Raw genomic sequence first — 52,103 nt, 5'->3', positions numbered from 1 at the left:
ATCCGTGCCGATCCTGCGCCGCCGCCTTCGGTTCGCAGGCTGAGGCTACCGGGAGCGGTCCGCCCGAGGCGCAGCGGCTCGGCCCCGACATTCGCCTCCGTCCCCGCCGGCATGTCGGCGAGGAGCGCGACCGGGGGCATGACGTTGCGCACGATGCGCGGGGTGATCAGCAGGACGATTTCGGTCTTGTTGTGCGCATCGCGCTGCGCGGAGAACAGGCGGCCGAGAACCGGAAGGTTGCCAAGGCCCGGCACTCGCTGCGCCGCGCTGCGGTCCTCGTCGTTGATCAGGCCGGCGAGCACCTGGGTTTCGCCGTCGCGCAGGCGCAAGGCGGTCGTCGCGGTGCGTGTGCCCACCTGGTAGGCCAAGGAACTGGTCGGACCAGGAACCTCCTTGACGATGTTGCTGACCTCCAGGTTGATCTTGATCCCGACTTCGTCGTCGCGATAGACGGAAGGCTCGACCTCCAGCTTCAGGCCGACGTCGAGATAGGACACCGAGGCCGAAACGCCGACGTTCGCCGTCGAGGTGGTCGTGAACACGGGCAGCTTGTCGCCGATGTGGACCTTGGCCTTCTCCCGGTTCCGGACACGGATCCGCGGATTCGCGAGGATGCTCGAATCGCCGTCCTCGCTCTTCAAGCGCAGCACGAGGCCCGGGTTGCTGACGAAGGGGACGAGGTCGCCGCGCTTGCGCAGGTTGATGTTGCCGTCGAGCAGCTTGCCGCCGAGCTGGGTCGTGCCGGAGATGACCACGCCGTTCACGATCTGGCTCGGCGCCGGAATGTCCGGCGTCAGCAGCCCGTAACCGATCTGCTCGGGAAACTCGAGGCCCAGGTCCAGCAGCTTGTTGCGGCTGATCTCGAGCACTTCGAGTTCGAGCATCACTTCCGGCTCGGGCACGTCGAGCGTCGCAACGAGCCGTTCGATCATCCGCACGGCATCCGGCGTGTCTTTCACGACGAGCAGGTTCAGCTTCTCGTCGATGAAGACGTCGCGCGTCTTGACGAGCTGCTTGACCATCGTCTGCGCGGACTTGGCGTCGGTGTTCGCGAGATAGAAGCTGCGGGTGACGAGTTCGACGTGTTCACGCTGCTTGGCGGAGGTTGCCGGATAGACGAGGATGGAATTCGCGTTGAGCAGCTTGCGGTCAATGCCCTGGGTCGCCGACAGCAGCCGGATCACTTCGTCGACGGTCGTGTCCCGTACGAAGAGCGTGACGCGATTCTCGGTCCGCACGTCGCGGTCGAAGACGAAGTTCAGGCCGCTCGCCCGCGATAGCGCCTCGAACACGACACGCAGCGGCGCGTCGCGGAACTCCAGCGTCACCGGCTTCGCCATCGCGCCCTGCAAGGCCTCCGCCTGCGGCTTGCTCGTCTGCTGCACGCGTTCGTCGAGCTCGCGCCTGAGTTCCTGCGCGGCGCGGTCGTCCGGGTCCTCGGCGAGCACACCCCGCACAAGGCGCGTCGCCGTGGACACGTCATTCGCGACGAAGGCGACCCGCGCCTGCGCAACCCGCTCACGCCGGCGACGCGAGCGATCCGCCTCTTCGACGCCGAGCCGCGCCCGGGGGTTGTCAGGGTCGATCCTCTGCACATCGCGATACAAGGCGACAGCCTCGGCGGTCTTGCCGGCGATGCGGGCACGGTCGGCTGCGGTGAGCCGCTCCAGCACCAGCAAGTCGCGCTGGCGGATGTAGTAGCTGCGCAATTCCGCGTTCGCCGGATCTTCCTTCACCGCCTTCTCGAGACGCTGCAAGGCGAGCATGCGGTCGCCGGTCGCGAAGTCCTTGCGGCTCTGCTCAAGCGTGGAATTGGTCGCACATGCCACCAGCGCGAAAGCCAGCACGGTCGACAGGCCCAGTCGCCGGGCGGCATGCGGGGTCGTTTTCTTCGTCATCATGGGCTCTGCCGGCTGAGTGTCTGCTTCAAACCAAGGGGTAGGTAGGTCATTTCGATATTGGTGGAGGTGATCCGCTCCACCCGGTACTGGCTGCCCAATTTCTCTCCTTCCCGCACGAGGCGCACCTGATTGCCGTCGAGCAGGAAGACGGCCTTGCCCTGTGCGTCTTCGATCGCACCGACGAAGCGGTAGGGCAACGGAGGCGCCGTCGGTGCAGGGGGTGGGCCGGACGGGGCTGATCGGGCCGGCGGAGCGAAGTTCACCCCGCGGGCAAGCTCCTCCGCCACGTCCGGCCAGGGGGCGCGTGCGACACCCAGCGCGGCATAACGATCGGCCGCGCGGGCTTCGGTCGGCGGCGCCGTGCCCGTCTTGCCGCTTGAGGCCGGGGCAGCGTCGGCGGCCCGGGAACGCTGAGTCCGAGGCTCCGGCACGACGTCGGTGTCGGCCTCTTTGTCCTGGCTCACCCACCATGTCGCCGCCGCCGTGGCGACGAGGCCAATCCCCAGCACCAGCTGACGAGCGTTCATCTCGCACTCCGCAGGTAGATCTGCAGGCGTGCCTCCGCCTCCACTGCGCTGGTAGCGCTGTCCGCGCGTTTCACGTTCAGGGATTCGAGCGCCACCTCGGGCATGTCGTTGAGCACGTCGGCCAGCCAATCGTAGATCGCCTTGAACTCGCCCTCGATTGGGATCGCCAGGCTTACGACCTGCAGCGAGGTCCCAGAAGCGGTCCCGCTGCGATAATCGGTGCGTTTCGACGTCACGCCGTGGCTGACCGCAAGCTCATCGAGCCGGTGCAGCCTGGCCGGCAGATCGGCTGCCGGCGGAAAGCGGTCATAGAAGGTCTTCAACCGTTCGCGCTCATCGACGACCGGAGTCTGACGCCCTTCACCGCGCAACAGGGCAGCACGTTCCGCAGCCAGCGCGGCTCGCCTTTCGTCCGTATCCCGCGCGACGAACCAAGAGGCCGCCAGCGCGATGAGGAGCAGCGCTGCCCCGACGCCTCCGATCCAGCCCGCCCCGGCGGCGATACGGCCGACGCGTTCCCGCGCGAGCCGCAGGAGGATCTTCGATCGAGGCGCTTTGCGGTCGTAACTCGGCAAGCCGGGGCCGAGGGCCTGGGCCGAGCGGGACACGACGGCCGCTTCCGGCTCGACCGGACGCATTCCGGAGTCTTGCCCCTGCGGGAAGCCCTTCATTGCCCGCTCCCCCACGTCGCAGTCGCGTGAAAGCGCACGACCGGAACGGCTCCGGCGTTTGTCCATTCGTAGCTGGACAGTCGCGCGTCGCGAATGCCCTCGGCGCCGTTCAGGCGTTCGAGCAAGTCGAAGACCGCCGAGAGATTCCGCGCGTCGCCTGCGATCCGGACGCTGTTGCGCGACGCATCGCCGTCGAACGAAATCCACGTGGCCGACTCGGTCTGGGCCGCGGCCATGCCGGCGAACAACCGGCCCCAAGCGGCGTTCAGATGCGCGGCGACTTCCAGCGCGGCCTTCGCCTCGTCAGGACTGACACTGCGGCCTCCGGCCGCGCGCTGAGTCGGAGCGGCGTGTGCGACCGATTCGCGCAGGCGTTCGAGGGTCTTTTGCCGCTCCGCGAGTTCTGCCTGTTCGGTGCGGTAGTCGCCAAACGCCAGGGCGGCGCCGGCGATACCGGCCACGAGCAATGCCCAGCCGTACCAGCGTGGCCCCCGCCGCGCGGCGACGAAGTCGAGCTCGATCGAAAGCGGCGCGCGACGCATCAGGCCCATGCTTCGCCTCCCAAGGCCACCGATGCCCAGCCGCCCGGCGCTTCGAGATCCGTTCCGGCCCGGTACAGGGTCCCGCCGTCGGCCTGCTTGCCGGCGCGCGCCTGCAGCGCCTGGAGAAGCTGGCCAAGCGGATTCGCCCCTCCGGCGCCCTGCGGCTGGCTGCGCAGCGCGAGCCACGTCGCGTCGTGCCACAGGCCGACCGTCAACCGGCCACCCCGCTCGATGGCCAATGCACCGAGCGGATTGTCGAGTCGCGATCGCAAGCGGTTGTAGGTTGCGACGAACTCCCCGGTGATCCGGGCAATCCGCAACCGATTGCGAGCGGCCCATTCGTCCACCGCCGCGATCAGTTCGACCGGCGCAGCGCACGCGATCGTCGGAACCCCGGTAACGCTGGGCTCGATCGCGAACTGCCATTCCGGCGACTCGATGCCATGTACCTCGCGGAAACGGTGCGCGACAAACGCCGCCCGTTCGGGCCGTCCGCGCAGGCCCGCCGGCCATTCGACGACCAGATAACGGACCAGCCCGTCCGCCAGCAGCACTTCCCAGATCGTATTCGGTCGGATGGCCGGATCGCCTTCCTGCGACAAGAGCGGCAAGGCCTCCTGGGGTCGGCCTGCGAACTCCACTCGTCGCAACGGTCCGCGTGCGGCGACGTCGAAAGCGTCGGGCTCGACGAGCAAGCGGAAGGGTTCAGGCCACCAGCGTGACACGGTTCACCTCCTGCAAAGTCGTCTCGCCCGCGGCCACCATGTCGAGCGCCGCCGCACGCAGCCCGTGGAAGCCCGCCCGCCCCGCGGCCTCCTTGACCGCCCGGATCGGCGCCCGCGCGACGACCAATTCCCGCAGCTCGTCGTTGAGCAGCAACACCTCCGCGGCCGCACGCCGTCCGCGGTAACCCGACCCGCGGCAATGGCCGCAGCCCAGACCGGCGCGGAAGCGGAATCGGCTGACGTCCGCCAGCGCCGACTCCGCGATCAACCCCGTGTCGGGCACGACGTCCTGCGTGCAATATGGGCAATTCACCCGCACCAGGCGCTGCGCGACGATTCCGTTGAGCGCGGCGACCAGGTTATAGGGGTCGATCCCCATATGCATGAACCGTCCCATCACGTCGAAGACGTTGTTGGCGTGCACCGTCGTGAACACGAGGTGGCCCGTCAGCGCGGCCTGCACGGCGATCTCCGCCGTTTCCCCGTCGCGGATCTCACCCACCATGATCTTGTCCGGGTCGTGACGCAGGATCGATCGCAGACCGCGGGCGAAGGTCAGGCCCTTCTTTTCGTTCACCGGGATCTGCAGCACCCCCGACAACTGATATTCGACCGGGTCCTCGATCGTGACGATCTTGTCGACGCCCTGGTTGGTTTCGACCAGGGTCGCGTACAAGGTTGTCGTCTTCCCTGAGCCCGTCGGACCGGTCACGAGCAGCATTCCATACGGGAGGCGCGCCAGCCGACGCAGCGCCGCGCGGGTCACGTCGTCGAAACCGAGCGTCTCGAGCGTGAGCCCGCTCATCTCGCGCGTCAGGTGCTCCTTGTCGAGGATCCGCAATACCGCGTCCTCGCCGTGGATGCTCGGCATGATCGACACGCGAAAATCGATCTCGCGTCCACCGGCGCTGACCTTGAAACGCCCGTCCTGCGGAACGCGGCGCTCTGCGATGTCGAGCTCCGCCATCACCTTGATCCGCGAAATCGCCTGCTCCGCGAGATCCGCCCCCTGCACCGCCCCCACCCGGGACAAGACCCCGTCCAGGCGGTACTTGATCACCAGACCGCCTGGGACCGACTCGAGGTGGATATCGCTCGCCAGCTGTTTCAAGCCGTCGTACAAGGTCGAATTCACGAGCTTGACCACCGGGCTCACATCGGCACTGATCCGCTTGAGCGACAGATCTTCGGCGCGTTCCCCGCCACGCCCGGTCTCACGCGATTCGATCAGCCCTGCAGCGCGACGCACCTCGTCCTCGTGACGCGCCAGGCAAGCCATCAGATCGTCGCGGTCCGCGAGCAGCACCGTATAAGGTTCGACAAGGCGAGCCCCGAGCCCGTCGAGAAGGTCCGAATCGAAAGGATCGGCGACCACGACTAGCAGGCGTCCCTCCTCCTCGCGCAAGGCCGCGCATTCCCGGTGGAGAGCCATCTCGAATGCGATCGCGGAAAAATCGGGCACCAGTGTCATCAACCTCGCGTGGCCCACGGGGGTCAGGCCCGTGCTGCGCGCGAGCCGTGCGAGACGGATCTCCGGGTCCGGCTCCAGCGTCGCGAGCCCTTCGACGATCCGCACACCACCGGCCGCCGCGGCCGCGAAATCGGCTGCGGAAAACGGCGGCGGCGCCAGCACGGAGGCAAGCGGATTGGTCATTTGATGCTCTCGGCAAGCTGGAAGATCGGCAAATACATCAGCACGACGATCAGCCCGATCACGCAGCCGATCCCCAACATCAACAGCGGCCCGAACAGGCGCGTCAGCCATTCGAGCTGGCGCGCGGTGTCCTCTTCATGGAATTCGGCTGCTCGGGTGAGCATCTCGCCCAGGTTTCCCGCCCGTTCGCCCACCTCGAGCATGCGCAACGCGACAGGGGTGGTCAGCCCGCGGGTCGCGAGCGTCGACGAAAAGCTGCGCCCTTCGCGGATCGAAACGATCGCGGCGCTCAGGCCCGACTGGAGCATCGGGGACAAGAGCCCCGACACCATCCCGAGTGACGTCACGGCGGGGATGCCGCCGGTCAACAGCATGCCGACGGTACGATAGAAACGCGCCAGCTGGAAGACCCGCAGGCGCTCGCCGATGAAAGGCATGCGCCACATCTGGCGCCCGACGGCGGCCCACACGGCTTGGCTGCGCACGACAGCGAAGCCTGCCACGACCAGCAAGGCCAGGAACACGCCCATCCCTGCCGCATGGGCCTCGACGAACTGCCCCCATTCCAGCAACAGGCGCGACATGAATGGCAGATCCGTGCCCACGTCCTCGTAGATGTGCGAAAAGCGGGGCACGACGTAACCGAGCAGGAACAGCACGACCAAGCCGCCAGCCCCGACCAGCAGCAGTGGATAGATGGCTGCGCCGACGAGCTTGTCGCGCAGCCTCCCCTCTTCCTGCAGGTGGGCGATGTAGCGCTCGACCGCCTGATCGAGGTCGCTCGTGCGCTCGGCGGCGCGGATCATGGCGACATACAGATCGGGGAACGCATGCGGCGCCGCCTCCAGCGCGCTGGAGAGACTACGGCCTTCACTGAGGGCGCCCAGCACCTCGGTAAGGACGCCGCGAACGGCCGGCCGCGTTTCCTTTTCGAGAAGCGCAGCAACCGCCTCGGCCAGCGATATCCCGGCGCGCAATAGCGCAAGCAACTCCTGGTTGAAGAGCAACAGCGGAAAGCGGCGGCGTCCCCGGCCTCGCGCCATTTCCTTCAGGGACAGGACCGATAACCCGCGCGCGACCGCCATGGCGCGCGCATCAGCCGCACTGGCAGCCTCAAGCTCCGTCTCGACGACCGTCGCACTTGCTCCGATGGCCCTCACCCGATAGCGCATGCATCACCAGTTGGTTATGTCCGCTGCCTCACCTTCGCCGCCGGGTTGCCCGTCCTTCCCCAGGGAAAACAGATCGAACTCGCCGTGCTCGCCCGGCTGGCGATACTGGTAGGGCTTGCCCCAGGGATCGTCGGGAATCGCTTTGCGAAGATACGGACCCTGCCAACGGCTCTCGCCGGCCGGCGCCGCGTTCAAGGCCCGCAAGCCCTGATCCGTGTTGGGGTAATGCCCGACATCGAGCCTATACTGATCGAGAGCCTTCTCGAGCGCGTCGATCTGGGCCTTGGCCGCCTTGACTTCAGACTTGCCGATCTGGGAAAAGTAATGCGGGCCGACGTAACCGGCGAGCAGCCCGATGATCACCATGACCACCAGCAGCTCGAGGAGAGTGAAGCCCGATGCGGCCGTCTTCGCGGCCCCCGCTGCCTGTACACGCATGAATAACTCCGCGCTCCAAGTCTAGGATTAACGTTACCATACATTCAACACGCCGATCTATGCGCAGAAAATCGAACCGGCATGCGTAATAGTTGCCCAACGTGCTGCGTATCGCCTGGCCGCGTATCGATGTGACCGGACCGACCACGATGCGGGAATTGTCGCGAGAGGATACTGCACCGATGACGCCTTCGTCATGTTTGCGAGCCCAAATGCATGGCTTGGTGCGGGTGTTCGCTACGATTCTGGCCGTTCTCGGTGCCCAAGGGGCACACGCCCAGCAGCTCTATGTCTTCGTCGACGATCAGGGCGTCTCGCATTTCAGCGACGCGCCGAGCGACGCGCGCCACCGCGCGATACCGGGCACGCGCTTCCAGCCGTCGGGCGCTCCTCGTACCGCGCCCGACATGCGCCGGATGCGCGCTACGCCCGAGGCCATCGCCCGGGTGATTCACGACACGGCACGTGAAACGGGCGTGCACCCGGCGCTGCTCGAAGCCGTCGCCTCGGTGGAAAGTGGATTCAATGAACGCGCCCGCTCGCCGAAGGGCGCACTCGGCGTCATGCAACTCATGCCGCAGACCGCCTCGCGTTTCGGCGTGAACGACCCCTTCGATCTGCGTCAGAACATCTCCGGCGGCGCGCGCTACCTGCGCGAGCTGATCGATCGCTTCAACGCGCTACCGCTCGCGTTGGCTGCCTACAATGCCGGAGAGGGTGCGGTCAGTCGCTATGGCAACGCGATTCCGCCCTATCCCGAAACCCTCGCGTACGTCCCTAAGGTACTGGATCGCTTCCAGCGGCGCGTCAACGCGCAGCCGCGATCCTCGCAGGAGATGCGGCCCTGACAAGATCGAGACGACGCGTACTTTTCATCGCCGAGGCCGCGACGCTCGCCCACGTTGCCCGCCCCTACGCCCTCGCCCGCGGTCTGGATGAGGAGGAGTGGGAAGTCGCTTTCGCCTGCAACGGCACCTATCTTCGCCTGTTCCCCGACTGGCCCTGGCCTCGCGAGCCCATCAACTCGATCGACCCGCGGCTGTTCATGTCCCGTCTTGCCAACGGCGCTCGCCTCTACCCCTTGAGTACGCTGAGGCAATACGCGGACGAAGACCTGAAACTGCTCGACCGCGTCAAACCGGACGTTGTCGTCGGCGACTTCCGTCTCTCGCTGTCGGTCAGTGCACGCGTCGCGGGCATTCCTTACGTCGCACTTTCGAACGCGTACTGGAGCCCCTACGCCTCACGCCGTCGCATCCCGATGCCGAGTCTTCCGATGGCACGAATCCTGGGCGTGCCGCTCGCCTCGGCCTTCTTCACGCTCGGCCGCCCCTTCGCATTCGCATGGCACACGGTCCCGCTGAACCTGCTGCGCCGCGAGTATGGACTTCCCGGGCTGGGCCTCGACCTGCGCCGCGTCTATACCGACGCCGACATGACGCTGTACGCGGACGTCCCCGAACTCGTGCCGACCGCGGGCCTGCCTGACAACCATCGCTATATCGGCCCCGTCGAATGGTCGCCTGAACTGCCGATGCCGGAGCTGCCGGCGGCTGCGGCGCAGCGGCCTCTCGTCTACGTAACCCTCGGAAGCTCAGGATCGGGTGCCCTCCTTCCGGTCATTCTCGAAGCACTGTCAGAGCTCGATTGTCATGTCGCCGTCGCATCGGCCGGGGCGCTGCTCGATCGCGTCCCCGCAAACGCTACCGTTGCGGACTACCTGCCGGGCGCCCAGATGAGCGCGCGCGCGGCTCTCGTGATTTGCAACGGCGGCAGTCCGACGAGCCATCAGGCCCTCGCTTGCGGCGTCCCGGTGCTCGGCATCCCGTTCAACCTGGACCAGCACCTGAACATGGATTGCGTGGTCGCGTACGGAGCCGGCCTCGCGCTGCGTCCGGAGCATGCCAACGCTCTGACGCTGCGCAGCGCCGCCCAGACGCTGCTAACCGACCCGCAATGCAGACGACGTGCCGCCGAACTCCGCCGTGTCTTCGTCGCACGGCGCGCCGCGGGGGGTTTTCAACAGGCGCTCGATGCGGCGATCATTCAACACACGAATGCCCCTCGTGGCGGCAAACCCTGAGGCAAAAAAATGCGCCCTTGCGGGCGCACAATCGATGCAGGAGGAGACCGTCTCCCGCCTTGCGGCGGGAGAAAGGCTTGTACTTACTTGATGACCTTGTGCATCTGGATGTTGCCGCCGGTCAGGAAGCCACGCACCGTATACATCGGCGTGTCGCAAGGCTGATCACTCGGGCAGATCAGGATCTGATAGACGTCCTGGCAATCCGCGCCTGTCGAAACATAGTCGAGCAGCAAGGGGTCAGGGGTGGCCAGCGGATTGTTCTGGTCGGCCGCGAGGAAGCTCGCGCACTGCGCGGTCGCATTCGGGTTGGCCTGATTGCCCGGCTCACCCGAGTCCACCATGTCTACGCGGAAGTAGTAAGTCTTGGTGCTCACGTTGTCGCTAGCGATGTCGGACGGCGCGCCGTGGGCCTTCAGATAATTCTTAGCCTGCGTACCTGCCGCATTGTTCGGGAAGGAGAACGATCCCGTCCCCTCGAAGTCGATCTGCTTGAACTTCGCATTCGCTTCGGCCGGCTTGATCGCGCCCGGGTCCTTGCAAGCCGTATCGGTGATCCGAGTGTTCTTCGGTGCACTGTGCGTTCCGGCACGGAAGGTAAAATCTCCTGCGTCGCCGCTCTTCTGATGATGCTCGTGCTCGCCGAATGGTCCACCCTTCGTCTTGTCGGTCGTCGGCGCACCGACCTGACCACCGAAGGTATAGCAATTGGTGCCGAAGTTCGGGTCGGACCTGCATTCCGGGTTGCCGAACTTCACCGGGTCCACGTTCCCATTCTTGTCGTTTCCGCCGTAGGTCACCCGGCAGGAGCCTTCAACGACCTCACCCTGCTCGAAGCGCTGGTTCGCGTCCGATTGCAGCACGAAGTGCAGATCTGCGCCGCCATGGGGCCCGCCGTTAATCGACCCGACGGTCGTAGCGCTCATGGTCACCGTGTTGCCGACAACGCCATAGTCGACGAACTTTGCCGAAGGATTCGTCTGCCTGTATGGCGTCACGGTAGACGTATTGAAGAACACCTTCATAGCGTCGATTTGCGCCTGGGTCAGCCCGGGAAAGTAGGCCGGGTCGGCGCTGATGATCACACCTGCCAACTGCGTACTGCCCGATCCGGTGATGGTTTGAATGCCGGAGTAATTGTTCGGGCCAAACTGATCCAGGGTGACGATCGGGCTGCCACCGCTGTAGTCGCCGGTGCTATCGGTGACGACGCCGTAGAGGATGCGCTTGGTGCCAGCCTGCCCGGTGTTAAACCCAGTGCCGGCAAGCATGTTCGAATCGGCCGTCGGACTCCACCAGATCTCGAAGAAATTCGAGCCCGAGTTGTTATATACAAAAGTGACGGTGGACCCGGTCGCCGTGGGGTCAAACGTATTGACGGCCTCGCCAAACCCCGCGACGAAAGTAATCTCGCCCCCCGGCACGGCGTGCAAATCACCGTTGGAATCGACGATCACGCCAAGCTTGGCATGCGAAAGCAGATGAATAATGTTTCCGACATTCAACCCGCCCGCAGGATTGCCGTTGACCGCAAGGGCATTGGCCGGCAGCCAGTCGAACATCCCTAATTCAATGCCACCCGCCCCAGCCCCGAGGCCTTGCCCGGTAGGGTCGAAGATGATGGGATCTGCCGCAAACGAGAATGCCCCTTGTGCACAGAGCGCCAGCGCAATAGCCGTGCGACGCATATTTTTTGGGACTTTCATGGGAACCTCCGCTGATTTCAGTGTTGGCAAACATCTGCCGGGCTAACGCGCAACCGCCACGAATCCCATGCAACGGGAGACGTACACTGTCAAGCATGCTTCGCACCAGATCGAATAAATGCTTTTTTTATCAACCTGATAGACCGAAAAACAAGGTTGAATGAAGGCCCATTCCTGTGAATGTGTAAAATTTCCCGAACAGACGAAGAGGCCTCTGACGCGGCAATTCATCACATTCAAATGGTATTTTTGAAGGAGCCGTGCCACAGGTCACGCTCATCGCCCCTCCGAAAGGACTGAGATCCCCCTATCCCCGCCGCCGTAGGAGACATCCCGGTTCCCCGGTACAGCTGCTTTCGAAGAGGTCTTCCTCTACTAACTGGATGGCCTCCACGTGCTAGCCATGACATCCATTTCACGCTTTGGACATGGTTGTCTTCCCATGCAACGCCGTCGTCGCAGTCATACTGGCCACGCACCCCACGGCCCGGCAACCGTTCAATCGCGATCACGCACTCGACCGTCGAAAAACTTTACAGTCACCGCCGAGTCAGTCTCTGAAGCGCCCGATAATCAGCATCAGTCCATTGTTTTTAAACCGTTTTATGTTTCCTGGCACGGGGACTGCTACAAGCTAGTCAGGAACATCGCGGCGCAACTCTACGTGATGCCGGTGGCTGGTTAAGAAGCGGGAGATACACATCATGTTCAAGAAGACAATCCTAGCAGCAAGCATTCTCTGCGCAGTGGCTGGTTCGGCGCAGGCATTTACGGTCGACGTCAACGGCGGAGCCGCAGGCGGTACAATTAACGGAGTAACAACTCTCGACTGGCTGCCGGGCAATGCCCTCGCCGTGAGCGGCAATCCGTCGGGCGGCCTGCAAACCGGCGATGTAGTGCAGCTGCTCTACCAGGCAAACCTGGGCACGCTGACTGACGGGAACAACATCCTGTACACCAGCGGCGTCGGCGGCTTCCGTTTCACCGCAGTGGCCGGTTTCTTCGAGACTGCGACCGTCACGAACGGCGGCCTGAATGCGACCTTTGCGGTCACGCCGAACACAACGAGCTTCTTCCGGATCTATGCGACACCGACCAACGGCAATAACCTTGCCGGCACGGGTTTCACGACGGGACAACTGGTTCTCCAGGGTACGCTTCAGTCGGTTCAAAGCTCCAACTTTACGGTCAACCCGGCGGCGGGAACCGTTCAGTTTGACCAGTTCGGCACGAACAACTATCCGGGCGTGTCGACGGTCGTTGGCTCCGGATCGACTGACCTGACTTGGCTGATCACGGGCTGGGACGCCGCCTTCTTCCCGAGTTTCAATCTCAACGACCTGATCACGACTGCGATCAACTCGTCGCTGGTCGATCCGTTCAGGCAGGTTGATCCGTCTGCCTTGTTCTCCTCGAACGGCATCGCGAACGGCGATCTGGCCCACAACATCGGCACCTGCAACGGCTGCCCGCAGAACAGCGGCACCGACCTGAACTTCCAGTTCCAGGCGGATGCGAACAGTTCGATCACCGTTCCGGAACCTGGCACGCTCGCGCTGATCGGTGTGGCACTCGGCGGACTCGGTTTCCTGAACCGCCGCCGTCGCATCGAAGCCGCCTGAACGACCGCCACCGGCTAAATCACGCGGAAACAGGAGCCCCCTCGGGGGTTCCTGTTTTTTTGTGTCGAACCGGCTCGTTCAACTGCGTAAGGAATTCCGACGGTCCGGTCCGGCGCCCGCTTCCCTGATGCGGCGCGCAGGAATTCCGCCCCACAATTCGCCGGCCGCAATGTGCGTTCCCTTCGATACGACCGCATTCACGGCAACGATCGCGCCGTCCTCGATCACCACACCCGGCTGGATAACCGCCTTCGCGCCAATCGTGACATTATGGCCGATGACAATGGGTGCAAGGGAGAGATCGTCCCCTTCGACGGCGTGTGAAAACATGACTGCATCATGTCCGATGATGCAGTTGTCGCCGACGCTCGTGAGCGGTGGGTCCAGGATCGTGCCGGCACTGTAGCTATTCGTGCCGAGACGTGCGCCCAACGCGAGATAGATCACCCGCATCAACGGGACCGGCACAAACAGGCCGCGCGTCAGGGGCTGGAAGAGCACCAGGTAACAGAGCAGATAGACGTGGTACGCGAACTCCTCTCTCGACCCCGGAGCGAGGTAGCCCGGGCGCAGCGGGACGAAGAACAGGAAGGTTCGATGCAGCGCGATCGCGAAGGCGTAGATCAGCACGATCGCCGCTGCGACCAGCGTGACGCCACGGAAGTCCCCGAGTGGGAGCCCTCCCACGAGCAGCATCGTGGTGCCGATGCCGAGGGCGCAGGCTGCGAAAAGCAGGACGAGGAAACATAGACTCTGGGCGAGCGTAATCTTGCGCATGGTTTGGCACTCCGGAGGATGCGGTCGCAGGAGCGGGATCAAGCCCGATCGTTTGGTGGCCCGAACATCTTCGCGACCTGCGAGATGACGAACTTCGGGGGGAAAAGGCCAGCGAACATCCGCTGCTTGAAAGTCCCCGGGGCATTCACGGCGACGGCCGATCCGAGCTCCAACCCGCGGATCGAATCGCGAACCACATCGACCGCGGAACCGCGCGCCGTGATTGCACTCGCGTAGGCCTTGGCCACTTCGTCGAACTCCGTGTCGGTAGCGCCGGGAATCAGTGTCTGCACGAGCACGCCACGGTCGCACCATTCGCCGTGCAGCGCCTGGCTGAAGCTGAGCACGAAGGCCTTCGTCGCCGCGTAGACGGCCATATAGGGAACCGGCTGGTACGCGGCGGCCGACGCGACGTTGATAATTGCGCTCGGCGCACCCGCCGCGAGATCGGGCAGCAGGGCGTGCGTGAGCTCGACAAGCGCGGTCGTATTCGTAGTCAGCATGTCGCGATAGGCAGCTGACGGCGTGTCCTCGAAACGTCCCCAGCGGCCGAAGGCCGCATTGTTCACTAGCAACCGGATATGAATGCCGGCCGACGCCACGCGCCCGACGACGCAGCTCGCACCATCGGCGGCGCTGAGGTCCTGCACGATCACCAGCGTGCGGACCTCGAAGTCTTGCTCGAGTTTGGCAGCCAGCGTCAGCAGCCGGTCCTCGCGCCGCGCGACCAGAACGAGGTTCAAGCCCTTCCCCGCCAACTGCGTGCAGAATTCCTTGCCGATCCCGGACGACGCCCCGGTCACCAACGCCCACGCCCCGCGCATCTCGTCGAGCTTCATGCCCCCGCCTTCGCCCCGGTCTCGCCGAGCAGATGGTCAGCCACGCGTAGCGCGTTCGCCGCGATGGTCAGCGCCGGATTGGTCCCACCGCTCGACGGGAAGAAGGACGCGTCAACCACATAGAGGTTCGCCAAGCCGTGTGCACGATTATTGGCGTCCAGCACGCTGCATCTGGGGTCGTCGCCGAAACGGCAAGTACCGCAGGCGTGCGCGATCCGCTCATTGTTCTCGGCCTGCTTGATAAGCAGGTGCCGATACGGCCGCAGCAGCGTCTTCATATGTTCGCGCATCCTCTCTATGCGATTTCCTTCGCGCGCATTCACGCGATATGAAATGGATATGGCCTCGCTCCCGCCGGCGGGCGGAAGGACTCGGTTTCCTGCCTGGGGAAGATCCTCGATGATCGTCGCCAATATCGTCGCCCGCGAGAACAGCAGGTCAAAAATGGGGCGCATGATCGGCTTCACCAGCCCGAAGGCGGCAGCGGCTGCGGGATGCACCTGCTGGCGCAGGTCGCGCTGCAGGTCGTTCGCAATCATCGCGCCGGGCGGCAGCTTCCCGAAAGACTGGATGGCCCCGAGCTTCACGCCGTGGGCCAGGTACAGATCATTGCATCCAAACTCCTTCGCGTTCCCTTCGGCATCCGGCTGGGCTTTCGTAAAGATCGGGTACAAATCGATGAAGTGACGCATCAGATTGTGGCCGACGAGGCCCGAATCGTTTGCCACACCGTCCGGCCAATCCGGGCTTCGGGACTGCAGCAGCAGCGACGGCGTAGCCAGCGCGCCCGCAGCCAGGACGACGACGCGGCCCGACACCCGAAATTCCTTTCCCCGCCGCCGACACACGACGGCGCTTACCCGCTCACGGTCGGCTTCGATCCGTACGACCTCGCATTCATCGACCAGTCGGGCTCCATGCTCCGCCAGCGCCGGCGCCAGACACACTCGGGCGCTATCGTTCTTGCACCCGGACCCGCAAAGATAACCTTGGCAACCACGACATCCGGCCACGTATTCGCATGCGAGCGGCAATTGGTAGGGATGCAAGCCCTGCGTAGCGAGACTCTCGCTGAGCTCTCGTGCCGCAGCGGACATCGGAGGCGGCTCGGCGTATTGCGTCGAGGCCTCGGGACGCAGGGGGTCGCGCGTGCCACGAACCCGATAGAGGCGCTCCGCGGCCTCGTAGTAAGGCAGAAGATCAGCGTAGGCAATAGGCCAGCGCTCGGGCAAGGCGGAGCCGTCAGCATCCGGATAATGCCGCCTGGGCTCGAAATCCGCCGGGAAGAAGCGTTCGAGAACCATTCCATACAGAGCGCTCGAGCCGCCGGTCCCCATGCCCATGAAGGGTAGGAAGCGCTTCGACCGCCCCGAGGACAGATCGTCGATCGGCACCACATAGCGCCCTGCCGCGCTCAGCACGTCGTGCTCGCCCCGCCCCCCTTCTCCGAAGCGCATTTCCGGATAGACATCGCGCAGCGCATCGCGGTCGGCAAGCGACGAACGCCCCCGTTCGCAAAACAAGACCCGCCAGCCCGCCCGCGCCAGAGCGTAGCCGAAGGTTGCGCCACCCATGCCGGTCCCGACGATGACGGCGTCCCACTCGCTACCGTCCAGATCGATGTCATTCATTCGACGCCTCGTGAATGCCGTCCCGTACTATGGCCGCGCGGACAGCATCAGGTCGCGCAGTTCCTTGCGAAGGGAACGAGCGCTCGCCCCGGCACCGGCACCGACGCGGCAGAAGAAGGCAAAGGGCGCCGTCGCGTCGGCACCGGCCAACGCGTCGAAGGACGCAGCGAGCCGGACGGCGCCCTCGTCGATGCCCTTGGTTGCCGAAATGGAACGGCCCGCCTGCACATACCAGCGAAAGATCACCGGCGTCATCTCCGGCTGCAGGTTCAAGCCCAAGGCATCCACGGTGAGCCACAGCCGCTGCATCGCCTCGCCGGTATGGACGTGATCTTCGATGCTTCGAAGAGGCTTGCGCGGCAGCAGCAACAGATGTGCAGCACACGCCATCGCGGGGAGGAAATCGAGCTGGATCCTCGGCGCCACGGTGCCGAACAGGTATCGATTGAAGAAATCGACACGCTCCCAACTCTGCATCACCCATCGCATCAGCTTCGCCGTCATCGCATCGACGCCGACGGCCTGGTCCGGAATGCGGTCGACGCTGAAGCGCGCGTCCCATTCGATTACGTCGCGATGCACCTGGTAGGCTTCCGGGCAGGTCAGCCGCAGGCGCGCGTTGTTCCACAGCAGGCGCGCCACCTTGAAGCGATCAGACAGCGACTCGAACATCAGAACAGAGTGATCCGGTCCTACCGCCTCCACCAGTTCCCGCCTCTCCTCGATCGAGAGGGGCCGCGCGCTCATCATGCGACGTTGAACGGCGCGCTTGCGTATCGACGGGATCAAGGGGTCGGGAGCGATATCGGCAGCCGGCTCGAGCACTACGTCGTAGATCGGTGCCCTGTCCGAAGACCCGGGCCTCAGCGACCAGCGGGCAGCCAGCCCATGCCCCGTCGCGGCTATCCTCAGGGTCTCGAGCAAGGCGCCGTGGGCGATCTGGCTGGCACGACCGTCCAGGTCATAGATGACATGATCGCGGGTGTCGAACCCGTGCACTGCAATTTGCCGGTCGTCCACGATCTCGAATCGCCACGGCTGCGTGTTGTCCCCGCTAGGCGCCCAGCGCGCCAGATCGAGAATCTCCATCAGCGTCGCCCGATCAGCCACGGCCTTGGCCTCCGCCCTGCATACGCCGCAACTGCCCGCGGGCGATCCACAGCGCGAGCCGCTGGATCGGATTGCGGTTTCCACCCGGACGCCAGGTGCGCACTAGACGATTGCGGTAGGCGTCGAACTGGTAGCCCCACGGCGCCGGACGCACAGGTCCTCGCCGGAGGAGAATCTTCAGCGCTTCCGTAGCGGTGACACCGGCACATAGCTGGCATGCGGCGACGGTGGAAGGACCCCGATGCTCGGCAAGATTCACCCGCGACTGATCGGCAAGATAGGGGCGCTGCAGCATTGCCGGCGACAACCCGAGCAGGAAACGGATCGCCATCTCCCATTCGGCACATCCCTCGAGGCGGAAATAATCCTCGAAACTCATGCTATCCGGCATGAAAGCCAGGAACGCGACCCCGAGGCCGAGCGGCGCGGCGGTGATGGCCGGAATCCCCTTTCGCCGGCATGCAGCGAAGGTCGCGCGGCGCGCTTCGAAACAGAAGAAATCGAGACCATCCACATAGAGATCCACGCCGTCGAGGAAGCGATCGAGGTTCGCCTCCGACACTCCTTCCGGGAAACGCTCGATCTTCAGTTCCGGGTTGATTTCGAGTGCCATCTCGGCCAGAACGTCGACCTTCGGGCGACCCAACGCGGACATCGTCGCACCCGCCTGGCGATTGAAATTGACGAGGTCGAAGGTATCGAAGTCCGAGATGTTGAAGGCGCCGATACCAAGCCGCGCGAGGGTCGTGAGATGCACGCCCCCGACACCGCCCATGCCGGCGATCGCTATCCGCTTTTGCCGCAGCGTTTTCTGTTCTTTTTCAGTGACCCAGCCGAGATTGCGCGCAAATGCCGCATCGTAGTCGAAGGTGCTCACCATGCTTCTCCCTGATGGTGTGTCCTCCACAACATCATAGAGAATCCATGCCAATAGAGAAACAGCCATTTTTGGATGGCGGATCACCATTTCCCGGCAATTTCACACACCCCCGCGGATACCAACTTGGACTATGATTAACGAGCACCTACCGCGTTCACGCGGGCCCGCCTAAGGCCCGCCAGGAGAGGCCCAGGGGCGATCCGTCCCGATACATACGCCGGCAACAGAACGAGGAGAATACCGTTGCTTCTGTTCGACCGCTTCAACCTTGGCCACGGTTTCAGAAAATACTTCGAAATCTACCCGGCCACCGACGACTCGCTGCGCGACGCGGTGTATCGCGTGCGGCACGAAGTGTATTGCGAAGAGCTCGGCTTCGAACCCGTCCGTCCGGATCGACGAGAGATGGATGAGCACGACGCCCACAGCCTGCACTGCCTGCTGCGAACCGCGAACGAAGCGAAGATCCCAGTGGGCTGCACGCGCGTCGTCCTTGCCCGAACGAACGACCCGGACTACCTGCTCCCTTTCGAAAGGACCTGCGCGGCGACGATCGACCGCTCGATCATCGATCCCGCACGTCTGGACCGGGACCGCATCGCCGAGGTTTCGCGCCTGGCGGTACGCGCGGCTTTCCGACGCCGGAAAGGCGAACACGCTGAAGCGGTGCCAGTGCACGACGAGGACTTCGGCAGCGTGATCCACCCGCGCTTTCCGTACATCCCGATCGGGCTCTACCTGGGCGCGATCGCGCTCGCGGCGCGCAGCGGGATCGAGACGCTCTTCATTCTCACTGAACCGCGCCTCGCCGCTCATTTCGCGAAGCTGGGCGTCGATGTACGACAGATCGGCGGACCGGTCGAGCATCGCGGTACCCGCATCCCGTCGATGATGGACGTGCAAAGCATCATCAAGGGCATGCGCTTCCTCCTCAAGCCGATGTGGCGGACGATCCACGAGGAAATCGAAGCGGGCTACGAAGGCGAAGCGCCCGTCGAGTCCCCCTCTGCCACCCAAACCGGCACGTGACGGACCTGAGGCAATAGGGACGAAAAAAAACCGCGCCGAATCCGGCGCGGTTTTCATTTGGGTTCGCTGAACGCTCAGCCCACCAGCGCCTCGCGGATCTGCTCCAACGTGGTCGGATCGTCGATCGTCGTCAGATCGCCCGGATCGCGGCCTTCAGCCAGCGCCTGGATCGAGCGGCGCAGCATCTTGCCCGAACGGGTCTTCGGCAGGCCGGAGATGAAGTGCACACGCGCCGGACGCGCGATGGCGCCGAGCAGGTTGTCGACGGTCTTCATCACTTCCTTCTCGAGCACGACGCGCTTTTCGGGGCTGTCGACGCGCGACGCGTCCTTCACTACCGCGAAGGCCATCGGCATCTGGCCCTTGAGCTGATCGGCGACGCCGACGACCGCCACTTCGGCGATCGCGGTATGCGCCTGGATCGCCTCTTCGATCTCGCGGGTGCCCAGCCGGTGACCGGCCACGTTGATCACGTCGTCCATGCGGCCGAGGATCGTGTGATAGCCGTTCTCGTCCTTGATGCCCCAGTCGGACGACGAGTAGATCACCGGATCGGCGAAGGTGCTGAAGTAGGTCGACACGAAGCGGTCGTCCTGGCCCCAAACAGTAGACAGGCAGCCCGGCGGCAGCGGCGGGACGATGCCGACAATGCCCTTCTCGTTGGCGCCGCACTCAGTGCCGTCCTCACGGAAGATCCGCAGGTCGTAGCCGTAGACCGGGAAGGCCGGCGAACCGAGCTTGATGTCGCTTTGTTCGACGCCGCGGCAAATGGCGAGCATCGGCCAGCCGGTCTCGGTCTGCCAGTAGTTATCGACGACCGGGATGCCCAGCTCGTCCATGATCCACTTGTGGCTCGTCTCGTCGAGCGGCTCGCCGGCGAGGAAGAGATGCTTGAGCGAGGACAGGTCGTACTTCTTCAGGAAGGCCGGATCCTGCTTCTTCAGCACGCGCACCGCGGTCGGCGCCGAGAACATCACCGTGACCTTGTACTTCTCGACAATCTGCCACCAGATGCCGGCATCGGGGCGCAACGGCGTACCTTCGTACATCACCGTCGCCATGCCGGCGAGAAGCGGCCCGTAGATGATGTAGCTGTGACCGACGACCCAGCCGATGTCGGAGGTCGAGAACATCGTCTCGCCAGCGTCACCGGTGAAGATGTGCTTCATCGACGCGGCGAGCGCGACGGCATAGCCGCCCGTATCGCGTTGCACGCCCTTCGGCTTGCCGGTGGTGCCGGAGGTGTACAGGATGTAGCTCGGTTCGGACGATTCGAGCCAGGTCACCGGGACCTTGGCGTCCATGTGCTTCGCGCGCAGCGTCGCGTAATCGACGTCACGCCCTTCGACCTTCGGGAAACCCTTGTCCAAGCCGCGATCGACGATCAGCACGTTCTTCGGCGGGAATTCAGCGAGCTTGCAGGCCTCGTCGACGAGGTGCTTGTATGGCACCGGCTTGCCGTTACGCATGCCGGCGTCCGAGCTCACCATTAGCACCGGCTTCGCGTCGTCGATACGAGTTGCGAGCGAACCTGCAGCGAAGCCGCCGAAGACGACCGAGTGGATCGCGCCGATGCGGGCACAGGCCAGCATCGCGAAGGCCGCCTCGGCGATCATCGGCATGTAGATCAGGACGCGGTCGCCCTTCTTGACGCCGAGGTCCTGGTAGATCGCCGCCATGCGCTCGACTTCGCGCTGCAGTTCGGCGAACGAATAGACCTTCTCTTCGTCGGTTTCGGTCGAGATGTAGACCAGCGCGCGATCGTTCGGACGCTGGGCCGCATGACGATCGACGGCGTTATAGCAAAGGTTGGTTTCGCCGCCCTTGAACCACTTCACGAACGGCGGCTTCGAAAAGTCGCAGATCTGCTCGGCGGGCTTGTTCCAGTCGATGAGCCTGGCCTGCTCGGCCCAGAACTCGTCGCGCTGCTCGATGGAACGGCGATGAAATGCCTGGTACTTGGACATGGGTTCCTCTCCCTACAATGATCCCTGCATTACTTGAATGACAGTGACTTCCGGCACAGGTCCTGACTGCGGAGCCTTGCGCCGCGCCACCTTGTTACCGCTTTGTAATTATTTTGACCGCTCCGGCTTCAGGCCTTCTGAGTGCCGTCGTCGCCAGATGCGGAATTGGGATTGTAGAGACTAAGACGATCGAGAGGAATCCCGCAGCCGAGTTGCGCCTCGATCAGACGCAACAAGGGCATGAGCGTCGCAACCACCGCGGGCAGTTGTGCAACGACTTCTTCGGTGTCGCCCTGCCCGACCTGCACCAACGCCTGGTCGATGCTGACGACTTGCTGCCGCAGGCGATCCACCATCGCCTGCGTGATCTCGCCCTGATCGCCGACAACACGGTTGCCGCCAGCCTGCTTGCCGCTGCCGGTTCGCGCCGTCGCGACGTTGATCAGTTCGCTGACGGTCTGCACCCCGTCGGCATTGGAACTCGCGACGCCGACCGTAATGCTGATGCGGATGCGGTCCTCGCGATAGGTCATCACCAGCTTGTCGAGGACCTTCTGCATGCGCAGTGCAAAGGCGGCACACCCCGCAAGATCGGTGCTCGGCGACAGCACGACGAACTGTGACGACGTCATCTGCGTGACGGTATCTTCCTTGCGCACCTTGGTCGACAGGATGCCGGACAGCTTGCGGGTGACAAGCTGCGCGACATGTGCCCCATATTGGGCAGTGAGCTGGTCGTAACGGTCGATTTCCAGCACCAGTACGCTCAGATCCGCCTTCTGCCGCCGTGCGAGGGCGAGATCCTGCTCGCCGCGCCAGTTCAGATAGGATTCGGTCGCAAGCCCGGAGACCGGGTCGACAGGGCTCTGCTTGGCGAGCGCGGCGCGGCTCGCCTCGAGCTCGCGGGTGGTCTGCGCGAGCCGCGTCAGAGAGTCGAGGCGCGCGATCAACTCGGTCGCGCCGATGCCCTTGGTGATGAAGTCGTTGGCCCCGAGCTTGCGCGCGCGTTCACGCGCACTATCGTCTTCCTCGCCGGAGATCACGATCACCGGAAGCTCGTGGACGCGCGACAGCGCCGAGGCACGGATGCGCTCCAGCAGGCCATAGCCGTCGAGCTGCGGCATCCCGATGTCGGTGAGCACGAGCTCGATCGTCGGGTCGACCAGCAGCGCCTGCCAACCCGCTTCGCCATCGGCTTCCTCGCGGAATTCGAAGCGGCCCCGTATCAGCTTGATGATCGACGCCCGCACCATGCGCGAATCGTCGACGATCAGCACCTTGGGCAATGGCTGCTGCTCGCTCATGCTGCGGAATCCTCTTGCTGCGGATCAGGCCCCGATACGCACGACCGTGCGACCTTTGACCTCACCCTTGATGAATGCGTCGAACGCAGCCGGGAGCTCGTCGAACGCGATGGTCCTGGTAACGGCAGCCAGATGCCTCGGCTTGAGGTCGGTCGCGAGCCGGTCCCACACTTTCTTGCGCGTCGGGAATCCCATATAGCCCGAATCGACACCGAGCAGGCTCACGCCGCGCAGGATGAACGGAAAGACCGTCGTGCTGATGTTGAAGCTCGCTGCATTGCCGATGCTCGCGACGGTACCGGCCTGCTTCATCGTCGCGAGAATCCAGTGCAGGATCTGCCCACCGACGTTGTCGACCGCACCCGCCCAGCGACCCGCTTCGAGCGGCCGCACCTTGTCGAAGTCGATGGTATTGCGCAGCAGGATCTCGGCCGCGCCGAGCATCTTCAGGTAGTCGGACTCCGATTCCTTGCCGGTCAGCGCAACGACGTGGTAACCGAGCTGCGACAGCATGTCGATTGCGAGCCCGCCGACGCCGCCCGTCGCACCGGTGACGACCACCGGGCCGTTGGCCGGCGCAAGACCGTTGTCTTCCATGCGTACGATGCCGAGCGCCGCGGTGAAACCCGCCGTGCCCAAGGCCATCGCCTCCTGCAGATCCAGCCCCGCCGGCAGCGGAACAACCCAGCCGGCCGGCACACGCGCGTATTCCGCGTAGCCGCCGTGGTGGGCGACGCCGATATCGAAGCTCGTGGCAATGACCTTGTCGCCGGCACGAAAACGGGCGTCCACGCTGTCGACGACTTCACCGGACAGGTCGATGCCACCGACGCAGGGGAACCGGCGGATGATCTTTCCTGCGCCGGTCGCCGCCAGCGCATCCTTGTAGTTGATGCTCGAGTAATGCACCTTGATCAGCACTTCGCCGGCATCAAGTCCGTCGCGATCGAGCGTCCCCATGCCGCTGACGACTTTCTTGCCTTCATCCTGATCGATCAGAAACGCTTTGAATGGTGCAGTCACGGGCCGTTCTCCTGTGCGGTTGCGGGCGCCTGCCGACGACGCCGTCGTGGTTTTTTGCCCGATTATAGCCAATTCACCGCAAGGCCCCGGCGAAAGCGCGGCGGATTCCCCACCCTCGCCCAAATTCCCCCTTCATTTCCCACGCCCCGAAGCCGATAATCGTTTCATCGACACACGGTGTTACCACCATGGGCTTCATCGACACTCCTCTTCCCTCGGTCGCGGCCTACGTCGAATTCATGTCCACGCAGGACGTTCCGGTGCTGCGACGCACGGTCAAGGAACTGGCTGCACAACGCGACCGGCAGGAAGGATTGGGCGCCAAGGCCGTGGCCGCAGTCGTGCTGGCCGATCCCTTGATGACGATGAAGCTGCTGACGACGCTGCAGGCCAATCGCCCGGCCAAACAGAATCACGACATCACGACGATCGACCGCGCGATCATGATGATGGGTCTGGCGCCCTTCTTCGACCGCTTCGCCAACATGCCGACGGTCGAGGACACGCTCGTCGCACATCCGAAGGCGCTGGTCGGCGTACTGAAGGTCATCGGCCGCGCCCGTCGCGCCGCACACTACGCCCGCGACTGGGCGATCCTGCGCCACGACCTGGACGTCGACGAGATCACCGTCGCCGCGCTTCTGCAGGAGGCAGTGGAAATCCTGTGCTGGATCGCCGCTCCGAACCTCACCCAGCGGGTCTACGACATGCAACGCGGCGACCGTTGGCTGCGCAGCCCCGATGCCCAGCGTGCGGTGTTCGGGACAACGGCGCAGGAGATCCTGTTCGCCCTGGTGCGAACGTGGCAGCTGCCCGAGTTGCTGACCAACTTGATGGACGAGACGCTCGCCGATCACCCACGCGTGCGAAACGTCGTGCTCGCGGCAAACTTCGCACGTCATCTGTCGAACGGCTGGGACAACGACGCGCTGCCGGACGATATCGCAGAGATCGAAAGGCTGGTGCGCCTGAACCGCGAAACCCTGCTTTCCCGGCTGGGGGTTCCCCAGGAAGAACTCTTCCGCTTCGTTCCTCCCGCGACCTGAACTTCCGACATGCTTTGGTATGATGCAGCGCGAATAGAAAGATAAGTGGGGAGGGAGATACCATGAGCGTTTCCGCAGCCGTGCTGCTCGGCGTCGTTGTCGTCGGCGTGCTCTATGCCGTCGTGGCCTACAACGGACTCGTGCAGCTCAAGCACAACATCTCGAAGGCGTGGGCGAACATCGACGTGCTGCTCAAGCAGCGGCATGACGAGCTGCCCAAGCTCGTCGAGGTCTGCAAGCAGTACAAGCAGTTCGAGCAGAAGACCCTGCAACGCGTCACCGAAGCACGCGCCCGGGTTGCGAGCGCACGCGAACAACGGGACGTCGGCGCGCTGGGACAGGCCGAGGGGATGCTGCGCGTGGGGCTCGGGCAAATCTTCGCGGTTGCCGAGGCCTACCCGGAACTGAAGGCGAACGAGCACTTCATGCAGCTCCAGTCGCGCATCACGGCGCTCGAAAACAGCATCGCCGACCGGCGCGAGTGGTACAACGAGTCGGTCAACCTGCACAACGTCCGCATCGAACAGTTCCCTGACCTGTTCATCGCCCGTGCGTTCCAGTTCGAGGCCAAGCCCCTGCTGGAATTCGCGACCGTCGAGAAGGCCGACGTCGACCTGAAGGCGCTCTTCAGCGCCTGATTCGCCACCTGAAGCACGGATGCTGACTCACCTGCGCCGCGACATCGCCAACGTCACGCTGCCGGCACTGCAGCTTATCGCCGTCGTCATTATCATCAAGACTCCACCCGGCTGGCCTTGGGTGCTGGCGCTCGGCATGCTGCTCGGCTCGGGCCTGTACGGTTGGGCACGCTCGCTGCGCACCGTCCGCATCATCACCGACACGCCGACATCCCGCGTCGCCTCCGCCGCTCAAGGTTACGTCGAGCTGCGCGGACGCGGACGCCCGCTCGACGGCCCTCCGCTGTTGTCACCCGTCAATGGCCTGCCGGTGCTGTGGTACCGGGTCAAGACCGAAGAACGCCGCAGCGACGGCAAATGGCATCACGTCGGCACGGACGAAAGCGATGCGTCCTTCCTGCTCGACGACGGCAGCGGCATGTGCGCGGTCGATCCCGAAGGCGCCGACATGATGGTCAGCCGCAGCGAAGTGTTTCACCAGGGAGATACGCGGCACACGCAGTGGAGCCTCATCACCCAGGACCGCGTATACCTACTCGGCGACTTCGCGACGCTGGGCAGCATTTCCCCCGACTTTGACATCTCACGCCAGGTCCGCGAACTCCTCGATCACTGGAAATCGGATCGAAAAAGCCTGCTCCAACGTTTCGATCTCGACGGCAACGGCGAAATCGATATGCGCGAATGGGCCCTCGCGCGCAGCCAGGCGCGACGCGAAGCGATCAAGCTGCGCGACGAAGCCCTCAACGCCGCGGAGTGCCACGTCGTGCGCAAACCGGGTAACGGCTCGCTATACCTGATATCGGACCTGAACCCGAACGCGCTCGCGTGGCGCTATCGCCTGTGGTCAGCCTTTCATCTCGCCGTATTTCTCGGCGCTGTAGCCGCAGCGGCCTGGTACCAGGGACACAGCCGCCTGTTCTGAAGCCTCAGCCCTGGCGTCCTTCGAGCTCGACCCAGCGGTCCATCGCGCCCTCGAGCTCAAGGTCGAGCTCGTCGAGGCGAGCTTTGATCCGCGCAACTTCCTGCGGCGCCTGCTGATAGAGAGCGGGATCGCCCATGCGGGCCTGCAGGCTGCTCTGTTCCGCTTCGAGCGCCGCGATACGCTCCGGCAGCGCCTCCAGTTCGCGTTTTTCGTTGAACGACAGTTTGCTTGATCGCGCAGCAGGCTTTGCGGGCGCGGCCGCGGACTGCGCCTTGGGCGCGGAAACCGCCTTCGCCCGCTCGGCTTCGCGCTCCGCCTCGGCCTGTTTGACGCGCTGCCAATCCGCATAGCCGCCCGCATACTCCCCCCAGCTTCCGTCGCCTTCGGCCGCGATCACCTGGGTGACGACGTTGTCGAGGAAGGCCCGGTCGTGGCTGACGAGAAAGAGCGTGCCGTCGTAGCCATCAAGGAGTTCCTCGAGGAGGTCGAGCGTCTCGATGTCGAGATCGTTCGTCGGCTCGTCGAGCACCATCATATTGGCCGGACGCGCGAAGAGGCGCGCCAGCAGCAGACGATTGCGCTCGCCGCCTGAAAGCGACTTCACCGGCGAGCGCGCCCGCTCCGGCGCGAACAGGAAGTCGCCGAGGTAGCCGATCACGTGCTTGCGCTCGCCGCCGATCTCGACGAAATCCGATCCCGGACTGATCACCTCGGTCAGCGCGAGCTCGGGGTCGAGCTGCGCACGCAGCTGGTCGAAATACGCGACGCTCTGGCGCGTACCGCGGCGCACCGTCCCTTCGTCGGGCTCGAGCTCACCGAGGATCAGCTTGAGCAACGTCGTCTTGCCCGCACCGTTGGGGCCGATCAAGCCGACGCGGTCGCCGCGCATGATGCGCGTCGAGAAATCGCGTACCACCGTCCGCGGCCCGAAACGCTTCGTCACGTCGGTCAGTTCGGCGACGAGCTGCCCGCTCTGGTCCCCCTTGTCGACCGCAAATTTGACGCTGCCCAGCCGCTCGCGCCGCGCGGCCCGCTCGCGGCGCAAGGCTTCGAGACGCCGCACGCGCCCTTCATTGCGGGTACGGCGTGCCTCGACGCCCTTGCGAATCCAGACCTCTTCCTGCGCGAGGACCTTGTCGAAGCGCGTGTTGGCCTTCCCCTCGGACTCCAGTTCTTCGGCCTTGCGGCGCTGATAGTCGCTGAAACGGCCCGGATAGCTGCGCAAGGTGCCCCGATCGAGCTCGACGATGCGGGTTGCAACGTTATCCAGGAACACGCGGTCGTGGGTGATCACGACGACCGCACCGCGGAATTCGCGAATCAGCGACTCGAGCCAAAGGATGCCGTCGATATCGAGGTGGTTCGTCGGCTCGTCGAGCAGCAACAGGTCCGGCTCGGCAACCAGCGCCCGCGCCAGCGCAACGCGCTTTATACCGCCGCCGGAGAGGCTCGATATGAGTGCCTCGCCGGGCAGCGCGAGCCGCTCGATCACTTCCTCCACGCGACGATTGAGCCGCCACGCATCGGCCGCCTCCACGGCATGCTGAAGCGCATCGAGCCGGGCGAGCGCGTCCGCGTCAGCTGACTCCGCCACGGCATGCATCGCGGCATGGTAGTCGACGAGAAGACGTGCAACGTCCCCAAGCCCGTCGGCGATCGTCGTAAACACGTCGCGATCGCGCGGAAACTCCGCTTCCTGCGGCACGTAGGCCACCACCAACCCCGACTGCCGCCACACGGTTCCGTCATCCAAGGCGCCCTGTCCGGCCAAGGCCTTCAACAGACTGGACTTTCCCGAACCGTTGCGACCGATTAGGGCCACGCGCTCGCCGGCGTCGAGCTGGAATTCGGCATGATCGAGAAGATCGACGTGGCCGAAGGCAAGACAGGCGTTATCGACCGACAGCAGAGGCATGGCTTGTTACTCATCGAAGGGGATGTGCATTCTACCGGCCCGCCCAGGCCACTTGGTAATAAGCCTTCAACCAGATAGAATTGCGCGCTCCTTCTCCTCGTAGTTCAATGGATAGAACGAGCGCCTCCTAAGCGCTAGATACAGGTTCGATTCCTGTCGAGGGGACCAAATCAGTGCATCAGGGCGTATCACCCTGTATCACGATAGGCCAGAAAGCCCGCAATTGCGGGCTTTTTCGTTTCTGCAGGTGTATCATCGTGCATCAGGAGATACCGTCACATGTCATGGATTTTGACGGTACACGAGACGGTATTTTTCGACGCGCACGCCATCGTGGCGCACGTATACCGTCAACAGGGGACGGACGATGCTCACTGATACCGCCTGTAGGAACGCCGAAGCGATCGACAAGCCGCGGAAGCTTGCTGATGACAAAGGTCTATATCTGCTGATCTCGTCCAGCGGCGCGAAGTATTGGCGAATGGACTACCGCTATGCGGGCAAGCGGAAAACCCTCGCCCTTGGCGTCTACCCCGAAACCTCGCTGAAAAGTGCTCGGCAAAAGCGCGACGATGCACGGCGGGCCCTCGACTTGGGGGACGACCCGTCCGAAGTCCGCCGGCAAGAAAAGGTTGCACGGAAAGTCGCAGCGGCTACCAGCTTCGAAGCGGTGGCCCGAGAGTGGTACGAGAAGAAGGCGCACGAATGGGTGCCGGACTATGCGTCCAAGGTGATTACCTCCCTCGAACAAGACCTGTTTCCCTCGATCGGCCGGCGCCCCGTTACCGAGATCACAGCGTCAGACCTGCTCGCGGCACTCCGCAAGGTCGAAGCCCGCGGCGCCCTCGAAACATTGAAACGCGTTCGGCAACGGGCAAGCGATGTATTCCTGTACGCCATCGCGACCGGTCGCGCAGAGAACAACCCGGTGGCGGGACTGTACAAGGCGCTGAAGACGGCGCCCGCCAAGCATCGCCCCGCCCTGCACCCTTCTGACCTTCGGGACTTCTTTATCCGGCTCGAAGTGGTCCGCGTGAGCGACCTTGTGAAGCATGCTGTCCGTTTGCTGACGTTGACCTTCCTGCGACCGGGGGAACTGCGCGGCGGACGCTGGGAAGAAATTGACCTTGAGTCGGGCACCTGGATCGTGCCGGCCGAACGGGATCGTGAACGCGGACTTGTCGGGATGAAAATGCGCGAGGCCCATACTGTCCCGCTGTCATCGCAGGCCGTCGACCTGCTCCGACGCATTTACTCGATTACGGGAGACCGGGATCTCGTTTTCCCGAATCGCAACGACCCGCGGCGCCCGATGAGTGACGGCACGATCAATTCCGCCCTTCGTGCGATGGGGTACAGCGGCGACGAGGTGACCGGCCACGGGTTCCGCACAACGGCTACGGGCGCCCTCCTCGAAATGGGGTATCGGCCCGAAGTGATTGACCGCCAGCTCGCGCACCGCGAACGGAAACAGGTCTTCGGGGCGTACAGCCATCAAGCCGAGTACCTGACAGAGCGTCGCAAGATGATGCAGCAATGGGGGGACTACCTGGACCAACTGGAACACGGAGCGGCAGTAATTCCGTTCCGGAGTAATACGGCAGCCTGACCGAACTTCGAGGCAAAGCAGGCCGACGAGGTGCTACCAACACCCCGCCGGCCCTGACCACAACGCAATATTGAGGATTGCATCATGGCTACAGAAAATCATACCTTCGAAAGTGGAGCCGTCACCAAGCAGTTGACGACTTTTACGGATTTGCCATTCGTCCACCGTCGCGAATGGAACGGCGTCGACTGCGGTTCGAACTGGCACGTCCCACCGAGCGACAACTATCACGAGGCGTGCAACGTCGGGCGCCAGTGGGCGGAACTCTATTTGCAGTATCGCCGGGAAAACCCGGCTATGGCGGGAAGCAGCTCCCTTGCAACAATCACCGCCAGCATGCACGACGCGAATAGTGGCGCGGAACGTGGTTACGCGGTCGGATTCTTCGAGCGCCTGGAACAGGAAATGATGTAAAGCCCGCGATGCATGGGAAGCTGATGAGACCGCCGAAAGGCGGTTTTTTATTGCCTCTCCGATAATTTATCTTTTCCACATTTCAATATTTTAATTACTAAATACTATCGCTATAGGCAAATTGTGATGCCTTAAGTCTGATAGCGCCTCAGACTGAGGCCAGATCTTTGAACGCATTATCTTAGAGCCATTTCTTAGGGCTATACGTGAGTTTAGACCCCGATAATAAGGCTATAGACATCAATTCAACCATCTGTTGAATCAATGACTTACGGTTGACTGAGTAGCGCGACGCGTCCCAACATATGCCAGCACGTTCCACAGTGCTTCGTCATATACCGGAGTGCGTCATCATGAAAACATCAACCAGTTACAGCCAAAATCCACCCCTCTTTCATCGGATCAATCCGACCATAGAGCGGCTCGGCATTTCCCGCACAACGCTCTATCGACTTGTCGAAGCCGGCGAGCTCGAATTGATACACCTCGGGCCAAATTCGCGCGGAATTCCCCATGACAGCCTGGTGAAATTCTGCGCTGCTCGCGGCATCAAGGAGGCGGTGTAATGCGCGGCCGCTTCACCACTTCCCACAAGGCACGCGCCCAACTGCACAACATGGGCGTCCGCAATGCCTCCCGTCAGGCGCCGGCCCTTCGTGCCAACCCCGTCCCCCGTTCGCCCGCCGGCAAGCCCAACAGCGTCGGCAAATTGACCAAGGAATAACCCCATGTCTCTTCAGAATTTCGTAATCCCGACTACGACTATCCCGACTGCCGGCGGAAACATCACCGTCCGCGGTCTCGGTGTCGATGACCTTTCCACGCTGATCCGTACGCACGGGGACGACGTTGCACCCTTGCTCGACGGGGAGTTGAACATCGACACCTTGGCGACGACCGCGCCCGCCATGGTTGCCGACGTAATCGCCCTCGCGGCCGATGCTCCTGAAGCCGCGCCGACCGCCGCACGTATGCCGATCGCGATTCAAAGCCGCCTTCTGACCGAAGTCTTCAAGCTCACTTTCACGGATATCGAGATGCCCCTGGGGGAGCTGTTTCGTCGACTCGTCCAGATGATCTTGATGGCGAAGTCGACGGTCCCGGACCACTACGGTATCTGACCGTCTATCGCGGAACCCGGCGGGACGCATCGCTATTGCTCGAATTCGGCCATGCCGCGGCGATGCGATACCCGCTCGCACGTGTCTGGACCGAAGCGCGGATCGTCCGGGAACGACAAGCCGGCCGGAAACGACTCGATGCGGTCATCCAGCAAATGACTGTTGCATCGGTCATCAGCTCGAAAAGTGGGAAACAGTTTCAGAAGCTGATTGCACAGCTCGATCGCTGCGACTGAACAGGGAGTACAGGAATGGATACGAAAGACATCGATATTCGCGTCAGAGCGCAAATGGAAGGGCGGAAGGTCCTGGCCGAAACGGCCAAGGACATCGAAGACATTGAAGCAGCATTGAAGAAGCAGAGGGCCGCCACGGACAAGGGTGAAGCGGGCATTGTCGAGCTCGAAGCGGGGTACAAGAAACTCGAAAACACGTTGCGCGGTGTCGCCGCTGCTTTCGACCTGTCCCGCCGATTCGAAACGCAGAACGCCGCCCTCGCGAAGACCGCGCAGCGGCTCGACGTAGCACGCCAGAAGCAAGAGGCGTTTGACGCGTCCTTGGTGAAGGGCGCCGAGCTCACGGAAAAGCAGGTACGCGAGCAAATACGCCTGGCTGCGGCCGTCGACCGGGCTGCCGCTGCGATGGCTGCCGCTCAAACACGGGTGGACACCACAGCTGGGAAACTCCGGGCTTACGGGATCGACACGGCGAAGATCGGCGACGCCCAAAGCCGTATGGCGGCCATGATCCTGAATGGCAATACGGCCCTCAAGCAGCAGGAAGAGGCGATCGACAAGGCCGGCGCCGCTCAAAAGCGTATGGCCGGAAATGACGTTCACGCCGCGCTGGAACGGATCCGGTCGACCGTGCTTGGCTTGGCTGCCGCGTATGTCGGAGTACAGCAGGCCGCCGGACTTGCAGGGGGCTCCATCGAGGCGTTTTCATCGCGCGAGGGGGTGAAGAATCAGCTTGCTCTGTCGGTCGGCAACGACAAAGCGGCGATCGATGCCGAGTACGAATACGTCCGGGCGCAAGCTGACCGCATCGGGATCGAATTCGACCGGGCATCCAAGGGTTACGCGAAGTTCGCCGCAGCGGCAAAGCTCGCCGGCCGTGATCGTCAGGAAATCCGCTATATCTGGGAAGCTTTCGCCGAGGTCGGCAGGGTGGCGAACCTGTCGGCCGATGACATGGACGGCATGTTTAAGGCTCTCGAACAGATCACATCGAAAGGGAAGATTCAGGCCGAGGAGTTGCGCGGCCAGTTGGGCGATCGGCTTTTCGGTGCATTCCAGATTGCCGCGAAGGCGCTGAAAGACCAGTTCCCGGATCTGGACAAAGCAATGAAGGACGGGCTTGTCACGTCGGACCAGCTCGTCGCGATCGCGCAGAAGTACCGCGAGACCGTCGCCGACCAGTTGCCCGAGGCGATCCGTAGCACGTCCGCGGAACAGGCCCGATACACGAACGCGGTGCAAGACTTCAAGCGCGCCATTGCTGACGCCGGTTGGGCGGACGCGTTCACCAATGCGCTGAAGAACATCACGGCCGCCCTTCAATCCGAAGACGGGAAGAAGTTCGCCGAAAGTCTGGCGGCCGGTTTCTCCGCGGCTGCAGATGCCGCTGTGTGGCTGCTCAAGAACTCCGACGAAGTGCTGATCGTCTTGAAGGCGCTCGCCGGGCTGTGGGCGATCAACGCGGCAGGGAAAGCCGTTTCGGGCGTGCTCGACTATTCGGCTGCTCTGCGAACCCTCATCGCGGACGGCAAGCTGACGATTGCACATCTCGGGCTGATGCGTGGCGCGTTCGCCCTGCTCCAAGCTGCATTGGTAGGCTGGTCTATCGGTACGTGGGCAAACGAGGAATTCGAGGTCGTCCGCAAGGCGGGTATAGCCCTGGTCACGGGTCTTGATGAGTCGTGGACCCGCATCAAGTACGGCGCTCAAATCGTTTGGGAGGAGATCCCGAGGTATGCGAAGAACGCCTTTGCCGCGATGCTGAACACGATGACGTGGGGCACTCGGCAGATGCTCGAAGTCATGCAGAAGGGCTTCCAAGCGATCGGCCGCGATGACCTGGCGGCGAAGGTTGGGACGGTGCTCGACAAGCTGACCGCGAAGTATGAAGAGCAAAGCAGTCGAGTTGCCGACATCCGCGGCCAGATGGAAAAGGACCTTAACGCGATCCGCGATATCGGGTTCGAGATGTGGAAGGACGCCGAACGCCGCCCCGCGGCTGCCGCTTCCGCCCCCTCGACCGCCGGCGCGCCGACAGCACGCCCCACCATCAAGCAGGGGAAGTCGACCGCCGGACCGACCGACGCGGAGATTGCCAAGCGGGAGCGGGAAATCGAGGCGATTCAACACTCGCTTGAAACGCTGGACGCCAAGGTCGACCGCACTCAGACCGACACGCTATCGAAGCAACTCGAAGCGGTCGACCTCGAATACGCGAAGCTCGCGCGGCGGATTGGCGCTGTGGGCGGTGAAGCTGGCGCGGAGTTCATGGTGCACTTGCAGGCGTCCACGGCACAGCTCAAGACCCAGATTACTGCCAAGTTCAATCAGAAGCTTCTCGACGAGCAGGAAGCGTTGCAGAACAAGCTTGAGGACATCGAGGCCGCCGCCGGCAAGCGCTCGAAATTCAACCTTGACGCACGCCTGGCGGGCATCGAAAAGCAGTACGCCGACACTTACCGGCGGATCGCCGAGTATCGCGCCGAACTCAAATCGAACGGCCGCGACACTGCGCCCGCCGATCTCATGAAAGGACGCCTGGCCGCGGGCGTTGCCGAGCTGCAGAACATCGAGCGAATCAAGTACGCGACCGAGGAGCTCAATCGCCTTGAGCAACAGGTCAACGACACTCTGACCCTACGGAAAGACAGAATCGCCGCGGTCCGCGCCCAAGAGGAAGCCGGCCTGATCGACGACACGCAGGCCGCGGACCAGATCAACCAGATCAACCAGCAAGCTGTCCCCGCCATTCAGGCCGCCGCCCTGGCCGCACGAGATTGGGCGATGAGTCACGCGGCCGTCTTCGCAAACCCGGAACAGATGGACCTTTTCATCGCGAAGATGAACGCCATCAGTGCCGGCGCGAATAAGGCACAAACCGAGTTCGCGAACTGGCAGAAATATGCAAACGGGAGGGGCGCGGCGGCGATCAATAGTTCGCTCGACTCCATCTTTGACGGCTTGATGGACATCGCGACCGGGCAGAAGAGCGTAAAGCAGGGCTTCCGCGACATCGCAGCGTCGACGCTCGGTATCTTCGCGCAGTTCTTCAAGGACATCGCTCTCGCGATTCTGAAGATGATGATCTTCAACGCGCTGAAGAACTCCGGGAACCCCTACCTTGCAGCGGTTGGTAACGCCGGTGCGCAGTCGGTCAGCGTGAAGCACTCGGGCGGCGTCGTCGGTCACGTGTCGAACCGCAATCGAGCCGTTTCCCCGTTCGTCTTCCAGAACGCCCCGCGCTACCACTCGGGCGGGATCGCCGGCCTGGCACCTGACGAATACGCAACGATTCTCAAGAAAAACGAAGAGGTGCTTACGGCCGACAGTCCGCGAAACATCCTCAACGGTGGGGGCGGTGCTGGTAAGGGGGACGGCGGGCGCCCGCAAGACGTGAGCATTACGAACTACGTCGACGCGCAGTCGTTCCTTTCCGCGGCAGCCGCTACGCCGGCCGGGCGGAAGGTCATCGTGAACGTGTTGAGCGCGGAACGTGCCCAGATCCGGACTTTGCTGGGAGTGCGATGAACATGAGCGCAGTTCATAAGGTGCGGGAAACCCCGCTCGCCGCAGCTCTCCGCTATGCGGCAATCGGTTGGGCAGTCATCCCCATTCGGCCTGGCTCGAAGGTGCCATTGCTGGAAGAATGGCAAGAGAAGGCGACCGATGATGTAAGCATCGTCCGCCAGTGGTGGCAGCGCTGGCCGAACGCCGGTATCGGCGTGCACTGCGGGCGGTCCGACCTAGTCGTGATCGACATCGACCCGAGAAACGGCGGCCGGGAAACGATGGCCGAACTTGAAGCGGATCGCGGGGCGCTGTGGGATCACGATTGCGCGATTGCGCGCACCGGCGGTGGTGGCCTGCATTACGTTTTCACGGCCCCCGAAGGCACCCGGCTGCCCGGTAAGCACGGTGCGGGCGTCGATGTGCTGCACGACAATCGATTTTTCATCGTCGAGCCGTCGGTCCACCCGGTCACGGGGAGGGCGTATCAGTGGGAACGGGGGTGTGCGCCGTTCAATCTTCGGGCGTTGCCAGAGCTGCCGGAAGCCTGGCGCACCCGCGCGGACACGCCGTGCACCTCCCTCGATCCGACTGACGCCCTGGCGAACCTTCCCCCGCAACCGCTCGACGATACCGACGAGAACCGCGAACGGGTGAAGTCGGCTGCCGCGGTGCTGTCGGCGGATTGCGACTATCAGGAGTGGATGCGCCGAGTCTTCGCAATCCTGTCGACCGGCCTGTCCGACGCGGAGAGCATCGCCCGCGAATGGTCAATGACTGCTGATGACCGCTTCGACGATCGAGCATTCGACGCCCTGGTCGACAGCTACAAGGAAGAGCGGCGACACGGCGGCGACCTGATCGGACCGGGCACCCTCTTTCACTTGGCGAAGCAAGCCGGCTGGACGGATCCGAGGGCGCGAAGGGACGACGATCAGGAAGGCCGCTTCCATCTCATTCCCGCGCACGAATTCACAAGTGCGGCTCCGGTGTCATGGCTTGTGCGCGCCCTGATTCAGCGGGATGGGTTGGGCGTGCTCTACGGCGAGCCTGGCAGCGGGAAATCCTTTTTCGTGCTCGACCTGTCGGGCGCCATCGCACAGGGCGTCGACTGGCGAGGGTTGGCGGTGACCGGCGGAACGGTGGTCTACATCGCTGCGGAAGGTGCCGGCGGTTTCCGCAAACGGCTGCAGGCGCTCGCCAAGCATCACGGCGTCAAGCTCGAAGAGCTGCCCTTTTGGGTTATTGCCGATGCGCCGAACCTGCTGAAGGACGACGACAAGCCGCTTGCCCGTGAAATCCGGGCAGCCGGCGGAGCCTCCTTGATCGTGGTCGACACCCTCGCTTCGGTGACCCCCGGCGGGAACGAGAACGCGGCCGAAGACATGGGCGCGGTCATCGGGCGGTGCAAGCGGCTGCAGGCCGAAACCGGTGCATTCGTGTTGCTCATTCATCACTCGGGCAAGAACGCTGCGAACGGCGCCCGCGGGTGGTCGGGCTTGCGCGGTGCGGTCGACCTGGAAATCGAGGTCACACGGGACGGCGACGACCGAGCCGCACGAGTGACCAAGCAGAAGGACGGGGAGGACGGAGCCGTTTTCCCGTTCCGGCTGCAAGTGGTCGACCTGGGGACGGACGAAGCGGGCGAGCCGATCACCTCTTGCGCTGTCGAGCACGTAACCGAGCTTCCCGCGGAGAAGACGAACAAACCGCGCAAGCCCGGCGGGAAGAATCAGCGCATCGTGTTCGAAGTGGTCGAAAAGCACGGCCCGTGCAGCGTCGACAACGTGCTGACGATCGCCGCGAATCACATGATCCGCGACCCGCAGAGCAAGAAGGACAAGCGCCGCGATCGAGCACGGGAAGCCCTCGAAGCACTGACCACCGGAAAGTTCGTCATCCAAGGTAACGACGATGTGATTCGCCTTTACGGGACCGCCGGGGACGAATGGGACGTTGAAGCCGACGCCCGTGAACCTGAGTTCGAGGGGGATTCCTGACCTTTTCCAGCCGTCCCCGAAAACCCGTTTTCCCCGTTTCGGGTCTTTCGGGGTTTCGGGCACAAACCCGACCCGGAATCCCCGAAATCCCCGCTCCCCCCGTAGGGGGACGGGGACCGGGGAATCGGGGAGTGGGGATGGAATTTCAGGGACAAAGCATCCCACTCGAACAGCGAACACCCGGCAATCGTTTATCAGTGATCGCTTATGGACCGGTGCTATAGAGGAATCCGGAATTTGCCCGAGATCGGGGCTCAGCGCACCCCTGATGCCCGGCTACCTGATTCAAGGGACCCGCAGGATAGAGCCCTATTTTTTCCCTGTAGCAACCATGCATCACCCCGCTACCCCGTACGTGAGGACAGCGGGCGCAAGACGAAAACCGTGAACCCGCGAAACCGTGAATCCCGAAAACCGTGACTACGTACATCCCGCCTCTAGGGGCGGACAACTGAAAACTTTCTTTCCTGAGGTTCACGACATGAACGCAGTAGAAGCTATCGAACAACGTATCTCCCGTATCAATGCCGAGCTGTCCGAACACGAGGTCAACCGAGACAAGGTGACCAGCCGCGCCCGTGCGACGATCGCCGACGTAAACGCCGCCCTCGCTCCCCTGGACGAAGAACTGCGCCGCGGGCTCGACCCCGACACCCGACGAGCTGGCGAAGTCCGGGAACAACGGCGTGCGCTCTTCGCACGTCGCAGTGAGGCCGAACAGTCCGTTCGCCAGTGGGAGCGCACGCACGGTGAAGGTGCCGAACGACTGCGCCGCAGCCGCAACGAGCTCCGAGCCGAGTTGCAGCAAGCGCAGTTTGACGCCGTGACCGATGCCGAACTCGAACGCGACGAGAAGCGAGCACGGTTCGCGCTGAAGGCTGCACGCGATGACTTGCGGATTGCCCACGAGTCCGTCGACCACTACCGCGCCAAGTTGGCCGAAGCGCATGATCTCGTCGACGCCGAAGCCGACGCGGTGCACGCCCTGGCCGAACTGACGGGCGAGCGGGAAGCGTTGCAGGGGGATGCGTTCATTGCCGACAAGCCGGTGGACGCGGCCAAGCTCGCCGACCTGGACAAGCGCATCACGCAAGCCGACAAGGCGCTCGAACAGGCTAAGCAGCAGGCCGGCGGCGCCCGTGCGGCGATCGAGGGGCTAGAAGCGAAGATCGAGGAACAGCAGGGCAATGCGGCCGAAGCCGTTGAGCGTGTCACCGCAGCAGAAGCGGGTGTCTGTGCTGCTGTCCGCAATCGGGCAATCCGCCAGCTCGCCAAGCTCGTCGACGGGATGCGCGAGCCGCTGCTGATGCTCGAAGCAGCCGATCCCAAAGCGGGCGTATGGCTCTGCAAGGCACTGACCGAGCGGGGGCTGCACGAGATCAAGGTCGACGGCGAGATCGTCCGCCCTGCTTGGCTGCATTCGGTCATGTACCGGCCGCCCGAGTACGCGGAAGCCCTGAAGGCGACAGCCGCGCAAATGGTCGCGGCCGACGCCCTAGTAACCGAGTCTCTTTGATCCGGTGAGGGCTGAAATCTAGGGGTTTCGACGACCGAACAGAGCAGGGTGATACCGACACCTTACCCGCTCCCCGTGCGGTCGCAGGAACGCCGGATTTCGGCCCCCTTGAGGGGAAAGCGATGACGTTACCGACGATCGTTGACCAGCTCGAAGCCTATTACCGGGCAAACGAGGAACTTAGCCTATGCTGGATCAGTGCTCCCATGGCGCGGCGTATGGGCTACACGTTGGGCGGGCTGAAGGTAGCCATTGAACGCGGCGACATCCCCGCGGCGAAGGTGGGACGGTCGGGCCGCTTCTGCCTGACTCGTGCCACCGTGGAGCGGTTCACGCGGCACCGGGCGGCCGCTTGATGGCGGCGCGGGTCAGTCGGCGAGTGCCGCGTCAACAACGAACCCCGACAGCCGGCGGTGTCCGCCCTCCCGGACACGCGGCCGGCCACTATTTCCCGACACCCACCTCTAGCCTGTAGTCGTTGCGCTCGCGGCAATACGCATCACCGAGGTAATCGTCGATGAAGTCCACGACACTGCCCGAGTTCCACAGGATGAAAACCCGTTTGTACCCTGTATAGGCGCCAAAGCCATTCTTCGCGTTCACTTGCGGGCACAACTCCCAGCCGGCTCCCCCATTGGTCCCAATCGTGCCGGCAAAAACGACCGGACGCGGCGCACGATCCAGTTCCACTTTCGCTGAATCCGGGTCCTTCAGCCGGTACTTCAAAGATTCTCTGACGATTTGCATCGGGTCTTGAGGAGCAGGCCCGACATCCGCAAGCGTCAGGCGCCGACCGTCTTGTCCGACTGGCGCAGTCCCGCAACCTTGGAGCGCCCCCAACAAGGTAACCGTCGCAACGAACACGCTCATTCTCATGGCTTGCCCTTCCTGGCGATCGCGAAGGGCACAGCGTACATGACATTTGAGAGTTACGACATCACCACTCGATCGGCTTTCTTGGACGGCCGCCGCGCTTTGTCACACCGTCCCTATGTGAATCGATGTACTTCACGAGGTCGGAGCGCAACCATCGGGGCTGCCCCTTGCGTCCGTTCGGCAAGGCTAGGTGGATGGCTTTGGGAAAGCCTGGTGCCGCGATCAGGTGCTCCGTGACGTACCGGGCGGACACCTTGAGCATGGCGCCCACGTCTTTCGCGTCCAGCAGCGCGTCCGGCGCCATCCTAAAAGCAATCTCACGGGCAAGCGCAAGAATTTCGGCTTCAGTCAGGATTCGGGATTCCATGTTTCATCGGCACTCGGGCCAAGCGTGGAATTTGTGACGGTATTTCTGGCGGTACACTGCAGACCGAAACCAACAAGATCCAGCATTTTCGGTATCTCTACGACACTCTTAGATTCCTGTCGAGGGACGCGCCGGATACCTATTCGGCACCTTTCAGAAGCGCCTTCAAGTGGACCACTGGTATCGCGTAGGAAATCCCGGAAGGATCACTCAGCGCGCTCTCCTTCGTCTTCTTAACGAAGGCCATATTCACAATCCCCAGCACTTCGCCGGTCTCGGCATCGAACATCGGACTGCCGCTATTGCCAGGGTAACTGGTCGCATCAAGCTGATAGACTTTGAATACGCCTTCGGCCAGGCGTCGGATCAAGGTCGCATTCAAATCACGCGCACGACCCTGCGGTATCCCGAGAGGCGTGACCGCCGATACGATCCCCCGATGCGTCACGGGCGTCAGCCCGAGAGCACTGCCGATCGGGAATCCGGTAAAGGCGATCGTCTGACCGTCGCTGACAAGGGCCCCGTTGCCAAGCGACAGCGGCGGCAGCGGCTCTCCCTCGAGACGCAGGATGGCAAGATCGCTGTTGGCATCGACTGCGATCGGCGACACCGGACGAATGGCCCCGCTCTGCGCGCCAGGAATCGCGATGACCAGGGTGTCCTTCCGGTCGTCCGCGGTTGGCTGCGGTACAACATGGGCATTTGTCGCGATGATGTGCCCGTTTCCGACGGCGAAACCGGTACCGAGAAAGCGAAACGCCGGACTTCTCGCCGGCTGGAACGTACCGACCGCGACGATTGACGGCTTGATACGCGATACGATCTGGGTCAAATCAGCCGCAAACACGCACGGCGAGACACCGCAGATCCACACAACTGTGCACAACAAGATGTGCCAGGAACGGTGAAGACGGCCGATCAGAACCGGCGTCACAAATGCCCCCGCGCGTGCTCCGGCTCCACGGGCACTGCTTTCAGACCGCTGGGTTCAACGATTCGACTATCGTAGGGGTGATGCCCAACCTTGACGAAGTCCAAGATCCGGGTCACGTAGGCCTTTGTCTCCGGATAGGGTGGAATGCCACGATACCGGTCGACCGCCTTTTCTCCAGCGTTGTAACCCGCCGCGGCAAGCGCCACATCGCCGCGGAAATATGCCAGCAGCCAGCGCAGGTAAGCCAGCCCGCCCCGGATGTTCTGCGCCGGATCGAAGGGATTGCGGACATTGAAGCGTGCCGCCGTGTCGGGGATGAGCTGCATCACGCCCATCGCGCTCTTCGGCGACACCGCGACCGGATTCAGCCGCGATTCGGTGAGCGCGATTGCAAGCGCGAGACGCGGGCTGATCTGATAGTCGGGCGCGAGCTTCACCACCATTCGGGCAATCTCGCGCCGCGCCGGCTCAAGCGCTTCGATATGCGCTTCCGGGTCCCATTGCGAATCGGCGACCTCGGTGCGCCGCTGTAACAGGCAGGCTGGGACACGACCGGAATACTCACCCGTGTAACGACTGAGATTTGCCGCCTGCGGATGCCCGAGAAATCCGGCCATGGCAAACAAGGTTCCAGCCAAGCCGTCGTCGCGGGCCACGCCCCGGGCGTTCGCATACATCCAGCCAAGGGCGTACATGGCGTCGGCGCTGCCGAGGAGCACCGCCTCGCAATACAGCGCCGCCGCGTGCGCCGGGTCACGCGCAACGCCCTCGCCGTGCTCGAAGCGCTCGGCCTCCGCGACAAGTTCGCGGCCCGTTCGCGGAAAGACGGCTTCGTTGGCTGCAACCGCCGTCACTGGGTCTGCCGGTAGCGCTTGAAGAGGGACGACCGATAAGCACAGCGCCAGCGACAGCGCGCGAGGGAAACGACTTGCCGGAAGCGAACCGCCACATGACATCATCGTCACCCTCCCTCCGGGGCATAAAGCCCCTCGATTACCGTCGCAAGGGCGCCCTACAAGCGCCAGGCAATTCCGCCCGCCGCCGCAATCGCGTCGCGGTCATAGGCCGACTTCACGTCTGCAAAGACACCCGACGGCTGCAATTTCGCGCAAATCCGTTCGATCGGCATTTCCAGATAGGCTTTGTGCGACACCGCCGCGACGATCGCCGCTGCAGCCGGTAAATCTTCCCACGCAGTCAGCTGGACCCCGTATTCATGCATCGCCTCGGCAGGATTCGCGACCGCGTCATGCACATGAACTTTGCAGCCGAAGCTTTCGAGCTCGTGGATCACGTCGATCACTTTGCTGTTGCGCAGATCCGGGCAGTTTTCCTTGAACGTCAGACCGAGCACGACAACGTCGCATCCGCGAATCGCATGCCCGGCGCCGATCATCTGCTTCACGGTCTGCTCGGCAACATACTTGCCCATGCCATCGTTGATGCGACGACCCGCAAGAATCACGTCCGGATGATGGCCGAGCATCTCCGCCTTGTGCGTCAGGTAATACGGATCAACGCCGATGCAGTGACCCCCGACCAAGCCAGGACGGAAAGGCAGGAAATTCCACTTGGTCCCGGCCGCCTCCAGGACTTCGAGCGTGTCGATGCCGATCTTGTGAAAGAGGACAGCCAACTCGTTCATCAGCGCGATATTTAGGTCACGCTGCGTGTTCTCGATGACCTTTGCCGCTTCGGCCACCTTGATCGAACTCGCGGGGAAGACGCCGGCTGTGATGATCGCCCCGTAGATTTCGCCAACCTTGGCAAGCGTCTCGGGCGTGTCGCCGGACACCACCTTGACGATCTTCGTGACCGTGCGTTCCTTGTCGCCAGGGTTGATGCGCTCGGGCGAATAGCCGACGAAGAAATCCTTCTTCCACTTCAGCCCCGACTCCCTTTCGATGATCGGTATGCAGATCTCCTCGGTTGCTCCTGGATACACGGTCGACTCGAATACCACGATCGCCCCGCGCTTCAGATTGCGGCCGGCCGTCTGCGAAGCGCCGACCAGGGGCGAAAAATCGGGCTGATGCGCGCTATCCACCGGGGTCGGAACGGCAACAACGATGAAATCCGCCTCGCGAATCACCGACGCATCCGTGTGGCAAGAAAGCTGCGTCGCCGCCCGCAGATCCTCGCTCGCCACCTCACCGGTGGGATCGAAGTGCTGCCCGTACGCGGCCACCTTCTCCGCAGAAAGGTCAAACCCGACGGTCCGGAACTTCTTGCCAAATTCGACGGCGAGCGGGAGACCCACGTACCCCAACCCAATGACTCCGATTGTCGTCATGAAACACATTCCTCTATTTGTCAGCGACATCAATGCCACACGCATAGCCGCGTCGCCGCATCAGAGCGTCCCCTTGAGCGCAACGGCTTCCGCCCGCGACGGGCTATCGGCGGGCAGCGACTGTAGCAGCAAATCGACCTCCTTGCGTGCCTCGTCCTTCCGGCCCAGCTTGGCAAAGGCTCGTACCAGATTCATCCTGATTCCGGGCGCGTTGGGCGCAAGAGACACAGCGCGCCGAAGGCTCTCGACCCCCTTATCCGACTGCCCCATTTCCACCTGCAGCATGCCGAGCGTATCCGCGACCGCCGCGCTGCTCGGGGCGAGACTCGCAGCCTGCTCGGCAAGCCTGAGCGCCTGCGGGTCTTTCCGCTGCCCCGCGAGCCAGGCCATGTTGTTGATCACTGCCGCGTCGTTGGGTTTGAGTCGATTAACGTCCGTATAGAGTCTTTCGGCATCCGCCAAACGCCCTTCGGCCATTGCACGGTCCGCGAGATATGACGTCACCACGAAATCCTTGGGATTGTTACGCAACCACCCGGATACCAATGCATCCGCTTCGCCTCTCTTGCCCGCCAGCAGCTGTGCGGCATGCAACCGGGTGACGATCTGGGGTGCCTTTTCGAGTTCCATCGCCCGTTTCAAAACCGCAACCGTGGAGGCCCAATCCTTCTTCGAGACATGGATGTCGGCTTCGAGCAGCAAACCAATGACAGCCTTCGGACGCTGTTTCTGGATATTCCTGGCAACCGCCAACGCTTCGCCGTCACGCTTTTCTTCGATGTACAGTGAAATGAGTCGCTGCTGCGCATCCAGTTGGTCGGCCCGCAGCGCGAGCGCACGGCGTAGCGATTGCTCGGCCCCGTCGAGATCCTTGGACAGTCTCTGCGCGTCCGACAACTCGATCAGCGGCACGACGGAACGCGGCGCAAGGTTCACCTGCTTGGTAAAGGCCATGACGGCCTGCGGTTTATCGTCTGCCGCCAGTTGTGCCCGACCCAGTGCGCCGAACACGCGGGCCTCGGTCGGATGCGCCGCGGACAACTCGATAGCGGCCTTCAGCGCCCGCTTCGCGTCCCGCTGACGCAGATCGTGTTCAATCAGGGCCAGGCGCGGCACGGTTGCCGTCGGATTGGCGTTGGCAGTTCGCTCGAGGACTGCGCGGACGGCCTCGGGCTTGGCTCCCGTCTGCACAAGAACGTCCGCTAGCATCATCGCTGCTCCGACGTCGGTTGGGCTCTTCTGCGCGACCGCCTCAAGACGAGCGACCGCGTCTTGCGGCCGTTTCTCTTCGATGTCCATGCGGGCCAGACTCGCAATGGCCGGCAGGTAATCCGTCTTAAGCGACACGGCCTTCTCGAACGCCCGCCGGGCCCCCGAAACATCCTTTCTCGCGAGTAGAACACCACCTTTGACGGTATATGTCTTCGGATCGTCGGCGTGCTTGGCCTCCATGTCACGCATTACCGCCGCGGCCCGTTCCGTTTCGCCTCTGCCCATATACGTCAGGATGAGGGCCGTCTCGGCCTCCCCGTCGTCGGACTCCAATTTTGAAGCTGCTTCGAGGTCCGCGATGCCGCTGTCGCCCTTGCTGGCCAACATCTTCGTGACGCCCAGCTGGGTGCGCGCCTGGGCGTCCCCCGGCTGAATGGTGACCAGTTCGGCAAACCGGCGCGACGCAGCCTCCATGTTTCCACTCGCCACATAGATCTGCCCCGCCAAGCGGAGGACTTCCGGATCCTGGCTCTTCCCGTCGAGCAAGGGCTGCAGAGTCTCCAATGCGTGCTCCGCATCTCCCAAGGCAAGTTCCGAACGCGCGAGCGCCAAGCGCGCCCCTTGATGATTGGGTATGCCCGCCAGCACCGCATTGAAGTGCTCCAGCGCGATCAGATGTTCGTTGAGACGTGCATGAACTAGGCCGGCGAGAAACCGCGCCGGGAGGTAAGTGGGTCCCAGCCTCACCGCCTCATCGACGTTCTCCCTGGCAGACGCCAAGCTGCCTTTTCTGAAATCGACCGTTGCCTGAAGGAATCGGGTCAGTGGATGCTTGGCCGCTACCTTTTGCATCGCGGCCAAGCGCGTCGCTGCCCCATCGAGGTTGTCCTGCTGCAACAGCAGTGAAATCAGCCCGAAGTGATAGTTGATGGCATCCGGTTGGGCCTTGACCGCCGCATCCAGTTCCGCGATCGCTTCGCTAGGTTTGTTGCGAGCGATCAGGACGTCGGCACGCAAAGCGTGCGCGTCAGCCGCAAGATTGCCGGCCACCTTTTCGGACAGCACGGTGTCGGCGTCTCTCATGGCGCCGTCGGGGTCGCCCTTCGCAAACTTGACGCGGCCGATGCCGATGCGGGCGGAGGGGTCCGTGGCAACTTGCTGGAGCGCAGCATCGAAAGCCGTTTTGGCCTGATCCACTTCGCCTTTACGTAAATGCGCCTCGCCAACCACCGCCAGCAGTTGCGCATCGGCTCCCGGTTCCTCAAGCCGAACCCCCTCAAACTCCTTCAGGACCTGATCGACCTCCCCCTGCCTGAGCAGTGCTCGTGCCAGGACAGGGCTTACCCGCAACGCGGAAACTCCGAACTCCGACGCGCGTCGCAACTCCTTGACCGCGCCCGCGGCGTCACCCTGGCGCAGATTGACCGTCCCCAGCAGATAGCGCGCCTCCGCCAGCTTCGGGTCTTTTTGCAGCGCACTTTTCAGCTCGATGCTCGCCGCGTTGACGTCGTTCTTGTCGAGAAATTTCTGCGCGGATGCCACTCTTTCGGTGGGCGAATCGGAACACGCGGACAGCACGACCGCACATACCGTTGCCAGCACGGTCAGCCTAATTGCCGGTCGTACGCTCTTCCGACGCTGCATGGTCAGTTCTCCCTTTTCAGTCCGAATCGGTTCATGAGGTCATAAAGAGACGGGCGGCTGATCCCGAGTACATCCGCCGCCCGAGCGATATTGCCGTTTGTACGGGCAAGCACCCGGACGACGGCGCGCCGCTCCGCCTCGTCCCGCACCTGCCGCAGATTCAGGTGCTCAAGATTGTCTTCGACCTTGTCGAGTCCAAGGTCCTGCGCCGAAATCCGGTTCGTCTCCGCCATGATCACCGCGCGCTTCAGGCAATTTTCCAGTTCGCGGATATTCCCCGGCCAGCCATGGGCCTCGATCGACGCAATCGCATCGTCCCCGAGATGCAGCGCCCCACGTCCCAGCTCCGCCGCATAACGTTGCACGAAGGCATGTGCCAGCAAGCCCGCGTCCCCCTCTCGGTCGCGCAGAGGAGGAATATCGATCACGATCTCAGCGAGGCGGTAATACAAGTCCTCCCGGAACTGGCCGGTGCTGATCAGCGTCTTGAGGTCCCGATGTGTAGCGCAAACCACCCGCACATCCACAGGGATCTCGCCCCTTCCACCAAGCCGCTCGATGACACGTTCCTGCAGGAAACGCAGCAGCTTTGCCTGCAGCGACATTGGAAGGTCGCCGATTTCATCGAGGAAGAAAGTGCCGCCATTCGCCGTTTCGATCTTTCCCGGCGTCTGCTTCGCGGCCCCTGTGAAAGCGCCCTTCTCGTAACCGAACAATTCGCTCTCGAGCAAAGGCTCCGGAATTGCAGCGCAGTTCACGGCGACGAAACGCGCTTTCGCCCGCGACGACAATCCATGCAAGGCCCGGGCGAAGATCTCCTTGCCCGTCCCGCTCTCTCCGAGTAAGGCGACCGACACGTTGGCGGGCGCCACTTTCTCGATCGTTCTGCACAGCTTCAGCATCCCCGGATCACGAGTGAGGACGCCGGTAAGCACGCTGCCCTGACGCTCCCGCAGCCGCGCGTTTTCCGCCTGTAGATCGTGCAGCCGGAACGCGCGATCGATCGTCAAGCCGAGGAGCTCAGGCTCGAACGGCTTGCCGAAGAAATCGTAGGCTCCCATTGCGACCGCCTTCAGCGCGTTCTCCCGGTCATGTTGCCCGGTCAGCACGATGACTTTGGTATCCGGTGCCAACGCCAGGATCTCCCCGAGCAGGCGAAAGCCCTCGGTCACGTCGCCAGGACTCGGCGGCAGCCCGAGATCCATCGTGACAACAGCAGGCTCATAGCGACGCAACTGTGAAATCGCGCCTTCACGGTCTTCGGCCAATACCGTTTCAAACGCATCGAACGCCCACCGCATTTGCTTTTGCAGCGCAGGATCGTCCTCGACGATCAACAAAGGCCTGGGTTTCTGGCTCATGATCCGTGCGCCAAAACGCTTGATTCGGCCCGCGGCCGAGAGTCACGCGCGACAGCCGGCAACGTCACCATTACCCGCGTCCCCCGGCCAGGCTCGCTTTCGTACACGATCCCTCCTCCCAACTCGTTGAGATATTGCTGTGCCTCGAACACTCCTATTCCCATACCACCGGATTTGTTCGTATGGAAGGGACGGAACAAACGCTCACGCATGAAATCCTTTGTCATTCCACATCCGCTGTCCTCCACGACGATCCGAATGAACCCGTCGCGCCCAGGCTCGATGCGCACCCGCACGCGTCCGCTTTCCGGCGTCGCGTCCAGCGCGTTTTGCACGAGATGCCCCAGGATTCGCTCCAGCCGCTCGGGATGCGCCATGACCTCAGCAGCCGCCGGCTGGCCCTCAAGTTCGACAGACGGGCGCCTATGGCGATTCGCGAGGCAGATTGAGGCAAGGTGATGCGCGACGTCGACGCGGCGCGGAGGATCGATCGAGCGCTTCTCCTGCAACTGCGACATCAAGGCACGCATTCGCCCCTCCACATGTGCAACCGTCGCCAGCACGTCCGCCTGAAATTCAGGATTGTCCTTATGCCGATCAGCATTCCTCAACACGAGCGATAGTTGAGCCACGAGATTCTTCAGGTCATGCACGACAAACGCCGTCATCCGGTTGAACGAATCGAACTTTCTCGCCTCCAGCAGCGCCTCGGCTGCCTGCATGCGCGCGAGATAACTTGCGGCCTGTCGCTGCGCCGTCTTCAGCAAGTCCAACACCTCCCAGTCGATGTCGAACGGCGTCCGAGGCGTATTCAGCACGACAAACCCGACCAAGCTGCCGGCGGATTTCAGCGGCAAGATCAACCACGCGTCGGGGATCATCGATAACCACGATGGCAGCACGAGCGCACCGTAGTACCCCGGCCGAATCCTGTACTCCTCCAAACTGATCACCCATTCCCGTTCATCGAGGAAGTGACAGAACGCGCTGCCTTCCTCTTCCATCGCGTCGATCGCCGACTGATTCAAACGCGCGTGAGGCGTGAATCGCCCACCCGCATCTTTCAGCCAAACCGTGCCGCCCGAGCTTTCGACGAGATCCGACAAAGCCTTGATCACCGACTGGCCCAGATCCAACGCTCCCCCCGCCTCGGACAGCGCCTGCGTGAACCTCAACCACTCCAACCGGTAGTCGTACCGGTACGGAAACAGGTGCTTGTTGAGCAAGACCCGAAGACGCGCCCTCTGCGCGCCGGAAAACAACAGCCCCCCAAGAGACAGGACACCGGCGAATAACAGCACCAGCTGCAGTGCCCGCCCCCAGTCCCCGCCCACATACCGCACGTAGTAAGCCACGGCGGCAATGACGATGAGATACATCCCCGACAAAGCCAGTGCGGTCGAATGAAAGACCATCACCCGGGACACGGAGAGCTTGAATGTCCAGGAAGGAATACGGCCAGCCGAAATGGCGATCAGCGGCAGTGACAGCGCGCTCGCCGCCCCCCGCACACTCCACAGATCCACGTCCAGACGCCCGAACAACAACCCGTCGGCAAAGAAATACAACTCGAAGACATTCGTTGCCCCAACCGCCAGGCAAAGCGGCTTGAGCCCCCAACGAAACTCGCCCGGCGTTCCCCGGTACACCTGTTCCACCAGCACCAGCCCGAACACAGCACCCGCAAGGAAGCTCGCGAGCCGCAGCCCATTGCCGAATTCGCCGAACGTGAGCCCGAACCCGGCCGAAACGATACTCGTGCATTCGGCGACCACAATAAGCATCGCACCGATCACCGGCCAGCTGCTCTTCCGGCCACCGAGCGGCTGCAACAAGACCACCATGAACCCGAGCCAGCACGCTTGCCGCATGACATCCAGAACCCATGCCAGTTGCCCGATCCAGTCGATGCGAAAATAAGAAAAGGCGGTATTGACCGTCGCCCACACCCCGCTTGCTATCACTGCTGCCAGCAGCAATCCCGCGGGAAGGCCCCCCCGCCATCCACGCATTAGCTGAATAGCCAGGAGAGCAAAGGCACCGGCCGCCATTCCATAGGCCACGATGGCAACAGTCACACCAGACTCCGTTACTTCAAATGCGGCGACTGACCATCAAGGGCGGCTGTTAGTGCGCCCCCTCTCCGGTCAGCACGACTCTGACGGTCTCGAACAAGACCAGGGTGTCCAACACTAACGTATGGTTCTTCACGTAATAGAGATCGTATTGAAGCTTCTCGATCGCCTCATCGATAGAAGCACCATACTGGTACCGAACCTGGGCCCAACCCGTCACTCCGGGCTTGACGCTATGTCGCACGGCATAGAAGGGCACCTGATGCGACAACTGATCCACGAAGTACGGCCGCTCCGGACGGGGGCCGACAAGACTCATTTCACCCGAAATGACGTTGAAAAGCTGGGGCAACTCATCGATCCTCAAGCGCCGAAGGATTCGTCCTACGCGAGTCACCCGGTCGTCGTGGCTCGTTGCCCAACGCGGCTTCCCATCGCTTTCGGCATCCCGCCGCATGCTCCGAAACTTGACCACCCTGAAGATGCGTCCCGCCCGCCCGACCCGTTCCTGTCGGTAGAACACCGGTCCGCCATCTTCCAGCAAGATCAAAATCGACGTCACTGCCATGATCGGCAAAGCCGGCAACAACAAAAGAAACGCCGCAGCGAGATCGAAGCAACGCTTCGTGAATGTGCGCATCGGACTCTGCCGAAAGCCGTCTCCGTAGATCAACCAGCTGGCCTTCAACGAATCGATCCTGACCTTCCCCTGCACACGCTCGAAAAACGACGAAAGATCCATTACACGCACGCCGCGCAACTTGCAGTCGAGCAACTCCCGGATCGGGAGAACGCCCCCCCTCCGCTCGCGAACAGCGACGATGATGTCGTTGACCCGTGCATCCCGCACAGCCTCCAACAAGCCCATGCCGTTTTCGATCACCCGACCGGCGCTCACCACGCGGCAATCCTCGCCGCCCGGCGCGTAGAAGCCGACAATCTCCATTCCCGAACGACCGGAAGATCCCAGCGAGCGCTGCACTTCCACCGCTTCCGGTCCTGTGCCGATCACCAAGACCCTCGGAGCAAAGACCGATCTCGATTCATGACGACTGACGACGCCCCGCATCAGCAGCACAACGACCACGAGCAACACGACCGAGAACTGAAGCGCCTCGGATGCAAAATAGTCCCACGGAAGAATCGAGAACACGCCCCAGGCCAAAGGGATGCTTACGAGCAAGGAGACAGCCAAGCGCGCAACGACGGCCCTGCCCGACAGACCGACCGGAGTCACCCGATAGAACCCGAGGGCCGAATTCAGGAAGATCATGAAGATCGTAAAGGTAATCGCGGAAGGCGCAACCATGCGCCAATCCGCATCGGCGCCATGTGTTTCGACCAGCACCGCAAACACCACGGCCACGAAGAGGATCAGAGCATCGAATGCGACCTGATGCAGCGCGCCGGACGGAAAATACTGACCGAAAACCTTGAGCATGGCACGCACTCCCGAGCGGAAGCCGTAGGACCTGCGCCATCGACAAGGCAGCAACGCGTCACGGCGGGTCTGGGCGCAATTAGAGTTGAATCAAACTCTATCCCGAAAACCATGACGTCATTGTTAAACAGATCACGGAACGGAGCCTTGTCACAAACCGATATAGATCCTCCATCAGGCTGGCGCCAGCAGAACCGATGATTGTCTTTCCGACGCCTCCTACAGTCGCCGAAGCCGCTCTGCTATGACATCGATCGCCGCACTAGCTTCGGGAAATAGCTTAGGAAGCGTCACAAATCCATGCACGACGCCGTCGAACGTTACTCGATCGACGGCGCCGCCCTCGCGCTCCACCCTCGCAGCGAATGCGAGACAGTCGTCCACCAACGGATCATACTCGGCCATCAGGAGAAGAATCGGAGGCAGCCCTGCCAACGAATCGGCCAGGAACGGGGAAGTGCGCCAGTCAAGCGCATCACCTTGAGGCAGATAACGAGCGAAGAACCACTCAAGGCTCTCCCGGTCCAGAAAATAACCGTCGCTGAATCGCTCTCGCGACGGACGATCACTGTGAATTTGCGTCGACGGGTAAATGAGTACTAGCTCTCTCACGGAATCCAAGCCGCGATCGCGCGCCTCCAGCGCCGCGACCAGCGCCAGATTTCCGCCGGCACTGTCGCCCGCCAGAGAGATCCTTCCCGGATCGATTTCGAGCAGACCATGGTTCTCCTGCGCCCATTCCAGAGCCGCCATCGAGTCATGCACCGCAGCCGGAAAGGAATGCTCGGGCGCCAGGCGGTAGTCGACAGACAACACGCTACAGCCCGACGCATTCGCGAGTCTGCGGCAAAAACCGTCATAACTCGCTACATCTCCGATGCACCAGCCCCCGCCGTGCAGGTAGATGACAAGCGGCAAGACGTCAAGCGGGTTCACGCCGAGTGGACGATATGACCGTCCGAGTAATACATCGCCGCTATCCGTCAGCCGCATCGGCACATCCACGACCGATGACACGGCGACCCGCTCCCCGCCGAACGCGAACTGCAGTTTCTCGAATGAGTGCCGGGCCTGGGGGACGGACAACTCGTGGAAACGTGGCGCGCCGACGCGGTACACCATGTCAAGCAGAGATTGCGCTTGTGCAGTCAAAGGCATCGGCAATGGGTCGCCTCGTCCGTCGTTCCGAGGCCTTACGAAAGGGAAGCGCCGGATTCTATCAGTGTGACGGGCCGTAGACGTAAAAAAGCCGCCGATCTGTGTGAGGTCGGCGGCTTTTTTGGGATGAGGTAGTCTGACGATGACCTACTTTCGCACCCACGAGAGGCACTATCATCGGCGCGGTCCTGTTTCACGGTCCTGTTCGGGATGG

45 protein-coding genes and 1 tRNA gene are annotated in these 52,103 nt (G+C 62.9%); 18 read left to right on the top strand and 28 right to left on the bottom strand.

The genetic code is table 11. The annotated features are described in order from the left end of the window. The 8 genes from VJ673_RS14460 to gspG all read right to left on the bottom strand — a co-directional run. On the bottom strand, window positions 1–1,901 hold a 1,901-nt coding region (locus VJ673_RS14460; RefSeq protein ID WP_324126828.1), incomplete at its 3' end, for a secretin GspD/PilQ domain-containing protein. Further along, complete coding sequence (locus VJ673_RS14455) at window positions 1,898–2,428, bottom strand: hypothetical protein (protein ID WP_324126827.1); 531 nt, start codon at window positions 2,426–2,428, stop codon at window positions 1,898–1,900. The genes VJ673_RS14455 and VJ673_RS14460, both read right to left, overlap by 4 nt. After that, window positions 2,425–3,099: a hypothetical protein gene (locus VJ673_RS14450; protein ID WP_324126826.1), complete on the bottom strand. Its 675-nt coding sequence runs from the start codon at window positions 3,097–3,099 to the stop codon at window positions 2,425–2,427. Before VJ673_RS14450 ends, VJ673_RS14455 begins: the two co-directional genes overlap by 4 nt. After that, window positions 3,096–3,650 (bottom strand): hypothetical protein, encoded by a 555-nt coding sequence (locus tag VJ673_RS14445; protein ID WP_324126825.1) that lies wholly within the window; start codon window positions 3,648–3,650, stop codon window positions 3,096–3,098. Before VJ673_RS14445 ends, VJ673_RS14450 begins: the two co-directional genes overlap by 4 nt. Beyond that, window positions 3,641–4,366, bottom strand: coding sequence for a hypothetical protein (locus VJ673_RS14440; RefSeq protein ID WP_324126824.1), 726 nt, complete (start codon window positions 4,364–4,366; stop codon window positions 3,641–3,643). The genes VJ673_RS14445 and VJ673_RS14440 overlap by 10 nt, the downstream gene beginning before the upstream one ends. After that, complete coding sequence (locus VJ673_RS14435) at window positions 4,347–6,020, bottom strand: GspE/PulE family protein (RefSeq protein WP_324126823.1); 1,674 nt, start codon at window positions 6,018–6,020, stop codon at window positions 4,347–4,349. Before VJ673_RS14435 ends, VJ673_RS14440 begins: the two co-directional genes overlap by 20 nt. Continuing rightward, the gene (locus VJ673_RS14430; protein ID WP_324126822.1) at window positions 6,017–7,192 is read right to left on the bottom strand and encodes a type II secretion system F family protein; all 1,176 of its coding nucleotides are present in this window, start codon (window positions 7,190–7,192) and stop codon (window positions 6,017–6,019) included. Before VJ673_RS14430 ends, VJ673_RS14435 begins: the two co-directional genes overlap by 4 nt. 3 nt (window positions 7,193–7,195) lie before the next feature. Then, complete coding sequence (gene gspG / locus VJ673_RS14425) at window positions 7,196–7,630, bottom strand: type II secretion system major pseudopilin GspG (protein WP_324126821.1); 435 nt, start codon at window positions 7,628–7,630, stop codon at window positions 7,196–7,198. 101 nt (window positions 7,631–7,731) lie between these two features. On the opposite strand from gspG, the gene VJ673_RS14420 reads away from it, so the two are divergent. Together VJ673_RS14420 and VJ673_RS14415 are read left to right on the top strand one after the other, a co-directional pair. Beyond that, a complete protein-coding gene (locus VJ673_RS14420; protein WP_324126832.1) occupies window positions 7,732–8,478 on the top strand; it encodes a lytic transglycosylase domain-containing protein in 747 nt (248 codons plus the stop codon). Between the two features lie 197 nt (window positions 8,479–8,675). Beyond that, window positions 8,676–9,713, top strand: coding sequence for a glycosyltransferase (locus VJ673_RS14415; protein WP_324126820.1), 1,038 nt, complete (start codon window positions 8,676–8,678; stop codon window positions 9,711–9,713). A gap of 83 nt (window positions 9,714–9,796) precedes the next feature. Here VJ673_RS14415 and VJ673_RS14410 read toward each other — a convergent pair whose 3' ends face one another. Continuing rightward, window positions 9,797–11,419, bottom strand: a complete 1,623-nt coding sequence (locus VJ673_RS14410; protein ID WP_324126819.1) for a hypothetical protein — start codon at window positions 11,417–11,419, stop codon at window positions 9,797–9,799. Between the two features lie 704 nt (window positions 11,420–12,123). On the opposite strand from VJ673_RS14410, the gene VJ673_RS14405 reads away from it, so the two are divergent. After that, entirely contained in the window at window positions 12,124–13,041 is a 918-nt protein-coding gene (locus VJ673_RS14405; RefSeq protein WP_324126818.1) for a PEP-CTERM sorting domain-containing protein, read from the top strand. Between the two features lie 78 nt (window positions 13,042–13,119). Here VJ673_RS14405 and VJ673_RS14400 read toward each other — a convergent pair whose 3' ends face one another. Genes VJ673_RS14400 through VJ673_RS14380 form a run of 5 tightly spaced genes read right to left on the bottom strand, consistent with a single transcriptional unit; the run spans window position 13,120 to window position 18,278 of the window. Further along, on the bottom strand, window positions 13,120–13,818 hold the full coding sequence (locus VJ673_RS14400) for a DapH/DapD/GlmU-related protein (RefSeq protein ID WP_324126817.1): 699 nt from the start codon (window positions 13,816–13,818) through the stop codon (window positions 13,120–13,122). A 38-nt stretch (window positions 13,819–13,856) separates the two neighbouring features. Further along, window positions 13,857–14,657, bottom strand: coding sequence for an SDR family NAD(P)-dependent oxidoreductase (locus tag VJ673_RS14395; RefSeq protein ID WP_324126816.1), 801 nt, complete (start codon window positions 14,655–14,657; stop codon window positions 13,857–13,859). Next, the gene (locus VJ673_RS14390) at window positions 14,654–16,288 is read right to left on the bottom strand and encodes a GMC family oxidoreductase (RefSeq protein ID WP_324126815.1); all 1,635 of its coding nucleotides are present in this window, start codon (window positions 16,286–16,288) and stop codon (window positions 14,654–14,656) included. Before VJ673_RS14390 ends, VJ673_RS14395 begins: the two co-directional genes overlap by 4 nt. 27 nt (window positions 16,289–16,315) lie before the next feature. Further along, a complete protein-coding gene (locus VJ673_RS14385) occupies window positions 16,316–17,398 on the bottom strand; it encodes a nitroreductase family protein (RefSeq protein WP_324126814.1) in 1,083 nt (360 codons plus the stop codon). Then, window positions 17,391–18,278 (bottom strand): ThiF family adenylyltransferase, encoded by an 888-nt coding sequence (locus VJ673_RS14380; RefSeq protein WP_324126831.1) that lies wholly within the window; start codon window positions 18,276–18,278, stop codon window positions 17,391–17,393. The genes VJ673_RS14385 and VJ673_RS14380 overlap by 8 nt, the downstream gene beginning before the upstream one ends. 243 nt (window positions 18,279–18,521) lie before the next feature. Here VJ673_RS14380 and VJ673_RS14375 point away from each other — a divergent pair, with 243 nt between their 5' ends. After that, window positions 18,522–19,307 (top strand): PEP-CTERM/exosortase system-associated acyltransferase, encoded by a 786-nt coding sequence (locus VJ673_RS14375; RefSeq protein WP_324126813.1) that lies wholly within the window; start codon window positions 18,522–18,524, stop codon window positions 19,305–19,307. A gap of 74 nt (window positions 19,308–19,381) precedes the next feature. Here VJ673_RS14375 and VJ673_RS14370 read toward each other — a convergent pair whose 3' ends face one another. The 3 genes from VJ673_RS14370 to VJ673_RS14360 all read right to left on the bottom strand — a co-directional run bounded on the left by VJ673_RS14370 (window position 19,382) and on the right by VJ673_RS14360 (window position 23,601). Then, complete coding sequence (locus VJ673_RS14370; RefSeq protein WP_324126812.1) at window positions 19,382–21,274, bottom strand: propionate--CoA ligase; 1,893 nt, start codon at window positions 21,272–21,274, stop codon at window positions 19,382–19,384. 128 nt (window positions 21,275–21,402) lie between these two features. Next, on the bottom strand, window positions 21,403–22,578 hold the full coding sequence (locus tag VJ673_RS14365; protein ID WP_324126811.1) for a GGDEF domain-containing response regulator: 1,176 nt from the start codon (window positions 22,576–22,578) through the stop codon (window positions 21,403–21,405). Window positions 22,579–22,602: 24 nt separating this feature from the next. Continuing rightward, a complete protein-coding gene (locus tag VJ673_RS14360; RefSeq protein ID WP_324126810.1) occupies window positions 22,603–23,601 on the bottom strand; it encodes an oxidoreductase in 999 nt (332 codons plus the stop codon). A gap of 188 nt (window positions 23,602–23,789) precedes the next feature. Between VJ673_RS14360 and VJ673_RS14355 the strand changes: the two genes are divergently transcribed. The 3 genes from VJ673_RS14355 (at window position 23,790) to VJ673_RS14345 (ending at window position 26,210) form a co-directional block, all read left to right on the top strand. Continuing rightward, a complete protein-coding gene (locus tag VJ673_RS14355) occupies window positions 23,790–24,647 on the top strand; it encodes an HDOD domain-containing protein (protein WP_324126809.1) in 858 nt (285 codons plus the stop codon). A 62-nt stretch (window positions 24,648–24,709) separates the two neighbouring features. Continuing rightward, on the top strand, window positions 24,710–25,285 hold the full coding sequence (locus VJ673_RS14350) for a LemA family protein (protein ID WP_324126808.1): 576 nt from the start codon (window positions 24,710–24,712) through the stop codon (window positions 25,283–25,285). 19 nt (window positions 25,286–25,304) lie between these two features. After that, window positions 25,305–26,210, top strand: a complete 906-nt coding sequence (locus VJ673_RS14345; protein WP_324126807.1) for a hypothetical protein — start codon at window positions 25,305–25,307, stop codon at window positions 26,208–26,210. Window positions 26,211–26,214: 4 nt separating this feature from the next. Here the strand turns inward: VJ673_RS14345 and VJ673_RS14340 are convergent, their stop codons facing one another. Next, the gene (locus VJ673_RS14340) at window positions 26,215–28,125 is read right to left on the bottom strand and encodes an ATP-binding cassette domain-containing protein (protein ID WP_324126806.1); all 1,911 of its coding nucleotides are present in this window, start codon (window positions 28,123–28,125) and stop codon (window positions 26,215–26,217) included. Window positions 28,126–28,218: 93 nt separating this feature from the next. On the opposite strand from VJ673_RS14340, the gene VJ673_RS14335 reads away from it, so the two are divergent. The 11 genes from VJ673_RS14335 (at window position 28,219) to VJ673_RS14285 (ending at window position 38,884) form a co-directional block, all read left to right on the top strand. Continuing rightward, a tRNA-Arg gene (locus VJ673_RS14335) sits at window positions 28,219–28,293 on the top strand. A gap of 199 nt (window positions 28,294–28,492) precedes the next feature. After that, entirely contained in the window at window positions 28,493–29,734 is a 1,242-nt protein-coding gene (locus tag VJ673_RS14330; protein ID WP_324126805.1) for a tyrosine-type recombinase/integrase, read from the top strand. Between the two features lie 84 nt (window positions 29,735–29,818). After that, entirely contained in the window at window positions 29,819–30,148 is a 330-nt protein-coding gene (locus tag VJ673_RS14325) for a hypothetical protein (protein ID WP_324126804.1), read from the top strand. 353 nt (window positions 30,149–30,501) lie between these two features. Further along, window positions 30,502–30,714, top strand: coding sequence for a helix-turn-helix transcriptional regulator (locus tag VJ673_RS14320; RefSeq protein ID WP_324126803.1), 213 nt, complete (start codon window positions 30,502–30,504; stop codon window positions 30,712–30,714). Then, window positions 30,714–30,872, top strand: a complete 159-nt coding sequence (locus VJ673_RS14315; protein WP_324126802.1) for a hypothetical protein — start codon at window positions 30,714–30,716, stop codon at window positions 30,870–30,872. The genes VJ673_RS14320 and VJ673_RS14315 overlap by 1 nt, the downstream gene beginning before the upstream one ends. A 4-nt stretch (window positions 30,873–30,876) precedes the next feature. Then, window positions 30,877–31,269, top strand: coding sequence for a phage pre-tape measure protein (locus VJ673_RS14310; RefSeq protein ID WP_324126801.1), 393 nt, complete (start codon window positions 30,877–30,879; stop codon window positions 31,267–31,269). Between the two features lie 35 nt (window positions 31,270–31,304). Then, entirely contained in the window at window positions 31,305–31,505 is a 201-nt protein-coding gene (locus VJ673_RS14305) for a hypothetical protein (RefSeq protein ID WP_324126800.1), read from the top strand. Window positions 31,506–31,520: 15 nt separating this feature from the next. Next, entirely contained in the window at window positions 31,521–35,033 is a 3,513-nt protein-coding gene (locus VJ673_RS14300; protein WP_324126799.1) for a tape measure protein, read from the top strand. Between the two features lie 2 nt (window positions 35,034–35,035). Beyond that, complete coding sequence (locus VJ673_RS14295; protein ID WP_324126798.1) at window positions 35,036–37,012, top strand: AAA family ATPase; 1,977 nt, start codon at window positions 35,036–35,038, stop codon at window positions 37,010–37,012. A 400-nt stretch (window positions 37,013–37,412) separates the two neighbouring features. Further along, window positions 37,413–38,528, top strand: a complete 1,116-nt coding sequence (locus tag VJ673_RS14290; RefSeq protein WP_324126797.1) for a coiled-coil domain-containing protein — start codon at window positions 37,413–37,415, stop codon at window positions 38,526–38,528. A gap of 122 nt (window positions 38,529–38,650) precedes the next feature. Next, window positions 38,651–38,884 carry a hypothetical protein gene (locus VJ673_RS14285; protein WP_324126796.1) on the top strand — a complete coding sequence of 78 codons (234 nt, stop codon included), beginning with the start codon at window positions 38,651–38,653 and terminating at the stop codon, window positions 38,882–38,884. An 88-nt stretch (window positions 38,885–38,972) separates the two neighbouring features. Here VJ673_RS14285 and VJ673_RS14280 read toward each other — a convergent pair whose 3' ends face one another. From VJ673_RS14280 to VJ673_RS14235, 10 genes are all read right to left on the bottom strand, one after another. Further along, a complete protein-coding gene (locus tag VJ673_RS14280; RefSeq protein ID WP_324126795.1) occupies window positions 38,973–39,404 on the bottom strand; it encodes a hypothetical protein in 432 nt (143 codons plus the stop codon). 61 nt (window positions 39,405–39,465) lie between these two features. After that, window positions 39,466–39,771, bottom strand: coding sequence for a helix-turn-helix transcriptional regulator (locus VJ673_RS14275; protein WP_324126794.1), 306 nt, complete (start codon window positions 39,769–39,771; stop codon window positions 39,466–39,468). A 139-nt stretch (window positions 39,772–39,910) separates the two neighbouring features. Then, window positions 39,911–40,663 (bottom strand): S1 family peptidase, encoded by a 753-nt coding sequence (locus VJ673_RS14270; protein ID WP_324126830.1) that lies wholly within the window; start codon window positions 40,661–40,663, stop codon window positions 39,911–39,913. Between the two features lie 38 nt (window positions 40,664–40,701). After that, window positions 40,702–41,664, bottom strand: coding sequence for a lytic transglycosylase domain-containing protein (locus tag VJ673_RS14265; protein WP_324126829.1), 963 nt, complete (start codon window positions 41,662–41,664; stop codon window positions 40,702–40,704). A gap of 53 nt (window positions 41,665–41,717) precedes the next feature. After that, on the bottom strand, window positions 41,718–42,998 hold the full coding sequence (locus VJ673_RS14260) for a nucleotide sugar dehydrogenase (protein WP_324126793.1): 1,281 nt from the start codon (window positions 42,996–42,998) through the stop codon (window positions 41,718–41,720). Between the two features lie 60 nt (window positions 42,999–43,058). After that, entirely contained in the window at window positions 43,059–45,854 is a 2,796-nt protein-coding gene (gene prsT / locus VJ673_RS14255) for an XrtA/PEP-CTERM system TPR-repeat protein PrsT (protein ID WP_324126792.1), read from the bottom strand. Window positions 45,855–45,856: 2 nt separating this feature from the next. Continuing rightward, a complete protein-coding gene (prsR, locus tag VJ673_RS14250) occupies window positions 45,857–47,215 on the bottom strand; it encodes a PEP-CTERM-box response regulator transcription factor (protein WP_324126791.1) in 1,359 nt (452 codons plus the stop codon). Then, window positions 47,212–49,266 (bottom strand): XrtA/PEP-CTERM system histidine kinase PrsK, encoded by a 2,055-nt coding sequence (prsK, locus tag VJ673_RS14245; protein WP_414635659.1) that lies wholly within the window; start codon window positions 49,264–49,266, stop codon window positions 47,212–47,214. Before prsK ends, prsR begins: the two co-directional genes overlap by 4 nt. Window positions 49,267–49,342: 76 nt before the next feature. Continuing rightward, complete coding sequence (locus VJ673_RS14240) at window positions 49,343–50,731, bottom strand: TIGR03013 family XrtA/PEP-CTERM system glycosyltransferase (protein ID WP_324126789.1); 1,389 nt, start codon at window positions 50,729–50,731, stop codon at window positions 49,343–49,345. 219 nt (window positions 50,732–50,950) lie between these two features. Further along, window positions 50,951–51,889, bottom strand: coding sequence for an alpha/beta hydrolase (locus VJ673_RS14235; protein WP_324126788.1), 939 nt, complete (start codon window positions 51,887–51,889; stop codon window positions 50,951–50,953). Window positions 51,890–52,103 lie beyond the last annotated feature (214 nt).

Source organism: Aromatoleum sp., from assembly GCF_035254505.1.
Lineage (GTDB): Bacteria > Pseudomonadota > Gammaproteobacteria > Burkholderiales > Rhodocyclaceae > Aromatoleum.
This window is presented reverse-complemented; position numbering and strand designations above follow the sequence as displayed.

Coding starts and splice junctions, on each gene's coding strand:
- VJ673_RS14390 (WP_324126815.1), bottom strand. CDS start 16,288: ATGAATGACATCGATCTGGACGGTAGCGAGTGGGACGCCGTCATCGTC.
- VJ673_RS14325 (WP_324126804.1), top strand. CDS start 29,819: ATGGCTACAGAAAATCATACCTTCGAAAGTGGAGCCGTCACCAAGCAG.
- VJ673_RS14260 (WP_324126793.1), bottom strand. CDS start 42,998: ATGACGACAATCGGAGTCATTGGGTTGGGGTACGTGGGTCTCCCGCTC.
- VJ673_RS14300 (WP_324126799.1), top strand. CDS start 31,521: ATGGATACGAAAGACATCGATATTCGCGTCAGAGCGCAAATGGAAGGG.
- VJ673_RS14365 (WP_324126811.1), bottom strand. CDS start 22,578: ATGAGCGAGCAGCAGCCATTGCCCAAGGTGCTGATCGTCGACGATTCG.
- VJ673_RS14285 (WP_324126796.1), top strand. CDS start 38,651: ATGACGTTACCGACGATCGTTGACCAGCTCGAAGCCTATTACCGGGCA.
- VJ673_RS14295 (WP_324126798.1), top strand. CDS start 35,036: ATGAGCGCAGTTCATAAGGTGCGGGAAACCCCGCTCGCCGCAGCTCTC.
- VJ673_RS14400 (WP_324126817.1), bottom strand. CDS start 13,818: ATGCGCAAGATTACGCTCGCCCAGAGTCTATGTTTCCTCGTCCTGCTT.
- VJ673_RS14410 (WP_324126819.1), bottom strand. CDS start 11,419: ATGAAAGTCCCAAAAAATATGCGTCGCACGGCTATTGCGCTGGCGCTC.
- VJ673_RS14455 (WP_324126827.1), bottom strand. CDS start 2,428: ATGAACGCTCGTCAGCTGGTGCTGGGGATTGGCCTCGTCGCCACGGCG.
- gspG (WP_324126821.1), bottom strand. CDS start 7,630: ATGCGTGTACAGGCAGCGGGGGCCGCGAAGACGGCCGCATCGGGCTTC.
- VJ673_RS14310 (WP_324126801.1), top strand. CDS start 30,877: ATGTCTCTTCAGAATTTCGTAATCCCGACTACGACTATCCCGACTGCC.
- VJ673_RS14405 (WP_324126818.1), top strand. CDS start 12,124: ATGTTCAAGAAGACAATCCTAGCAGCAAGCATTCTCTGCGCAGTGGCT.
- VJ673_RS14320 (WP_324126803.1), top strand. CDS start 30,502: ATGAAAACATCAACCAGTTACAGCCAAAATCCACCCCTCTTTCATCGG.
- VJ673_RS14450 (WP_324126826.1), bottom strand. CDS start 3,099: ATGAAGGGCTTCCCGCAGGGGCAAGACTCCGGAATGCGTCCGGTCGAG.
- VJ673_RS14435 (WP_324126823.1), bottom strand. CDS start 6,020: ATGACCAATCCGCTTGCCTCCGTGCTGGCGCCGCCGCCGTTTTCCGCA.
- VJ673_RS14345 (WP_324126807.1), top strand. CDS start 25,305: ATGCTGACTCACCTGCGCCGCGACATCGCCAACGTCACGCTGCCGGCA.
- VJ673_RS14395 (WP_324126816.1), bottom strand. CDS start 14,657: ATGAAGCTCGACGAGATGCGCGGGGCGTGGGCGTTGGTGACCGGGGCG.
- VJ673_RS14235 (WP_324126788.1), bottom strand. CDS start 51,889: ATGCCTTTGACTGCACAAGCGCAATCTCTGCTTGACATGGTGTACCGC.
- prsT (WP_324126792.1), bottom strand. CDS start 45,854: ATGCAGCGTCGGAAGAGCGTACGACCGGCAATTAGGCTGACCGTGCTG.
- VJ673_RS14280 (WP_324126795.1), bottom strand. CDS start 39,404: ATGAGAATGAGCGTGTTCGTTGCGACGGTTACCTTGTTGGGGGCGCTC.
- prsK (WP_414635659.1), bottom strand. CDS start 49,266: ATGGCGGCCGGTGCCTTTGCTCTCCTGGCTATTCAGCTAATGCGTGGA.
- VJ673_RS14330 (WP_324126805.1), top strand. CDS start 28,493: ATGCTCACTGATACCGCCTGTAGGAACGCCGAAGCGATCGACAAGCCG.
- VJ673_RS14315 (WP_324126802.1), top strand. CDS start 30,714: ATGCGCGGCCGCTTCACCACTTCCCACAAGGCACGCGCCCAACTGCAC.
- VJ673_RS14265 (WP_324126829.1), bottom strand. CDS start 41,664: ATGATGTCATGTGGCGGTTCGCTTCCGGCAAGTCGTTTCCCTCGCGCG.
- VJ673_RS14380 (WP_324126831.1), bottom strand. CDS start 18,278: ATGGTGAGCACCTTCGACTACGATGCGGCATTTGCGCGCAATCTCGGC.
- VJ673_RS14340 (WP_324126806.1), bottom strand. CDS start 28,125: ATGCCTCTGCTGTCGGTCGATAACGCCTGTCTTGCCTTCGGCCACGTC.
- VJ673_RS14415 (WP_324126820.1), top strand. CDS start 8,676: ATGTCCCGTCTTGCCAACGGCGCTCGCCTCTACCCCTTGAGTACGCTG.
- prsR (WP_324126791.1), bottom strand. CDS start 47,215: ATGAGCCAGAAACCCAGGCCTTTGTTGATCGTCGAGGACGATCCTGCG.
- VJ673_RS14355 (WP_324126809.1), top strand. CDS start 23,790: ATGGGCTTCATCGACACTCCTCTTCCCTCGGTCGCGGCCTACGTCGAA.
- VJ673_RS14370 (WP_324126812.1), bottom strand. CDS start 21,274: ATGTCCAAGTACCAGGCATTTCATCGCCGTTCCATCGAGCAGCGCGAC.
- VJ673_RS14240 (WP_324126789.1), bottom strand. CDS start 50,731: ATGCTCAAGGTTTTCGGTCAGTATTTTCCGTCCGGCGCGCTGCATCAG.
- VJ673_RS14350 (WP_324126808.1), top strand. CDS start 24,710: ATGAGCGTTTCCGCAGCCGTGCTGCTCGGCGTCGTTGTCGTCGGCGTG.
- VJ673_RS14445 (WP_324126825.1), bottom strand. CDS start 3,650: ATGGGCCTGATGCGTCGCGCGCCGCTTTCGATCGAGCTCGACTTCGTC.
- VJ673_RS14430 (WP_324126822.1), bottom strand. CDS start 7,192: ATGCGCTATCGGGTGAGGGCCATCGGAGCAAGTGCGACGGTCGTCGAG.
- VJ673_RS14275 (WP_324126794.1), bottom strand. CDS start 39,771: ATGGAATCCCGAATCCTGACTGAAGCCGAAATTCTTGCGCTTGCCCGT.